Below are 57509 nucleotides of genomic sequence, written 5' to 3'. Positions count from 1 at the left end.
GCCGCGTGAGCTGCTCGGCGTCGCGGCGGGTACGACGGCGAACTCCGCGGTCAATCTGGGGCAGCTCGGTCCGGTCGTCGAGTCGCTTGGAGGCGGCGCGTCGGTCAATCCGGATGGCACGGTCCAGAAACCCGTCTACAACATCGGCGGAGCCACCTATAGCGACGTAGGCTCGGCGCTCGCGGCGGCGGTCACGACCAGTGTTCGCGCCGGCACCGATTCGGTCCAGTACGATTCGACAGCCCATGACGCGGTCACGTTGGGCAACCCGGCTGTGCCGGTCCAGGTCACCAACGTGCGTGCCGCCAATCTCGCGGTAGACAGCTCGGACGCCGTCAACGGCGCACAACTCTTCAGCACCAATCAGGCGGTCGCGCAGAACACCAGCAGCATCACGAACCTCGACCAGCGCGTCACCGACAACACGTCGAGCATCACCAATCTCGACGCGCGTACCACGACCGTCGAAGGGGACGTGAGCAACATCACGAATCAGATCACAAACGGCGAGATCGGCCTGGTCCAACAGGATCAGGCGTCGCGCGATCTCAGCGTCGCAAAAGACACGGATGGCGCGCGCGTCGATTTCACCGGCACGGCCGGCGCCCGCGAATTGACCGGGATTGCGGCGGGCACCACCGATTCATCGGCGCTCAATCTCGGCCAGCTCAAGCCGATGGTGGCCGCGTTGGGTGGCGGCGCGCAGATCAACGCCGATGGCTCGGTGAGCGGTCCCACGTATCACATGCAGGGCGGCACGCAAGCCACGGTCGGCGACGCGCTCGGCTCGCTCGACAGCGGCCTCACCACGTTGCAGCAGAACATGGCGACCGGCGGCATCGGCGTGGTCACGCAAGATCCGACATCGCGCGCGATCAAGGTCGGCGCGACGACGGATGGCTCGCTGGTCAACATGGCCGGCACGGCTGGCAATCGGGTCGTCACCGGTGTGGCGCAGGGCGCGGTCGGTCCATCCAGTCGCGATGCGGTCAACGGCTCGCAACTGTATGCGCAAGCGGCGAGTACGGCGGTCGCGCTCGGCGGCGGTTCGACCGTCAATCCGGATGGCACGGTGACGGTGCCTTCGTACAACGTGGGCGGTACGGTCGTGAACAACGTCGGCGGCGCGATCACCAATCTGGATGGCCGCGTGACGCAGAACAGCACGGACATTGCCGGCTTGCAGACCACCATCGGCAACCTCAATGGGGCGCTGGCGAACGCGGTGCTATACGACAGTTCCGCCCATAACAAGATCTCGCTCGGTGGCACAGCAGCCAACGCACCGAAGGTTCAATTGACCAATCTGAAGGATGGCGAAATATCGGCCACCAGCAGCGATGCCGTGACCGGCGCGCAACTCTGGAGCACCAACCAGCAGATCGGCAGCCTCAATCAGGTCATCAACAATATCCAAACCACCGGCGACACGTACGTTTCCGTCAACAGTTCCGGCAATGCGGCGCAGGCGATCGGTAACAATTCGGTCGCGATCGGCGGCGGCGCCAAAGCGTCGGCGCCGAACTCGGTGGCGATCGGCGAGGGCTCGGTGGCCGACCAGACCGGCACGGTGTCGGTGGGTTCGGCCGGCAACGAGCGCCGCATCACCAACATCGCGGCAGGCCAGGCTCCCACCGATGCCGTGAACATGCAGCAGTTCCAGGGCGGCATCAGCGAGATCGCGCGCAACGCCTACTCGGGCACCGCGTCGGCTATCGCGCTGACGATGGTCCCGGAGGTCGATGCGACGAAGAACCTGGCGCTCGGTGTCGCGACGGCCGGCTATAAGGGATATCAGGCGGTGGCGGTCGCCTTGTCGGCGCGCGTCACGCAGAATCTGAAGGTGAAAGTCGGCGCGGGCGTCAGTTCAGCGACAACGACGGTCGGCGCCGGCGCGGCGTATCAGTGGTAGCGGGGAGGCAGACATTCGACGCGCCTGAGCGGCGCGTGTGGACGGGCAGCGGCATGGAGCGATGTATAGCAAAGCACCATGAGGTATCGCGATGAGCGGCCCATGCCCGCTGCCGGCACCCCGTCGTCTGAACGAACGGGGTGCGCAGCGGCATTCAATTGAACAGCTTCATCGCTTGCGAGATCGTATTGACCACGCCCCATGCCAGCGGAAGCGTCACGTACAGCCAGAAGATGACGAGCTTCGCCTTGCTGGTCGGCAACACGGTTTGAATGTGAGCGGTCGACATGCGAGTCTCCTTAGGCGCCTTTGGCGAGTTGTGCGTCGTTCATGTGGTGCTTGTCGTCCACACGCTTGACCAGCAGGTTGCAGACAAAGCCGATCACCAGCAGCACGGCCATGATGTGAACGGTCATCGTGTAGGCATCCGCCTTGGCGACGCCGTGCGCGACTTCATACGCACGGATGTAATTCACCAGCACCGGACCGGCGACGCCCGCGGCGGCCCACGCCGTCAGCAGACGGCCATGAATGCCGCCGACGAACGCCGTGCCGAACATGTCCGCGAGGTATGCGGGCACCGTCGCGAAGCCGCCGCCGTACATCGACAGGATCACGCAGTAGGCGAGCACGAACAATGCGATCTGGCCGGAAGCCGCGAAACCCGGCACGAGGTAGTACAGCACCGCACCGAGCACGAAGAAGATGACGTAGGTGTTCTTGCGGCCGACCCAGTCCGACGCCGAGGCCCACACGAAACGGCCGCCCATGTTGAAGAGCGACAGCAGGCCCACGAATCCGGCTGCCGCAGCCGCCGTCACCGTGTTCTTGAAGCTCTCCTGGATCATCACCGAGGCCTGGCCGAGAATGCCGATGCCGGCCGTCACGTTGAGAAACAGCACCAGCCAGATCAGATAGAACTGCGGTGTCTTCAACGCCTGGTCGATGTGCACGTGGTTACGCGAAATCATCTTCTTCTGATTGGTCGCGGCCGGCGTCCAGCCGTCCGGCTTCCAGTCGGCGGCCGGCACGCGGATCGCGAGTGCGCCGATCGACATCGAGATGAAGTACGCGATGCCGAGCACGACGAAGGTCTCGGCCACGCCGATGCTGGTCGCGCTGCGGAAGTGGTTCATCAAAGCCACCGACAAAGGCGCGGCGATCATCGCGCCGCCGCCGAAGCCCATGATCGCCATGCCGGTCGCCATGCCGCGGCGGTCCGGGAACCAGCGGATCAGCGTCGACACCGGCGACACATAGCCCAGCCCGAGCCCGATTCCGCCGATCACGCCGTAGCCGAGATAGAGCAGCACGATCTGATGCAGGTACACGCCGAGTGCGGAGACCAGGAAGCCGCCGCCGAAGCAGCATGCGGCGGTAAACATCGTGCGGCGCGGGCCGACATGTTCCAGCCATTTGGCGGCAAAGGCAGCCGACAAACCGAGGAACACGATCGCCAGCGAAAAGATCCAGCCGAGCGCGGTCAGCGACCAGTCATTGGCGGTGGATTGCGTAATGCCGATCACTTTGGTCAGCGGGCCGTTGAACACGGAGAAGGCGTACGCCTGGCCGATACACAGGTGGACGGCGAGGGCTGCGGGCGGAACCATCCAGCGCGAAAAGCCCGGCTTCGCCACAGTGGCCTGTTTGGAAAAGAATGGGGCGGAGCCTGGCTGGCCGCCCGGCTCGGTAATGCTGCTCATCGTCGGTCTCCGTTGAGGGATTCTTTGTTATCGGCGTTTCATACCGATTGCCTTAGGCGGCGCAGTGTAAAGCGTGCAGGATCTCGCGTCCTCTATATATGAATTTTATTTTCATGATACGTGGGCAAATTCACGCGGAATTTTGCTTTGCCGAACGATAGGGCGCGAACTTCGCATTTGCAATATGAGGCCTAAAGACATAAGGCATTATCCTGGTGAAATACGACCGCAATCTGCCGAATCGCGGCACGCCGTGCGGACACCTCAACCGAACCGGCAGCGCCAAGACAAAACGGGCCGGCGGTGGCATCTGCGCCACGCCGGCCCGTCCGGGCGGTGATCGATTCGCTGGTTTCAGGCGATAGCGCGCCCGGCCTTCATTTTGGCCGCGACGAGCACCGAGATCAGGCAGCCGACCGCCAGGTACGCGGCCACCGGGTGCCACGAGCCGCCAGCAAAACTGACGAGCGCCACCGCGATGAACGGCGTGAAGCCGCCGCCAACCACGCTCGCCACCTGATAGCCCACGCCCGCGCCGCTGTAGCGATACTCGGTGCCGAACAGTTCGGTGAACATCGGTTGCTGCACGCTCACCACCATGTCGTGCGCAATGTTCGCGAGCATCACGGCGAAGACCACGATCCACAGCGTCGAGCGCGCTTCGAGCGCGAGGAAGAACGGCACCGCGCTCAACATGCCAATCACCGCGCCGATGATATACACGCGGCGGCGGCCGAAGCGGTCCGCGAACAACGCAAAGCACGGAATCGTCACGCAGCTCAGCGCGCCGACCAGCAGGCCGATCGTCAGGAAGAATTCGCGCGGCATGTGCAGGTTCGCCGTCGAGTAGTTCAGCGCGAACGCCGTCACGATGTACATCGTGAACAACTCGGCAAGGCGCAGCGCGATGATCAGCAGGAACGCCTTCGGATGGCGCAGCAGGGCTTCGACGATCGGCAGGCGCACGCTGCGCTCGCCACGCTTGCCCACTTTTTCGACGAACTCCTTCGACTCCTCCATGCTCGAGCGGATCCACAGCGCGATCAGCACCAGCACCACGCTGAACAGGAAGGGCAGACGCCAGCCCCAGCTCAGGAACGATGCGTTGTCCATCGAGCGGCTGATCAGCGCGACCAGCCCGGTCGACAGCACGAGGCCCACGCCGTAACCAACCTGCACGCCGCTGCTATAGAACGCTTTTTTCTTCTCCGGCGCGCTTTCGACCGCCATCAGCGCCGCGCCGCCCCATTCGCCGCCGACCGCGAAGCCCTGAATCGCGCGTAACGTCACGAGCAGCACCGGCGCCCACCAGCCGATCGTGGAGAAGGCCGGCAGCAGACCGATCGCGGCGGTCGACAGGCCCATCATCATCACGGTGAGGACCAGCATGCGTTTGCGTCCGAGACGGTCGCCGTAGTGTCCGAACACGAAGCCACCGAGCGGACGGAACAGAAAGCCGACGCCGAAGGTGGCAAACGCGGCGAGCGTGCCCATCGCCGGGCTGACTTTCGGGAAGAACTCGGCGTTGAACACGAGTGCGGCGACGATGCCGTACAGCAGAAAGTCATACCAGTCGACCACGGCGCCGACGAAGCTGCCGAGCGCCGCCTTGCGTGCCTGATTGCGCGCTGTGCGGTGGTTGGCCGTTGCGGCCGCCGGAATGATGGTGCTCATCACACTGTCTCCTTGAAACTCTCGAACTGCGGAATGGGATCGGGCGGCACAGGCAGAGCGGTGGCCGCAATCGATCCGTGGCAGGATGTCCGGAAGGTTAATGATGCGAGGCGGATCTCACAATCCGCATTCGGGTGAAATTGCGCGATCATCGGACCCGACTGCGCGCATAGCGCGCGTTTTGCGCGTTTACACCGAGCGGTGGCGCTTCGATCGAAGCGGCGAACCGGTGAACCGGCGGTGACCGTCGCGTGCTAACGTGAGCAATGAAAACGTCACGTGAAAACAACATACGCTGATATACTACATACCGAATATTGATAAATGCGGCGTTGCAGCATATGATTGAGTCATTCGTTCATTCAATCATCCGGAGTAACAGATGGAATTTGTGCCTCTTGTGCTGTTCGCCATTGCTTTTGTGGGTTTGGGCGCTACCGCCACCGTTCTGTTGACCGACTGGATTCCGCAGCCGGTCGCGCAGCTTGCATCGCAACATGGCCGCTTCGTCGGCCTGGGCGAGCAACGCGGCGCAGCGGTGCCCGCGCCGTATCGCGCGCATGTTCAAGCAGAGGCGATGAATGTCGTCAGAACTTCAAACTGAAACAGTGGCAACACCGCTGACCTTGTCATTGCAGCCGATCGGCGCGAGCGCGAGCTTGCGCGATCAGGCGTACGCGATGCTCCGCCAGGCGATTGCCGACGCGGATATATACCAGAATCGCGAAGAAATCCGTCTCGACGAACGCGTGCTGAGCGAATCGCTCGGCGTAAGCCGCACGCCGGTGCGCGAGGCGATGACGCTGCTCGAACAGGAAGGCTTTCTGCGCATGGTGCCGCGGCGCGGCATCTATATCGTGCGCAAGAGCAAGCGCGAAATCGTCGAGATGATCCAGATGTGGGCGGCGCTCGAAAGCATGGCGGCGCGGCTGGCCACGCTGCACGCGACGGATGAGGAAATCGCCCGCCTGCGCCATATGTTCGACAATTTCCGCGACGCGACGCCGGCCGAGCACATCGCCGAGTATTCGGACGCGAACATCGCGTTTCACCAGGCGATCGTCGAGTTGTCGAAGTCGCAGATCATTCTCGACACGATCAAGAACATCTTCATCCACGTGCGGGCAATCCGGCGCATGACGATTTCGCAGAGCGACCGCGCGTCGCGCTCGATCGTCGATCATTTGCGGATAATCGAGGCGTTGGAGCAGCGCGATACCGAACTGGCCGAGCGGCTGGTGCGCCAGCATTCGCTGGATCTGGCGGCGTTCGTCGAGGCAAATTGCGATTTTCTGGATTGACTGACCGCTGCGTGAGCGGTTGACTGAGGTTGCGATTGAAAAGGGCCCGCGGTGTGAAAACACCGCGGGCCCTTTTGTTTGCGTGTCGCTGGCGGGGGAGGGAAAAACCGCGCTTGACGGTCTTAAAAATATGGTATGTGATATATCAAATGGGATGAACGAAGGCGCGACTCAGTGTTTTCCCGAGACTAATCTGAAGCCGCTACCGCTGTTTCGCCGTAAAGCATTGACTGGCAAGCCACGGCAGCAAAAACCCCAACGCAGACGCGTCTCGAAATTAAGCTTGATTGAATGTGATATATCACATACGGTACGTAGCGAAGTCAGCGGGACGTCGGTGACAACGGAAGCATGTCGAAGCGGAAGCGTCCGTCGATAACCGTCGCACAAGATTGAGCAGCAACAGCTTTGCATGGGATTGGAGTAGCCGCTAAAGCGCCAACTCCAATCGACAGCTTTGCATGGGATTGGAGTAGCCGCTAAAGCGCCAACTCCAATCGACAGCTTTGCATGGGATTGGAGTAGCCGCTAAAGCGCCAACTCCAATCGACAAAGGAGACAACCATGTCTGCAGTTGTTTCATCCCCGAACCAAAGCATGGGCAGCACGACCGCCGACGACACGCTCAGGCAGAAGACGCGCAATGCCGGCGTCATCTCGGGCGGCCATCTGGTTGCGAAGGCGCTGAAAAACGAAGGGGTCGATACGATCTTCACGCTGTGCGGCGGCCACATCATCGACATCTACGACGGCTGTGTCGACGAAGGGATTCGCATCATCGACGTGCGCCACGAGCAGGTCGCCGCGCATGCGGCCGACGGCTACGCGCGTCAGACCGGCAAGCTCGGCTGCGTGGTCACGACCGCCGGCCCCGGCTGCACGAACGCGGTGACGGGCATCGCCACGGCGTTCCGCTCGGAGAGCCCGGTCCTGCATATCGGTGGACAGGGCGCGCAGACGCAGCACAAGATGGGCTCGCTGCAAGACCTGCCGCACGTCGACATCATGGCGCCGATCACCAGGTTCGCCGCCAGCGTGTCGAGCACCGAACGGGTGGCGGACATGATCTCGATGGCGGCGCGCGAGTGCTTCAACGGCGCGCCTGGCCCGGCTTACCTGGAAATTCCGCGCGACGTGCTCGACCGCGAAGTCGAGCTGACGCGCGCGATCGTGCCGCAACCGGGCCACTATCGGGCGTCGACGAAATCGATCGGTGATCCGCGCGACATCGAGAAACTCGCGGACATCATCGTGAATGCCGAGCGGCCCGCGATTCTGTACGGGCAGCAGGTGTGGACCGCGCGCGGCCATGAAGAGGCGATCGCGTTGCTGCGCGGCATCGACATCCCCGGTTATTTCAACGGCGCAAGCCGCGGGCTGTTGCCGCCGGGCGATCCGCACCACTTCGACCGCACGCGCTCGCAGGCTTTTGCGAACGCGGACGTGCTGATCGTCGTCGGCACGCCGTTCGATTTCCGCATGGGCTATGGCAAGCGCATCAGCAAAGAGCTGACGCTCGTGCAGATCGACATGGACTACCGCACGGTCGGCAAGAACCGCGATATCGATCTCGGCCTGGTCGGCGATCCGGGCGCGATTCTGGCGGCGGTATTGCAGGCCGCGAGCGGTCGTCTGAAAGACGACAAGCGCCAGGCGCGCCGCAAGTGGATGGCGCAGTTGCAGGACGCCGAAGCGAGCGCGACCGAAAAGCTGATGCCGCTCTTCAAATCGAATAGCACACCGATTCATCCGTATCGCGTCGCTTACGAGCTCAACGAGTTCCTCTCCGAGGACACCGTCTACATCGGCGACGGCGGCGATGTCGTGACGATTTCCGCGCAAGCGGTGCGTCCGCGCCGCCCGGGCCAATGGATGGATCCCGGCGCGCTCGGCTCGCTCGGCGTGGGCACCGGCTTCGCGCTCGCAGCGAAGCTCGCGCATCCGCACAAGGAAGTGCTGTGCTACTACGGCGACGGCTCGTTCGGCATGACCGCGTTCGACATGGAAACCGCCAATCGCTTCGGTGCGCCGTATCTCGCGGTGATCGGCAACAACTCGGCGATGAACCAGATCCGCTACGGCCAGCTTGCCAAATACGGCGACGAACGCGGCAACGTCGGCAATCTGCTGAGCGATGTGCCGTTCAGCAAGTTCGCCGAAATGCTCGGCGGCCACGGTGAGGAAGTGCTCGACCCCGCGCAGATCGCCGGCGCATTGCAGCGCGCCCGCGAAGCGATCCATCGCACCGGCCGTTCGGCGGTGGTCAACGTTTGGGTCGACCCGCGCGAGTACGCGCCGGGCACGAAGAACCAGACCATGTACAAGTAAATCGCAGCCTTCAGGAGACACAACATGAGCAAAGCACTCGACGGTGTGCGCATTCTCGATTTCACGCATGTGCAATCGGGGCCGACCTGCACGCAATTGCTGGCATGGTTCGGCGCGGATGTGATCAAGGTGGAGCGGGCCGGTGCAGGCGACATCACGCGTGAGCAGTTGCGCGATATCCCGGACGTGGACAGCCTGTACTTCACGATGCTCAATCACAACAAGCGTTCGGTCACGATCGATACGAAGAACCCGGAAGGCAAGCAGGTGCTCGAAGCGCTGATCCAGAAATGCGACGTGCTGGTCGAGAACTTCGCACCAGGCGCGCTGGATCGGATGGGGTTCACCTGGGAGCGGATTCAGGAGTTGAATCCGCGCATGATCGTCGCGTCGGTGAAGGGCTTCGGTCCTGGGCCTTATGAGGACTGCAAGGTCTACGAGAACGTCGCGCAATGCGCGGGCGGCGCGGCCTCGACCACCGGCTTCGACGACGGGCCTCCCGTCGTGACCGGCGCACAGATCGGCGACAGCGGCACGGGTTTGCATCTGGCGCTCGGCATCGTCACGGCGTTGTATCAGCGCATGCAAACCGGACGCGGTCAGCGCGTGCTCGCCGCGATGCAGGACGGCGTGCTCAATCTTTGCCGCGTGAAACTGCGCGACCAGCAGCGTCTCGAACGTACCGGCACGATGAAAGAGTATCCGCAATATCCGAACGGGATGTTCGGTGAAGCGGTGCCGCGCGCGGGCAATGCGTCGGGCGGCGGTCAGCCGGGTTGGATTCTGAAGTGCAAGGGCTGGGAGACGGACCCTAACGCTTATATCTACTTCATCACGCAAGCACCGGTATGGGCGAAGATCTGCAACGTGATCGGCAGGGAAGAGTGGGCGACGGACCCCGCCTATGCGACACCCGCAGCGCGTCTGCCTCATCTGAAGGATATCTTCGCCGAGATCGAGCGCTGGACCACGACCAAGACCAAGTTCGAGGCGATGCAGATCCTCAACAAGTACGACATTCCGTGCGGGCCGATTCTGTCGATGAAGGAAATCGCCGAGGAGCCCTCGCTGCGCAAAACCGGCACGATTGTCGAAGTGGATCATCCGACGCGCGGCAAGTATCTGACGGTTGGCAATCCTATCAAACTGTCCGATAGTCCGACCGAGGTCAAACGCTCGCCGTTGCTCGGCGAACATACGGATGAAGTGATGGCTGAACTCGGTTATTCGCCTGAACAGATCAGCGCGTTGCGTACCGCCGGCGCGATCTAGGCGAGCGCAATCCGTAGTCAACCAAAGATAGTGTCGGAGCGCTCAAGGAGCAATGTATGGATACGTGGATGCGGTTCATGTCGAGCGACGGTGGTGTCGTGTTCGGCCGTGTCGAAGGTGGCTATCTGCACGAATACGAAAGTCTCGATCAGCCGGTGCCGACCGGCGCGGTGCTGTCGACGCGCGCGCTGACGCCGCTTGCGCCTTGCGCGCCCGGCAAGATCGTCGCGCTGTGGAACAACTTTCACGCGCTGGCGGCGAAGCTCGACAAACCCGTGCCCACGCATCCGCTGTTTCTGCTGAAGCCGGCGGACTCGGTGATCGGCGCGGGTGAGCCGATCCGGCGGCCGCTGAGCTACGCGGGCAAGATCGTCTACGAGGGCGAGCTTGGTATTGTGATCGGCCGCCGTTGCCGCGACGCGAGTAGTTTAGAGGAGGCCGCCGACGCGATCTTCGGCTACACGCTAGTCAACGACGTGACGGCGGCGGATCTGCTGAATGAGAATCCGCACTTTCCGCAATGGTGCCGCGCGAAGAGTTTCGATACGTTCTGTTGTATCGGGCCGGCGATCGTGTCCGGGTTCGACTGGAGGCAAGCGCGTCTCGTGACGATGCTCGACGGCGTCGAGCGGCAGAACTACCCGCTCGCCGATATGGTGTTTTCGCCCGCCGAGCAGGTGAGCCTGATCTCGCAGGATCTCACGCTGGAACCTGGCGATGTGATCGCGTGCGGGACGTCGGTCGGCGTCGGATCGATCAAGGACGGCGCGACGGTGTCGATTTCGATCGACGGAATCGGCACGCTCAGCAATACGTTGAGTGCCGCGCGCGCGGAGACGGCAGCGCAGGCACGGCCGATCACCGCGGCGGGAACTGTCTGAAGGTGAACTGAATCCCCGGTCCATGGGGCCAGCGTCTTTGCATCGCAACTCGAAGGAGTACGCATGCCGCAAGCGTCTGACAGTACCGCATGGATGGGCGTGTTTTTCCCGCTGGCGGCCGGTCTTGCTGCGGCGTTGATCTCGGTGTTGACGGTTGCGCTTGCCGCAGTCGGGCAACGGCAGGTTGCGCGGCGCTCGACGCGTCGACCGTATTGGCATGCCGGCGCGCTGGCCGCCGTGCTCGCAGGACTGCTATCCGCGGGAATGGGGACGAGCGAAGCAGTGGTCGGCGCCTCGGTCGCGGGCGCCGTGCTCGGTGCATGGCTGGTGCGCGGATCCGATCTGACACGACGGCCACGTCTTGTTGTGCTGTTGGGCAGCTGCATGGGCCTCGCTGTCATGTCGGGCGGCATTGCTCGCTATGTGTCGGCGGCGGCGCGGGCGAATGCCGAGCGTATCGAGCTCTATGCGGCCGTATTCATCGGCGCACTGATTTTCGCGACCTCCGCGATCGCGTTCTGCAGATTGCGCGGTGCATTGCAATTGAATGCGGTCGCGCGTCCGGGCCATCGCATCGTCAATCTGTTCGCGATGCTGCTATGCGGATGGCTCGGCTACGGTTTCGTGACCGAGCAGGCGCAGCCGTTCGGACTCGCTGCGCTGCTCGCAATGAGCGCGCTGGCGTGTGCAATGGGCGTGCACCTGATGATCAGTCGTGGATATCCCCATGGTCACGGCGAGGAGGGCGCTTTACACGTGCCCGCCTTCGCCGCGCGTTGCGATGGCCTGGCGATGTACAGACGAGGACTGCTCGCGCGTATCGAATGGCATGGCGGGGAAGAGCAGTCGTGGGCGTTGCGCGAAATAGAGCCGGGCACGTTACGCACGGCGGCATATCGACACCGTCGAGGCAGTCACAACAGCGGGAGCGTCGCTAGACGTCAACGCGCGTGCGTGCGCTATCGCTCGGCTCATGTCACCACGCGTCGTTGAATATGAATGCACCGACTCGTCGAATAACAAGCGCGGCGTACGACGGGACAGTGAGCCCGCCGCAACCCTCAATCGCCTGCCGCCGCGAACTCGCTGTAGTGCTGGTCTTTCTTGTGCAGAATCATTTGCGCGAGAAAGTCGGCGTCGTAGGCGCGGTGAAGATGGCTGTGATACCGCTCGATGTACGCGGTGATGCGGGCCACCTCGCCGTTGAATTCCTTCAACAGGTCGAGCGTGGCGCGATCCCAGCGGAACCGCAGGCCGAGGTCGCTGAACGCGGCGTTGTATGCGCTCAGCTGTGCATCGTCGGAGTCGTCCGCGGCGATGCGGACAGTGCGCGTGCTGCTGGCATGCGACTCAACCGGAGCGTGGTGGTTCATGATCGGCCTCCTGGGCTGACAAGTGAGGGAGCTCGCTTGCAGGATAGAAGTACTGATCGGTTTGAAATAGTCAAAGTTTTATTGGATTTTCATAGCCTACTGCTTATACACGCTCAATTCCTTGACACGCGTGATCTTCTCGATCAGATTCGCGCCTTCTTCCATCAGGAAGCGTTTGAAGGCGACCGCAACCGGCGGCAGACGTTTGTTCTTCCGGTGCACGACGTACCAGTTGAGCATGACCGGGAAGCTCTCGACATCGAGCACGACCAGGTGGCCCAGTTGCAACTCGAGGCTGATCGTATGCGCGGACAGGAACGCGATGCCCATGCCGGCGATCACCGCCTGCTTGATCGTCTCGGTGCTTTTGATCTCCATCGCGATCTTCAGGTTGGAGAGACGGCCGGCAAAACCTTCTTCCATCGAATTCCATGTGTCCGAACCGCGCTCGCGCACGATGAAAGCCTCGTTCGCCAGTTGACTCATCCTGATGTTGCGCTTATGCGCGAGCGGATGCGTGGGCGCCGCCACGATCACGTACGGGTGTGGCGCAAACGGCTCGTTGGTCGCGTCGGTCTCGTGCGGCGGGCGCACCATGACGGCGAGATCGGTCTGGTTGGTCGCGAGTTGATGCAGCAGCTCCTCGCGATTATGCACCGCGAGATTGAGGACGACGCCGGAATAACGGCGCGTGAATTCAGCCAGCAGTCGCGGAAAGAAGTAGTCGCCGGCGCTGATCACCGCGACATTCAGCTTGCCGCCGGAGACGCCCTTGAGCTGACTCATCGCTTCGTCGACTTCGTGGAACTGCTGAATGATCGTGCGGCTGTAGTGGAGCATCTCGGTGCCGGCCGGCGTCAGATAGATTTTCTTGCCCAGTTGCTCGAACAGCGGCAGTCCCGCATGTTCTTCGAGTTGCCGGACCTGGGTGGAGACGGCGGGCTGCGTCAGATGCAGTTCCTCCGCGGCGCGCGAGAAGCTCAGGTGGCGCGCCACCGTTTCGAAGACCTTCAGTTGCCGCAGAGTCGCATTGCGCATCGTCATGGCCGATGTATAAGCAAATATGAATCAACATAATAACAAACTTTAATTATTCGTAATTCAGCAATGACCCTAGCATGGGTCTGTATAAGAAAGCGCAATTGCCGTCGCAAATACTCGGGTTAACGCTCGGATGTCAGGTGTGGAGGACGAGTCGCCCGGTCAAGGTTTCTTGTTAGACGTTAATTGATCGGAATAAAGAACTTTTGAAAATGCAATGACTTAAGTCGGATGCTTTAAAGAAGTTGATTAACGACGCAAATATTAAATCTTCCCGAATAGCAAGGCTTTTCGGGTCTTGGCCAAAAGGTGGGACGAATACAGCGCGGCGTGTCCCCAAGGGGGACTTCCTTGGAGTCGCCCCCAAAAAGGGGACTTCCTTCGGGGCGATGGCCGGCAGCACTAAATAAATAGTGGAGACAACCCTCATGGACAATATCACCCAGGAAACCACGACCCGCGCGTTTTGGGGGAATCGTTGGTGGCAGCTCGTCATCGGCATCGTGTGCATGGCATTGGTGGCCAATCTGCAATACGCATGGACCTTGTTCGTCGGGCCGATGAACGCCAGGCATCACTGGGGCGAAGCGTCGATTCAACTTGCCTTCACGATATTCATCCTGACCGAGACGTGGCTCGTGCCGCTCGAGGGCATGCTGGTCGACAAATTCGGGCCGCGGCCCGTGGTCGCGGTGGGCGCGCTGTGTGCGGGCTTGTCGTGGGTCATGAATTCGTATGCGACGACGTTGGGGATGCTGTACGCCTCCGCTGTGATTGGCGGCATCGGCGCGGGCGGTGTGTACGGTACGTGTGTCGGTAACGCATTGAAGTGGTTCCCCGATCGACGTGGTCTCGCCGCGGGGCTGACGGCCGCGGGCTTCGGCGCGGGCGCGGCGATCACGGTGATTCCGATTGCCAACATGATTACGCGTTCGGGCTACGAGCATGCGTTCCTTTTCTTCGGCATTCTGCAAGGCGTCAGCATTCTGCTGCTCGCGCTGCTGTTGGTACGGCCGGTGCTGCGTCAGCAAGGCGCGCGCAAGAGCAAGTTCGCAGTGTCGAAGGCCGACTTCACGTCGCGACAGATGATCAAAACACCGGTGTTCTGGGTGATCTATGCGTCGTTCGTCGCGGTCGCGGCAGGCGGTCTGATGGCGACGGCGCAAATCGGCCCGATCGCGAGAGACTGGGGCCTCGCTCGCATTCCGATGTCGTTCTTCGGCGTGACCTTGCCGCTGCTCACCATGACGCTGTCGATCGACAACATCTTCAACGGCTTGACGCGTCCGCTGTGCGGGTTCATCTCCGACAAGATCGGCCGCGAAAACACGATGTTCGTGATCTTCATCGGCGAAGGCCTGGCGTTGCTCGGCTTGATGCGGTTCGGCAGCAACCCGTATGCGTTCATGACGTTCGCCGCGCTGATTTTCCTCTTCTGGGGCGAAATCTTTTCGATCTTCCCGGCAATCTGCGCTGATACCTTCGGCAGTAAATATGCGGCGGCCAACGCGGGTACGTTGTACACCGCGAAGGGTACAGCGGCCTTGCTGGTGCCGATCGCTTCGGTGCTGGCGGCCACGGGTGGCTGGAATCTCGTCTTCATCGTCTCCGCTGTGATTACGATCACCGCGGGCGTCTCGGCGAAGTTCGTACTCGCACCGATGCGCTCGCGCTGGATCGAGTCGCACAACGAGCCGCAAGGCGTATTCGCGGCCGCGGGCAATGGCAACCCTTCGCGGCTGAGCCACTGGCCCGAGCAGACCGGGGAATAGCGTGAGCGGCCCGCGCCCGGCAGTCACGACATGAACGTTTCGTTGCAGCAACTCAAGGTGTTTGTCGCCGTCGCGCGTGAGCGGAGTTTTACGCGCGCGGCGCGCGAGTTCGATCTGACGCAATCGGCAGTGAGCCGCTGTGTGCGCGAGCTTGAAGATGCGGTTGAATTGAAACTGTTCGACCGCACCACACGCCAGGTCGAATTGACCAATGCGGGCGCGAGCCTCGAACGCAGGATCGGCCGGTTGCTGGACGAGATCGAACTGACCTTGCTTGAAGAGCGTGCCGCTTACGACGGACATACCGGTGTGGTGGTGCTGGCGAGCAATCCGGTGTTATCGTCGAGTTGGGTTGCGCAGGCGCTCGCACGCTGTGCGCTGGCGTTCCCCGAGTTGATCGTGTCCGTCAGGGATCAGTCGCAAAGCGGCGTGCTCGCGAGTGTCGAGCAAGGTGAGGTGGACTTCGGCGTGATCTCGTCGACCGAACCGTTCGACAGTGCTTTGCTGCACGCGCAAGTGATCTTCACAACGCCGCTGCATGCGGTGATACCCCCCACGCATCCTTTAGCCCGGCACGACAGCGCTGCGTGGTGCGCATTGCGCGAGTGGCCGCTCATCACGCTGAATGCGGACACGGGTGTGCGCGCGTCGCTCGAACCTGCGTTCAGCGCGAATGAGTTGAAACGGCGGCCGCTGCAGGAACTCGGTCATGTGGCGGCGGTGTCGCGCATGGCCGAACTGGGCCTCGGCGTCGGCGTTTTACCGGTCGACTCGCACTGGCCGTCGCCGGGTGCATCGCTGGTGAGCCGGCCGCTGGTCCCCGAGATGAGCGTGGCCACGTTGCTGGTCCAGCGCCGGAACCGCTCCCTTCGACCTAACGCCGCCGCGGCCTGGGCACAGTTCGCCGCGTCCGCGAGCGCGCCTGCGCATACCGCCGACGCTGCATCGTCCGCTTCGCAATCAGTCGCGCGGCCCGCGTTTGCGCCGCGCCGCACCGTTTTGCACGAGCCTTAGCGTCAGCTTCGATTGCCGGCACCCATCCCCAATCGAATCGCCGGCAGTCGGCCACACAGCAACGTCCACTGAAGGAGCTTCATGATGGAAACTGAAACCGACCTCAGGCACCATGATCTGCTGATCGACGGCAAGCGTCTGCCGCCCGGCACCGGCGAGTATTCCGTCGACATCAACCCGGCCACCGAAGAGCCGATTGCGCTGGTCGCTCAAGGCAGTGCCGCCGACGTCGATGCCGCGGTGCAGGCGGCGCGCGCTGCGCTGAAAGTGTGGAACTCGATTCGGGCCGCCGAACGCGGCCGGATTCTGATGCGTCTCGCTGGCCTGATGCGCGCCAATCTCGACGAGCTTGCCGCGCTTGAAAGTCTCGACGCCGGCAAACCGATTGCCGCGGTGATGCGCCAGGATATCCCGGCTGCGATCGATACGCTCGAATACTACGCAGGCTGGTGCGACAAGATCAACGGACAGGTGGTGCCGACGCGTCCCGATGCGTTGACGTACACGTTGCGCGAGCCGGTCGGCGTGGTCGCCGCGATCGTGCCGTGGAATTTCCCGCTGATGATCGGCATGTGGAAGATCGCGCCGGCGCTCGCGTGCGGTTGCACGCTGATCGTCAAGCCCGCGGAGATCACGCCGCTCACCGCGCTGCGTATCGGCGAACTCGCGCTCGAAGCGGGCGTGCCGCCCGGCGTGCTGAATATCGTCACCGGCAAGGGGCGTGTGGTCGGCGATGCGCTGGTGGCGCACCCCGGCGTCGATAAGGTGACGTTCACGGGTTCGCCGTCGGTCGGTCGGGGCATTCTGCAAGGCGCGGCCGGCAACTTCAAACGCGTGACGCTGGAACTCGGCGGCAAGTCGGCGAACCTGATCTTCCCGGACGCGAATCTCGACAATGCGGTGCGCGCCGCGGCCTCGGGAATATTCTTCAATACCGGGCAGGTGTGTTCCGCGGGTTCGCGCATTCTCGCGCATCGCGACGTGTATGACGAAGTAGTCGAGCGCCTCGCCGCGCGTGCGAAATCGATCAAGGTCGGCGATCCGTCGGCGCGCGAAACGTCGATGGGGCCACTCATCTCCGCAGCGCAGATGAAGACCGTACTCGGTTATGTCGAAACGGGACGAGCCGAAGGCGCTTCGCTCGTGACGGGCGGCGCACGGACAGGCGAGCGCGGCTTCTTCGTCGAGCCGACGGTGTTTGCCAACGTCGAACACGAGATGCGCATTTCGCAGGAGGAGATTTTCGGGCCGGTGGCCAGCGTGATTCGTTTTAACGACGAAGCCGATGCGATCAGGATTGCCAACGGTACGATGTATAGCCTTGCGGCCGGCGTCTGGAGCGCGGACATCGGCCGGGTGCATCGGGTGGCGCGGGACCTGAAAGCGGGAACCGTGTGGATCAATACCTACGGCTATACCGATGTGCGTCTGCCATGGGGCGGGTCCGGCGATTCAGGCTTCGGCCGCGAGCACGGCGACGTCGCGATTGAAAACTTCACCGAGCCGAAGGCGGTGTGGCTGGCGATCGATCAATAGCGTCAATAGCGAAGTAAAAAGAAGGATCGAACGCCTGAGGCGTTCGATCCTTGTTTCATTGTGGCGGTAATAGTAAATAGAAAGAACTCGCGACGTTCGGTTAATCGCCTTGCAACGCCATCCGCTCGCGCAGCTTGATCAGCGCCAGCACTACATCGATAGTCGGCGTAGGTTCGGCGACAAGACGACCCATCTCCTGTACTACCGTCAACAGGGGATCGATTTCCATCGGACGGCGATTCTCCAGATCGACCAGTGTCGACGTCTTATGCGCGCCGACCGCGCCCGCACCGTCAATCCGCTTTTCCACGTCGACGCGAAAGTGCACGCCGAATTGATCCGCAATCCGCTTGGCTTCGAGCATCATCGTGCGTGATACCGCGCGCGTGCCGGGGTCGCTGGTGAGCACGTCGAGCGTGGCGTGCGTCAATGCGCTGATCGGATTGAAACACAGATTGCCCCACAGCTTGAGCCAGATCTCGTCGCGGATGTTGTCGCGAATCGGCGCTTCGAAACCCGCTGCCTGCATGATCTCGTGCAATTGCTGAATGCGTGGCGTGCGTTCGCCGCTCGGCTCGCCGATCGGGAATTTCTTGCCATACACATGCTTGATGACGCCCGGTTCGACGATCTCCGCCGCGGGATACAGCACACAGCCGATCGCCCGTTCGGGCCCGAGCTTCGTCCATTGACCGCCGTCCGGATCGACGCTCGCCAGGCGCGTGCCGGCGAAGCGTCCGCCATGTTGATAGAAGTACCAATAGGGAATGCCGTTCACGCCCGTGACGATCGCCGTGTGCTTGCCGAGCAGAGGCTGCATGGCATCGACCACGCCAGGCAGCGAATGCGCTTTTAGCGTGACGATCACGAAGTCTTGCACGCCGAGTTCTCGCGGGTCGGATGTACAGCGCACCGGCGCGCTGAATGTCTCGCCGTCCATGATCAGACGCGCGCCGTGCTCGCGCATGGCCGCCAGATGCGCACCGCGCGCGACGAAACTCACGTCCGCGCCCGCGCGCGCGAGCTGCACGCCCATCAAGCCGCCAATCGCTCCCGCTCCGAAGATACAGATCTTCATGATGCCGCTCCCGTGACTATAAGAAGTCGCTTGCCCGATACCGCACTCGCTGTGTGCGGCAGTAGGTCACTGTTTGAGCATACGGGGGCGGGCCGGATGCAGATAGTTAAAGTTTCTCGGCCGGTGCATTCAGGATCGCTTATGGAAGCAGGGCGGCGCGAGGCGATCAGAATGGCTCAGAATAAATTGGAAAGTGAGGCTGGCGGCTTAACAAAATATTTAGAAATTTAGGAAATATCCCATGTTGGATCATTCTCCCCGAGAGCAGAATGCCCTTCTTTCAATGCAATGCAGTCAGGTGGCATTGCAAACGAATCGGTGAGAGTGGTGCCATGAAGTCCACGGTCAATTGGGAATTTCGCGTTGTGCCCGTTTGTGGGGCGCCGCTGAGTGAGTTGGGTGGCGCCGAGGCAGCGGTTCGAAGCTGCGGCGCTGTCGAATGCTAGGTCAGGTGTCATGCGCAACGTGATTCGCCAAACGGATGGGCGCGACTTCGCGGCGGTGGAGAGCTTGCTGGCACGCCTGTTCGACGTGATGTTGATCGCGTTGGGGGCGGTTGTTGCTTCGCTGCTTTTCACGCCCGACGCGGGGTATCGGACGCTTGAAAGTAACTTCGTGCTGTTCGACATGGCACTGGCTCTTTTGCTGTTGCCATGGTTCGGTGTGTACGACTCGTGGCGTGGGCGATCCAAATGGCGTCTGGCCATCAATGTCGTGTTCGGCTGGATCGTGGTGCAGGCCTGCGGTCTGGTCATGATGTTCCTGCTTCACCGTACTGCGTTGATGTCGCGGCTCTGGTGCGTGAGTTGGACTGTCCTCACTGCCGTTGGGATTGTCGCGTCGCGGCTGTTGGTGCATGCGGTGCTCGGCCGCTTGAGGCGGGCGGGGCGGAATCTGCGCATGGTCGCGGTGGTGGGCGCGGGTTCGCATTGCAACAGTGTGATTGCGAACATCGCCGGTTCGCCCGCCGCCGGCTTTCGGGCGGTTGCCACGTTCAATACGGGTGGCGATACGGATCTGGGCGCGCATGGTTTGCCTTCGTTCGCCTGCCTGCACGAATTTGCCGATTGGGTGCGCCGTGAAAAGGTCGACGAGGTGTGGCTCGCGCTGCGGATGTCCGACGAGAGCACCGTGCTGCGCGTACTCGACGAATTCAGCGACGACCTTGTCAACTTGCGCTTTATTCCCGACGTACGCAGTCTCGTGATGTTCGATCGAAACGTAGTCGATCTGATCGGCTCGCCGGCTATCAATCTGGTGGCCTCGCCGATGACGCCGTACGCGTTGATGCAGAAAGCGCTGTTCGACCGGCTGTTTGCGTCGGCGATCTTGCTCGTGTTGGCGCCGTTGATGTTGTCGATCGCGGTGGCGATCAAGGTGACGTCGAAGGGGCCTGCGTTGTTTACCCAGCGGCGCAAGGGTGCCGATGGGCGCGTGTTCCGCATCTACAAATTTCGCTCGATGCGTCTGCACACCGAGCAGCCAGGTGTGGTTCGTCAGGCCACGCGCGGGGATCCGCGTGTCACTCGCCTTGGTGCTTTTTTGCGGCGCACGAGTCTCGATGAGTTGCCGCAATTTTTCAATGTGTTGCGTGGAGAGATGTCGGTGGTCGGGCCGCGGCCGCACGCGATAGAACATGACGATGAGTATCGCAGCGTTGTCGACGGCTATATCCATCGCTACAGGATCAAGCCGGGAATCACCGGATGGGCGCAAATCAATGGCTTTCGCGGCGAGACTGACCAGATCGAGAAAATGCGCGGGCGGGTTGAGCATGATCTGTACTACCTGCGCAACTGGTCGTTTGGACTGGATATGCGCATTGTTATGGCGACGGTGGTGAAGGGGTTGGTGGATCGGAATGCGTATTGAGGCGTGGCTGGAGTGCGTGTTGCGAGTCGATCCATCGAACGTAGTACTTAGCATAGGACAGCGCGCGTCTCAACCAGAAATGGATCGGCTTGCCTGACGTTGGGCAGCAGGAGCGGAGCATTCGCACGCTCGCTTGAAGAATAGGTTGAAAACGATGTTAGCTGTAGTTCTGATGAGGCCGATTCGGCTTCGAGTCTTGATGGCGGCTGTCACCCTGATGACCTGCGCGTGTGCGGTGGCTCCTGGTATGCGGATGGAGACGTCCCATGTGCAGAACATGCCAGACACATCAAATGTGTCCAACGCGACAGGGGAAACCGGCGCGAGCGCGCCAGGCAAGATGGTCGATGCGACGCGCGGTACGCCGGCCATCGCGATCACTGAAGTCGACGCGGCGCTGATCGCGCAGCTGGCGCAAAGCCGGCGACAACAACAATTCGAAATATCGCAATTGCTGTCCGGAACGCCGCAGGCCTACGCCGTTGGGCCGGGCGACGTGTTGCAAATCGTCGTCTGGGACCACCCTGAATTTGCAGCGGCACTCGGTTCTTCGCAAACCCAGTCGTCGTCGCGCTCTGGCGATCCGTTTGCCGGTTTCATTGTCGATCAGAACGGCAGTTTGACTTTTCCCTACGCAGGCACGTTGCCCGTGGCCGGGCTGCGTACTGAAGAGATACAACAGCGTCTGACAGGCGCGCTCGCGAAGTACTTCGTCAAACCTCAGGTGACCGTACGGATGGCTTCTTACCGGGCGCGTCAGGTCTATGTCGATGGCGAAGTGCATAGTCCCGGCGCGCTGGCTGTCAACGATGTGCCGATGACGCTTTACGAAGCAGTCAGCCGAGCTGGCGGATTTAGCGACACGGCCGATCAGGGCAACCTTGTGCTGGTGCGCGACGGCCAGTCTCACCGCGTGAACCTGACACACCTGCTGGCTCAAGGATTGAGCCCGTCGCGGCTCTATCTGAAACCTGGGGATTTCCTGCGCGTTGTCTCGCGCGATGAAAACGATGTGTATGTGATGGGAGAAGTGAACAAGCCGGTCTCGGCCATTCCGCGTCGGACCGGCCGCATCACTCTCGCAGATGCTCTGTCGCAGGCAGGCAGCGTGAACTCGTCCACCGCCGACGCTGCGCAGATGTTCGTGATCCGCGGCTCGTTATCGGGGACACCCCAGGTGTTTCACCTTGACGCTCGATCGCCGGTCGCGATGTTGCTTGCGAAGGATTTCGATTTGCAGCCTAAGGATGTGGTGTATGTCGATGGCAGCGGGCTGGTTCGGTTCAATCGAGTGCTGAGTCTGTTGATGCCGTTGATTAGCAGTGGGTTGACCGCGGGGATAGTGGCGAAATGAGCGGGGTTCTGATGGTGTGTGAAGGCAATATTTGCCGGAGTCCGGTTGCGCGGGCATTTCTCCGAAGGGAACTGCCCCACCTCGAAGTGAATTCAGCCGGTACTCGCGCGCTGGTTGGCGAGCGCGCGGACCCGCTCGTTATGCAGCTCGCGACTGCGCGCGGCCTGGATCTCAGTGATCACGTTGCAACCGCTTTGACTTACGAACATGTGCGTGCAGCAGAACTGATTCTTGGCATGACGCAGGCACAACGCGACTTGATTCTGGCGACTTACCCATTCGCAAGGGGAAAAGTATTTCGTCTTGGCGAACACGATCAGGTTGACATCGTTGATCCCTATCAGCGGCACCACGCCGCATTTGAACTGGCTTTTGCACAAATTGAGAGCGGCATTTCGAATTGGCTCAACGTTATGACAACGCTGGCTCACTAACTCATGAATCTGCTCAAACAAAGTCGTGCAGCTGCGACGTCGGCCGACGACGAAATCGACCTGTCAGAAATTGTGGCGGTTGTCCGCGAGAACCGCTTGCTGATTTCTCTTGTCACCGCTGTGGTGCTGGTTCTCGGTACGGCGTATGCGTTGTTTGGCACGCCCGTTTATAGAGCGGACGCGATGATTCAGGTGGACGACGACACTGGTGCCAACAATATCAATCAGAAGTTGGGCGATCTCGCTTCGCTTTTTCAGAGCAAAGCGACGGCTGATGCGGAGATCGAACTGGTCCGTTCGAGGATGGTGATCGGTGAGGCCGTGCGTAGCCTGCACCTTGATATCAGTGCGAAGCCGCATTATTTCCCCGTGATCGGGGAGTTCATTGCGAAGCACACGTCAAGAGACGCGGCGAGTCCTGTACTCGGGCTAAGTCGCTTTGCGTGGGGTGGTGAACAGCTGAAAGTGACGAAATTCGATGTGCCAGGCGAGTTATACGGCGACGGATTTACGATTGTCGCCGGTGAGGGACAGCGCTTTGAGCTTCGCGATTCGCATAGCAACACACTATTTCAAGGTCGCGTTGGGAATCCTGAGCGTCATACGACTCAGCACGGGCCCGTCGAGCTGACCGTCGCAGCGATGACCGCGCGCCCCGGCACGACATTCGACCTTACGCGATCGTCGACCCAGCTCACGATTGAAGATCTGCGGAAGTTGCTCGACGTCAGGGAGAAGGTCAAGCAGTCCGGCATCATTGCGGTCACGCTCGATGGAACAGATGCTGCGCAAATCACAGCTATCGTGAATGCTGTGGCACGAACCTACGTTCAGCGTAACGTGGACCGCAAATCGGCCCAGGCCAAGCAGATGCTTAGCTTTCTTGGCGAACAGCTTCCGCAACTGCGAGCTGATCTCGATGACGCCGAGCAGCGTTACAACTCGTTTCGAGCCAAGCATGGCACTGTAGATCTGGAAGCAGAAGGGAAGCTACTGTTGCAGTCGATCGTCGATAACAAGACGAAGCTGACCGAGCTTCAGCAACAACGCGCGGACCTCGCTCAGCGCTTTACCAGTGAGCACCCGTCTGTACTGGCAATCGATGCGCAAATCGGTGAGCTGCGAGCGAAGGAGAGTGCGTTCGACGGAACAGTTGGAACTTTGCCTGACATTCAACAGCAGGCGCTGCAATTGATGCGTGACGTGCAGGTCAACACGGAACTCTATACAAAGCTGCTCGATAGTACGCAGCAACTGAGAGTGTTGAAGGCCGGTCAGTTGGGCAACGTTCGCACGGTCGATTATGCCGTTATACCGGAAAAGCCAGTCAAGCCGAAGAAGTTACTCTTGATTCTCGTAGCAGCCGTGTCCGGTCTGTTGTTGGGATGCACGTTCGCGTTCGTGCGCCGTGCATTCAATCGTGGCTTGGAGAACCCGGCGGAAATCGAGCGTGCGGTTGATCTTCCTGTGTACGCGATCATTTCGCGTAGCAGACGTCAATCGACGTTGCAGCAGTCCTCGCGCAGAGGCATATCCGGATCGCGTGTGCTGGCTGTTCATTTTCCTGAGGACATTGCTGTAGAGGGCATACGCGGCCTGCGCACGGCATTGCAGTTCGGCATCCTGAAGCCGGACAACAACATTGTGATGCTCACCGGGCCGCGCCCTGAGATCGGCAAATCGTTCCTTTCCGTCAACCTCGCGGCAGTGCTTGCTGCTGCGGGGAAGCGAGTCTTGCTCGTCGATGCGGACATGCGTCGCGGAAACCTGTACGCCTATTTTGAACTCGCGTGTGCGCCGGGTCTGTCCGACGTGATTGGTGGCACTGCGCCTGATCAGGCGATTCATCGTCAGGTTTTGGCGAACCTTGATTTTCTCACTAACGGAGCCATTCCTTCGAGCCCGTCCGAACTACTGGCGAGCGAGCACTTTGGCAAGCTCATGGCGCAGTTCAGCAAGCAATACGACGTCGTCATCGTCGATTCGCCACCGGTTCTCGCCGTTACCGATCCGGTCCTGATCGGCAAGCATGCCGGGGCGACCTTGCTCGTCATGCGCCATGGCAGACATTCCACAGCCGAACTCATTGAGACGACACGCCAGTTGAGCACTGCCGGCGTAGCGGTGGACGGCATTCTATTGACCGATGTGCCGCAACACGCCAGTACGTACGGCGCGTTCTCCGAATACGAGGTAAGGAAGGCCAGGTCATGAACACGGAAGACTTAGCCGCACGGCTAGTGCGGCGATGCGAGGTCGGTGCAATGCGTCACCGGAAGATCGACACGTCCAATACATGGCTGGTTCTATGAACAGGCGAATACTGCTGACCTTTGGGACTCGTCCAGAAGCTATCAAAATGGCGCCGCTCGTTACGCAACTCAAAAAGACGAGCGGAATCGACTGCTTCGTCTGCGTGACCGGCCAGCATCGGCAAATGCTCGATCAGGTGCTGTCCCTGTTTCAGGTGCGGCCTCATTTCGACCTCAATGTCATGAGGCAAGGTCAGGATCTGTACGACGTGACGGCGTCGATCATGCTCGGCATGCGTGACGTGCTGGACGACTGCAGGCCGGACCTCGTGCTTGTGCATGGGGATACCACGACGACAATGGCGACAAGCCTGGCATCTTTCTACCGGAGAATCCCGGTGGGACACGTCGAAGCCGGGTTGCGTACCGGAAATCTCCTGTCACCGTGGCCCGAAGAGGCGAACCGCAAACTGACCGGGGTGCTCGCTGAAACGCACTTTGCGCCGACAGAACGTGCTCGCCAGAATCTGCTTGCAGATAATGTGCCGGACAACCGCATCATTGTGACGGGCAACACAGTGATTGACGCGCTGCTGCACGTACGCCAGTTACTCGCCAATGATCCACAACTGGTTGCCGCAGCGGATCGGCTGTTACCCGAATTCGCACCGGGCCGAAGGATAGTGCTCGTTACTGGGCATCGCCGAGAGAGTTTCGGTGGTGGATTCGAGCGCATTTGCTCTGCACTGGCGCAGCTCGCGTGCAGCTATCCAGATGTGGATATTGTGTACCCGGTGCATCTGAACCCGAGCGTGCGTGAGCCCGTCAATCGCCTTCTCACAAATATCCTGAACGTTCATTTGATTGAGCCGCTCGACTATCTCCCGTTTGTTCGTCTGATGGATCGTGCGTTTCTGATTCTGACCGACTCCGGTGGCATTCAGGAAGAGGCGCCGTCTCTATGCAAGCCCGTACTCGTGATGCGCGATACGACCGAACGACAGGAAGCGGTCGACGCCGGCGTAGTGAAGCTCGTGGGCACCGACGTGCAGAGGATTGTCGACGGCGTATCGCAACTGTTAGATGACCCCGCGATGCACGGCGAAATGAGCCGTGGTGACAATCCGTACGGCGACGGAAGAGCTTGTGAACGCATCGCGAGAGTACTTGCCGCAGATCGCTCTATCGCGACGCTTGCCGCATAGAGATAAATAGATAACCCTACAACCCGATAGATATGGAATTCGAAACTGTCTCAGTCGTTGGACTCGGCTACATTGGCTTGCCAACTGCTGCGGCCTTCGCCGCGCGCCGCAAGCAGGTGATCGGCGTGGACGTTAATCAGCACGCGGTCGATACCATCAACAAGGGCGCCATTCACATTGTCGAGCCGGAACTCGATATGCTCGTTCATGCGGCGGTTTCGCAGGGTTATCTACGAGCGACCACCGTACCAGAACCCGCTGACGCATTTCTACTCGCCGTGCCAACGCCGTTCTCGGACGGCTTCAAGCCAGACCTTAGCTATATTGAGGCGGCGAGCCGCTCCGTCGCTCCTGTGCTCAAGAAGGGCGATCTGGTTGTCCTTGAATCGACCTCTCCCGTCGGTGCGACTGAGCAGATGGCGGTATGGATGGCGGAACTCCGACCTGATCTGACGTTCCCGCAGCAGGCCGGGGAGAATTCGGACATACGTGTAGCGCATTGCCCCGAGCGAGTGCTGCCTGGGCATGTGATTAGCGAACTGGTCGAAAACGACCGGGTAATTGGGGGGATGACGCCGCGGTGCGGAGAAATGGCGCGGGATCTGTATCAAAGCTTCGTACGCGGCGAATGCATTCTGACCGATGTCCGCACCGCCGAGATGTGCAAGCTCACAGAGAATTCGTTTCGCGATGTGAACATTGCGTTTGCGAATGAACTGTCGATTATCTGCGACAAACTCGATATCAACGTGTGGGAGCTGATTCGCCTCGCGAACCGGCATCCGCGTGTGAGCATTCTGCAGCCGGGGCCGGGCGTGGGTGGTCATTGCATTGCAGTGGACCCTTGGTTCATCGTCGATTCCGCGCCCGAGCAGGCCCGTCTGATTCGCACAGCGAGAACAGTGAACGACGATAAGCCGGGTTACGTGATCGAGCGGGTCGAACGCGCGGCGCGGCGCTTTAGAGATCCGGTGATCGCGTGTCTCGGGTTGGCGTTCAAAGCGAACATCGACGATCTACGCGAAAGCCCGGCACTCGAAATCGCCTCTGAGCTTGCAGAGCGATTCGCAGGACAGGTCGTGGTCGTCGAACCGAACGTCAAAACGTTGCCGGCGGCGCTCGACGGCAAGGTACGGCTCTGCGGATTGAACGAAGCGCTGCTGGAGGCGGATGTCGTCGTCATTCTGGTCGATCATGCACAGTTCCGGCGCGTGGACCCGGTACGCTTTCAGGCGAAGGTCGTCATTGATACGCGTGGTGTACTGGCGCATGCGTAATCTGTCGAGCCGTTCAGCCCTTATACACCTGGGTATGTCGTGAGCAGCCGGGAGACGATAGGTGCTGTATGTGCGACGAGAACGTCGCGCATCCACATGAATTTCCTCATCATGATGGTGTGGCAAGTCGGTAACTACCTTATACCGCTGGCGACTTTTCCGTACCTGACGCGTGTGCTTGGCGCGGCGCAATTCGGTGTGCTTGGCTACGTGATGGCAATTGCTACCTACGGGATGCTTGTGACCGAATGGGGTTTTTTTCTCAGCGGTCCCAAGGCAGTGGTTCAGTGTCGGGACCAACCCAAGGTGCTTAACGAACTTGTCTGGTCGACGATGATCGCCAAAGGTTGCCTTTGTGCGATTTCGTTCGCGGTGCTGTTAGTAGTTATGCAATTGGATAGCAAACTTGCTTCGGTTTATTCGGCGGTACTTGCTGCGTGGCTGATGGTAATTGGCAATGTTTTTACACTGAACTGGCTGCTGCAAGGGCTGGAGCGGTTTTCAGTCTTTGCGACGGTCGCGCTAGCCGGACGATTTTCGGCATTGCCGTTGACCTTCGTTTTCGTACAGCACAGTAGCGATGTTGCTATTGCCGCGGGAATTCAGGGGTTGGTGGCAATTTTCACGGGATTGTTCTCGCTGCTTGCCGCGCGGCGCCTTGGTGTATTGGGCCGGCCATGCGCTTCGATACGCTCGGTCTGGCAGCGTGTTCGGGGGAGCGCTGACATGTTTATATCTTCGGCGTCGGTGAGTCTATTTGGCATAACTAATGCGGTCATTCTCGCGGCAATGACGACGTCGTATGAGGTGGGGGTGTATACGGCGGCCGACAAGCTGAAAACTGTAGCCAACATGGTGCCGGCGCAAATCAATACGGTGTGCTACCCGCGTATTACTGCGTTATTCAGAGTGCAGCCGCGCTCGGCCGCCCGACTCACGGTTATCGGCGCGGTCGCCACGGGAGTGACGACTATCGCCGGGCTGTTCGGCATGGTCTACGTTTCTGCACCACTTACAACGTTGGTATTGGGGGCTGGCTACGTAGGCTCTGCGTCGGTGTTGAAGCTGCTTTGTTTTGGAACTGTCTTCGGCAATTTGGCCTATTTCGTCGGATTGCAGGTGCTGGTACCGTTCGGACGCGCGCGTATCCGCTCACTGATGATGTTGTTTGCAGGCGTATTGAACGTTGTGCTTGCGATCGTCCTGACGCCCCTGTTTGGCGCTGAAGGCGCAGCGTTGTCGCTTCTCGTCGCCGAGGTCGCGTTGCTCGGTATCTATGTGTCGATGATTTTGAGCACGCCGTCTCTGCGTAAGCACTTTACCCAATTGTTGAATCGATGATGGAAGGCAGCGTACCCATTCACGTCATATCGCTATTTCGTTCAGGCCGTCGGGATGCGATCAGCAAGGTATTGGTCGATCACGGAGCCTCATTCCGTATTGAGGAGGCAGTCGATGGGCAAGCGCTGACGGAAAGCCAACTGGGTGCCGTCTATGATGACGAGGCGGCTCGTCGTCGTTACGGACGTTCAATGACTTGCGCTGAGGTTGCGTGCTTTATGAGTCATCGTTCTGTATGGCGCGCGATAGCGGATACCGGCCGCGCTGCGGTTGTCCTTGAAGACGATGCGATTCTCGATGTGGAATTTTTCGATGGCGTACTGGGTGTGAACGAATCCGCACTGTCGTCCATGGCGGACATTGTGTTGCTTGGACGATCCAAGTTGCGTCGCTCCGCGTCGACGTGGACTTACTTCAATGAGCCGCTAAGGGGGGGAGGAGCGACGGTAGACGGACTGCGGATCGGTGTTCCGTTTAAACAGTGGACTTCAGGGGCCGTAGGCTACTGGATATCCGCGCAAGCAGCTCGTCAAGCGCTTGCCTTCGCGATGGGTCCGATCGGCGCACTACTCGATGACTGGCCGTGGCATCGGGACCACTGCAATCTTCGCGTGGTTGAATTGCGTCCCTATGCCGTGTGGGAGAACTTCGAAGTGCTGCCGAGCAGCATCGAGGGAGAGCGTAAAGCGCGCACGACTCCGCGGACGTCGTTGCATGACGCGGCACTGTGGCCGCTGCGCTTGCTGCGAAGCGTCGCACGGTGGAGCGTGGTTGCGTTGCAGTGGTTTTTATCGCCCAACGACGTTGGAAGATCACGCCATGAATAACACAGCCTCGAGGAGCCAGCGGAGCACGCAGAGCGGCGTAACCGTACAGCAGTCGACGCGACGGACGCCCGTCTCGTTGGGATGGGCGGTGTTTGCCTGTGGCCTTGCGCTGTCACCGTTCGCGGATTTCCTGTCAGTCAGGGCTGCGCACGGTTTCGACGCCGCGGATGGTGATGCACGATATTCGTTGCTCGTGCGTGGAAGCATGGTGGTCGGACTGCTGTTTGTTCTAGTGACGGGCAGGTGGGTAAAGTTATCGAGTTTGCGCACTGGGCTGTTAGCGTTGGTCGCGATTATGGCATCAGCCCTGACCTTAACGTTTGGCAATATGTCCAGTGCTGAGTTTGCCCAGCAGGTGGTCTTCGTCCTCAAGGTGTTCTCTTTTTTTATTTGTTTCGCCGCTCTTTCCGGGATGAGTAGCAGGCAACTTGAGCAACTTGAAGTGGTTGTTTGGTTCACGTTGTTGATCTACGGGCTATCTATTTTCGCGGGCGCGGCGTTTTCGATCGATATGTTTCGTAGCTATCAGGCGGATACTCAGATTCGGTCCGGCTATAAGGGCATTGTGTATGCGCAGAACGAAGCATCTTCACTGTTGATCGTGGGACTTGGCTATGGCCTGCTCAAGGTATTGAAATCGGGCTGGTCGATACGGAACGGTGCGCTAGTCAGTACCATTTTGCTGGCTTCGTTTTTGGTCGGCACAAAGGCCGCGATGGCCGGCGCGGTTGCGATGACATGTTCGTATTTGTATTGCGGGCATAGAGTGCCGCAAGCAACTGTCCGCGCGTTGGCCATTGTCGGTGTGCTGGCCGGTATCGGCTTGGCCGCCTACCTGTCGTTGCCTGCAGTGAGGGACGCCGTCGATCTCAGTCTGCAATATTTCATTTATCAGCATGATCACACGGGAAGTGGAGGGATGCTCACGATCGCTCTATCTGGACGTGACATCAAGTTTTCAAACGTATGGGATGAAGTGGCAAAGGAGGGCTACGTCCCTTTGCTTACGGGTGGCTATCCGGTGGTGCGTTATCTGGTTGAAATGGACGTACCGGATCTTGTGTTGGCGATGGGATTGCCGGTTTGTGTTTGCTACTTGTGGAGCTTGGGAACGGCATTTGTTTACCGCGAAGGCGGCCCTGTGCCACGGTTCGGAAAGTTGTTTTATATCGTTTTAATGGCGGCAGCTTGTACCGCAGGGCACGTGCTCGTGTCGGCAATTACCAGTCCATACTTGGCCATGATCGCAGTGCTCGTCAAACGCGCCGCAGCAGACCGCCGATCGTTTGAGAAGAGGTCCGGTGATGCGTAAACACCATGACCGCAACGCGAACATACGTAATCGAGCGTCGCCGTTGCGGGTGTTACACGTTGGACCCGGCCGAGGTCAGCGTGGCGGCATTGCGTCTGTTCTCGCCGAGCTCGATGCACAACAGGGCCAGTTTCGTCGTGAGGCCGTGGCCTTGACCATCTTTGAAACGCATGGCTTCCAGAATGTGAAATCTCTCCTCTGCTTCTTTTTCTTCGACATTCCGTGCTTTTTTTGGGCGCTGCTCAGAGGCGTCGACCTGGTTCACTTCCATGTGTCGGTCCACGGATCGTTTTATCGAAAATTTGTTTTGTATTTTCTAGCTCGGCTTAGTGGCAAAAAGACGATTTTTCATCTCCACGCAGGGAATTTTCAGCAGTTTTGGGACGCTAGCAACTCGCTCATCCGCAAAGCGGTATTGTGTTTTATTCGTGGCGCAGACGCCGTGGTGGCCGTTTCATCGGCGATAGCGACCGAGCTTCAAGGCTATTGGGGCATTGAGCGCGGCCTCTATGTGATTGGAAATACGGCTTCCGGTGCCGAGGCGATGGCGGGGGCGGCGCTGCGAAAGCATCCGACTGCGATGGATGCGGACGCGACACCATACGTCGCTTTTGTCGGCAGATTGACGGAGGGAAAGGGGATCGACGAGCTGCTGGGAGCGATGGCGCTATTGAACTGTTGGGGGTTGAAGGTCCAACTGCGATTGGCGGGCGCTGGCGATATTGATAGGTGGAGACGCGTTGCGATCAGCTATGGCGTGAGCGATCAGGTGCATTTTGTTGGCTGGTTGCAGGGCGATGAAAAGCTCGCATTTTATCGCGACGCTGCCGTGTTTTGCATGCCAAGCCATTTCGAATCGTTCGGTATCTCGACGCTGGAGGCGATGTTCATCGGTCAACCCGTAATCGGCACGCAAGTTGGCGGTTTTTTCGATCTGGTTGAAGAAGGCGTGACAGGCTATCTCGTTCGTTGTGGGGACGTACCGTCTCTCGCCATCAGAATCCGGTATTTGATAGAGAATCCAGATACCGCAAACGAGATGGGGCATGCAGCGGTTTTACGTGCTGCGAGTCGCTATTCGATCAACGTGGTTGTTGAGCAATACATTCACTGTTACCAGATCGTGAGCGGATCAAAGTGAGAAGAGCGCATATCGACGTCATATCGTCATGTCGATGGAAGGTGATCTGGATTTTGGGAACGCTATGCAGTGTGGCCAACGCGCAGGATATGGAGGAGGTTTGGATCGATCCGAAGATGGCAGCATTGGTGAGTACCTATGACAAGCTGTTCTCGACGGATTGGAGATACGGGATTGATTCTAGCATCGGAGTTCAGGCAAATCCCGGCGATATCACGGTGGTTGACGATCCAGTAGTGGCTGGACGAAAGGCCATACGTGTTCAGATATCCAAATCAGAAAATTTTTCGAAAATCGCGAATGGCACTCCTCGGGCAGAGCTGATATTTCCGAAAGTGGTGAGTTTTTCACAGGGGCCTGATTATTTGCTTAGATGGAGTACTTTCATTCCTACTGGGTTCACGTTCGATGCGAAGCAAGCCGTCATTATCACGCAGGTGCATCAAGGAACGTGGACGGGTGGGCCGACAATTGCACTGAGCCTGCTGGGCAAACAGTATGCGATTTCCGAGCGCGGCGGTGTAAATACAACGGCCGTTTCCGCCGGCAAGTGGCTGTGTTGTGCGGACACCGACAAGGGTAGGTGGGTCAACTGGGCGTTGCGCTACGTTGCCGATGATTCGGGCCATCACGCTTCGACCCAGTTGTGGAAAGACGGGCGCTCGGTGTTTGCATCACAAGGGGTGCCGAATGCATATATCGGCGTGCAGGACGCGTACTTAAAGATGGGGTTGTATAAGGCTGGGTGGAACACCTCATCATCCGAAGTCAGTGAAATGACGTTGTTCTTCGGGCCAGTTTCGGTTTCGAGGAAATGAGTTTTTCGCCCGCGAAGAAAGATTGATGTGCGGATGCCACAGAACATACAGAGCGGATTTATGAAGCGTATTGAAGTATTCGGATGTCCAATTGACGCGGCAACCATGGATGAAACGGTTGCCGCGATTTCATCAAGGATTATCGCAAAACAGTTCACGCAGCACGGTGCGGTCAACGTGGCGAAGCTTGTGCATATGCAGTCGAACACCGAACTGGCGCAATCGGTCGGTTCCTGCGATTTGATCAATGTCGATGGAATGGGCGTGGTCTGGGCTGCCCGAGTGCTCGGCAATGCGGTGCCCGAGCGGGTTGCAGGCATTGATCTATTCGACAGATTGCTCGCGGAGGCTGCCCGTCTGGCGCTCCCGGTATATCTGCTTGGCGCGACCGATGAGGTTGTCTCGCGGGTGGCCACGATATGCGCGAACCGCTATTCGGGCCTCCAGATCGCCGGCTATCACCATGGCTATTTCGGCGATGACCACCAGCCTGTTGTCGATAGGATCCGTGAGTCGGGTGCGAGATTGCTTTTCGTGGCTATCACGTCGCCTACCAAGGAGAATTTCATTAACCGCTGGAAAGCAGCACTCGGTGTCGACTTTGTGATGGGGGTTGGCGGGACATTCGATGTCATGGCAGGGAACGTCCGCAGGGCGCCTTGCTGGATGCAAAGAGTCGGGCTGGAATGGCTTTTTCGTGTCCTACAGGAACCGCGCCGGATGTGGCGGCGATATCTGATCACGAACAGTAAGTTCGCACTGATGGTAGGTAAGGCACTGATCGTTCAGCGCTAACCGGTTTTGTGGCAACTTTGACCGTCGTTCCAAACGATCTAAAAGGAATAGCTGCATGTTGTACATATATCGCGTTGCGCATCTACTTCATTGTCTGCGCGTGCCTTTTCTGCCTTGGCTTTTGAAGGTCTTTAACCGAATTGTCTTCTCGGTGTCCTTGCCGCCTTCAGTAACGGTTGGGCGCAACGTGGTATTCGGCTATCAAGGGCTTGGCATCGTTGTGCACCGGCAGGCAGTGCTGGGTAACGATATCGTCATTGCTCCCAACGTCGTAATCGGCGGCCGTGGCCAGTCGGGTGCGCCGGTGATCGGCGACAACGTTCTGATCGGGGCTGGGGCGTGCATATTGGGACCAGTGACGATTGGACGTAACGCGAAGATCGGAGCAAACGCGGTCGTCATATTCGACGTGCCACCCGATGTGACGGTGGTAGGCATCCCGGCTCAAATCGTTCAGCCGCGCCAAGACGGGTGAATGTAGTGAGCTGAGAGCTGAGTTCAATGACTCTTGATGCACCGCTTAACAAGCTCCGGATCACCAATCAACGCATCCATGCTCAGCTTGATAGTACCTTCGATCGCGATCGTATTGCTGGTGAATTTCGGTGACCTCTGCCTGACCGTTCTCGTGGTCGAGAGCGCGACCTTCCGGGTGGCGGGAGCGGTGATCGCGTAGCGCATCTTCAACATTCAGAAATGCCGGCGACCGTGCGTCGTTCACCGTGGACGTTTCGATGCTGCCACTGAGCGCCTGCCTGGTGCCATTGAGATCAAAGCCCGCGACGTGCAAGCATGCTTGCCATGCACGCTGCGCAGGGTTTCGGAAATGTCTTCGTTGAGTACGACGCCGGCCATCGCTGCATTTTCGACGTGGTTCGGCGAAACACGTCCGCTGCGAGCGGGCATATAAACGAAGTCTTGTGCAGGGGCGACGCTGCGCGCATCCGGTGGGATGCGTCGCCGCAGCGCGGTGTGTTAAGCGGCGCTTGGGTGATCATGTGAGCTGGAGCTGGTGTATGCGGGAACATTCCTAGGTGGAGATCATCGAGGCGAACCTTCCCCTTCTCCTCCGTTCAACCCCTCACCCCCGCCTCACCAACAAAAAACTCACTCCAATCGCCGCCAGAAACCCACCACAAAAGCGATTAAACCACCGCCGAACCCTCACCCGCACCAACCATTTCCCGAGATACATCCCCGCCCACGAATACAGCGCAATTGCCACCCACTCAAGCACGAGAAAACTCGCACCCAGCACCGCAAACTGCGGCAATATCGGCTTCGCGACATCAACGAATTGCGGCAAAAACGCCGTGAAAACCAGGATCGCCTTCGGATTGCCGGCGGCAACAAGAAACTCCTGCCGCGCAATTCGTCCAAGCGACGCGTCCTGCGGTTGCGACGTATCGATAGCAGGCGCATCGCTGCGCCACAATTGAATGGCCAGCCAGATCAGATAAGCTGCGCCAGCCAGTTTGATCGCAAGAAAAAACCACTCCGACGCGTGCAGCACGACAGCGAGACCAGTTGCGGCGAGCACCAGCATCAACGCGAACGCGACCAGCCGGCCGGTGCCGCCGACGAACGCCGTCATGAATCCATGACGCGCCGCCATATTGATCGACAATAGATTATTGGGCCCGGGCGCGAGATTGATTGCAAAGCAGGCGGGCAAAAAGAACAGCCAGGCGGTGATGGACATGACAGCTCGCACAATGAGCGGAAGATTGCAACGAATCACGCGGAGAACCGGCCGCCGCGCGACACCTTGTCACGAATTGTAGCGAAACCGGCCCATGCCGACGTCGTCGACGCGTTTAATTCACTGCCTTAACAAACCCCGGATCACCAATCAACGCATCCACGCTCAGCTTCACCGTATCTTCAATCGCGATCGTGCTATTGGTGAATTTCGGCGATTTCTGTTTGACCGTCTTGATGGTCGAGAACACAACCTTCCGGGTAGCGGCATCGGTGATCACATAGCGCATCTTCAACGTCCAGAGCGCCGGCGACCGTGCATCGTCGACAGTGAATGTCTCGATGCTGCCGCTGAGCACCCGCTTGCCATCGGTGAGATGAAATCCCGCGATCTGCAAGCTCTTCGCCACGCCGTTGCGCACGGTTTCGCTTATGTCATCTTTGAGTACGATGCCGGTCATCGCCGTGTTTTCGATGCGGTTCGGCGAAACTTGTCCGTTGCGAGCGGGCATGTAGGCGAAGTCGCGGGCAGGGGCGACGCTGAGCGATCCGGTGGGATGCGCGGCCGCACGCGGGGCGCTGCTATTCAGGCCGAACCACGACCAGGAGCACGCTGACAACATCAACGGCAGTGCAACGGCGCCGCAGCCCTTGAGCATGGCGGATCTCAACGGTAAGCGCGTGGCGCTGGCCGAGCCGGGCAGAGACGGGCTCCGTTGCGGCGACTCAGGCGCCGTGCTGGAAAAAGCGGCAGTCGAGATCAGAGGAGTTGGCCTTTTAAATGGAGTCATCCCGATAGAGAACAGCATGGTAACAGTGAGCCGGGCTTCGCACCTTCCTGATCGGATCGCGGCTTGCATTTTCGTTGCGTTCGGGCAGATCTGCCAGACCGTCAGAAGAAGCCCGCTTTTCCCTGGGTCATATCCACCAGCGCTCGCTGGGCCTCCTCGACCGCATTGACGGGTAACCGGATCGCCATCTTCACCAGCATGCCATAAGCGCTATCCACCAGTGCATATCCCTCGGCGTCGATCCATCGGCGCACCTTCGCCTCGTCCGCATAACTCACTTCGACGATCAGCGAAGCCTGAGCAATCCTCTCGATTCGCGGCGCATCCAGCAAAGCCGACGCGATCGCGTCGGTGTACGCGCGCACCAGGCCACCGGCGCCGAGCTTCACGCCGCCGTAATAGCGTACGACGGCGGCCAGCACGCCGTCCAGATCGTGGTGCCGCAGCACTTCGAGAATCGGCCGTCCCGCCGTGCCGGACGGCTCGCCGTCGTCGGACATGCCGGACTGGCCGCCGGCCAGCAGCGCCCAGCACACATGCGTGGCGGCAGGATGTTCGTCGCGCAGCCGACGCAGTTCGGCCATCGCGGCGTCGCGGTCGGCGACCGGTATCGCATAGGCAATGAATCGGCTCTTGCGAATCTCGAGTTCCGCGCTCAGCGCCGCTTGCAAGGTATAGGTGGGCAAGGCAAAGACTTCAGTGGATGAAAAAGTGCGGGCCGCGCGCCGCTCTGTGCTCGCCATGGTAACGGATCGCCGCTGCATTACGCACGCATGGCCCCGGCACTGCTCTTTTTGCAGAAGCGTCCGTGGTTCGCCGCGACTTTGGCGGCTTTACCCTGCGCGCAGATCGAGGTCCGCGTGTTCGTCTACAATTCTCTGCTTGAACTCGCGCGTCAGTCCGCTGAATGCCGCGCGTCGACAAGGAGACGACATGCTTGACCTATCCACGTTGGGGACTTTTGTTGCCGTCGTGTTCGGGCTCTTTCTGGTTCCGGGCCCGGCAGTGCTGCTGGTTTTGACGCGCACCGTGCATGGCGGGCGCAAGGCCGGCATTCTCACAGGCCTCGGTATTGCGGTCGGCGATTTCATTCATACGCTGGGCGCAGCGGTCGGCCTCTCGGCATTGCTGATGACCTCCGCGCTTGCATTCAACGCGGTGAAATTCGTCGGCGCTGCCTATCTGGTCTATCTGGGCATTCGCGCGTTGCGCGAAAAGCAGGCGAGCGCGCACATGTCGGCAGTCGCGCCGGTGTCGGCGTCGAAAGCGTTCTTTCAGGCGATTCCCGCCGAAGTATTGAATCCCAAGACCGCGCTGTTTTTCCTCGCGTTCCTGCCGCAATTCGTGCGCCCCGAACACGGCTCGACGTTTTTGCAGTTCACTACGCTAGGGCTGATCTTCGTCGGTATGAGCGCGCTTTATACGACGCTGATCGTGTTGACCATTCGTCCGCTGGGCAGACTCGTCAAGCGTCTGACGTGGCTGACGCGCTGGCAGAACAAGCTCATCGGCGTACTGTTCATTTCGCTCGGCCTGCGCGTGGCGGCGCAAACGCGCTGATCGATCGGGGTCGTGGCCGCTTCGTTGCGTGATCGGGGAGCGCGGTCGCGTTCTGGCTAGATGTTGCGGCGCTGCCGTCTCAGACGGCCTTCGCGTGCGTATTCCATCTGGCTTTGCGCGCGCACGGCGACGAAAAATACTGTATATATGTACAGTATGCCCGTCTTTTTACGAAACCTCGTAGCGCGCGTCAGTGGGTTTTCGCGGGTCCGTGCGAGCAGGCCTCAGTGGGTCCAGGACAACGTGAGCAAGATGGACGAGGATACGACGATGATGAAAAGACAAGCGGCGGTGAGCATGTCGTACGGATAGTTCATGGCGTAGCCGTCAAACGTGGCGTGGGGAAAAGTTCATCATAGGCAGAACCGTCCCACGCGACTGTTAAGCATTGCAAGGCGCAGTGCATCGGCGGCAACGAGTTGGCCGCGCATGACCCAGGAGGCAAGCATGACCGACGCTGCGTCTTCCCAAGCAACCACGCTCGCACCGGAAATCGAGTTCTGGTTCGACTTCGGCAGCAACTATAGCTACCTCAGCGTCATGCGAATCGAGGCGCTGGCGGCGGCGCGCGGCGTGCGGATTCGTTGGCGCCCGTTTCTGCTGGGACCGGTCTTTCGCGACCTCGGTTTTGACAACTCGCCTTTCGTGTTGCAGAAGCAGAAGGGCGCGTACGTGTGGAAGGACATGGAACGGCAATGCCGCAAATACGGCATCGCGCTGACGCGTCCCACCACCTTCCCGCGCGCGGCGCTGCTGGCGATGCGCGTAGCGTTGCTGGGCGCGGATCAGCCATGGATTGCCGCCTACTGCCGCAAGATCATGCAGCTGAATTTCGCCGATGACCGCGACATCGGCTCAGCGGAAGTAGTGAGCGAAGCGCTCGACGAACTGGGTTTGCCCGCTCGGGACATCATTGCCGACGCGCAAAGCGACGCCAACAAACTGCGCTTGCGTGAACAGACCGAGGCGGCCGCGGCCAAGGGGATCTTCGGCGCGCCGACGTTTTTTGTCGGCAATGAAATGTTCTGGGGCAACGACCGGCTGGATGATGCGTTGGAGTACTGCGATTCGATCGCGTCGCGCGGCTAGCGTAGTGAATGAGCCGGACGCCGCCGGCTCCTACTAGTCGCCGTGCTGGCAGAAGCGGCGGCCGGGAACGTGTGAGACGACGGCCTGAGCGATTTCGAGCGGGGTGCTTTCGGCGGGCACGACCCGGCGGCTCGATTCGGGCGTGTGCTTCATGGTCCATTCGACGAGCCGGTACGAACGTCCCCAAGGCGGCTGCAGCGGGTCGGAGACCTTGCATGAATGGATCTGGCGGACCCATTCGTTGCCGGGCATGGCGCGCAGATGCTCGAATACTGTCTCTTCAACCATGGTGTGACTCCTTCTTCGCGGGCCTGCAGCCCTTCTTTTGGCGCGTCGTCGACACCCCTAAGAAAAAACGCCGCCGATATTCTGGCGGCTCAACAGGGGATGGTGTGCGCCATGGTTGCAGGGAAGAATTAAGCCAAACTTAAAAAACGCAAAAGCGCCTGCGTCGCGATTCCACCCTCAAGACCTCGCTGGATTGGCCGTTATTAAAGCAGTTGGGGCCGCCAACCCCGCTTCGCCTTCGGGCTCGCATCCCTTATAACGTGACGAACCCTGCCCAAACGCCGCTCTCCGGCCGCCTTCGCTCGCTAGTCGACACCGTGCAACACAACGAGCGCACGTTGCGCCGCTTTCAGAACGTCGAGTTGCGTTTGATCGGCGCGCAGGATTTCGTGTCGTTTCTCGACACCTTGTTCCGCCATCTGCCGCAGGAATTCGCTCTGGCGAGCGTGACGTTATGGCTCGACGACCGCGCGCCGTTGCTGCTCGAACTGCTCGAGCCGATTGCCTTGCGCGCGCTCGATCAAGCGAGCCTGAAGACTTCGCGCGAGGGCGGCCTCGCCGCGCAAGGTCTGTGCGAGGAAGGCCGGCCGTGGCTGGGCAGGCCGCGCGAACTGGACGACACCGCGCGCCGCGCGTTCTTCGGCGACGCGCCAACGCCGGCGAGCGCGATTCTGCTGCCGCTTGCCGCGGACGATACCGTCAGCGGTTATCTATGCCTCGGCAGCGACGACCCGGCGCGTTTCGGCGACGGCATGGCCACGGACATCCTGGAGCGCTTTGCGAGCATCGTGACGGCGAGTCTCGACAACGTCGCGCATCGCGAGCGGCTCAAGCAGCTCGGCATGACCGACTCGCTGACCGGCCTCGCCAATCGCCGCTATTTCGACGAGCGGCTGCGCGAGGAACTGATGCGCGCGGTCCGTTATCGCGTGCCGGTGGCGTGTCTTTTCATCGACATCGACAGTTTCAAACGCATCAACGATACCTACGGCCATCAGACCGGCGACCGCGCGTTGGCGGCGGTGGCGGCCTGCATACGGCAGCAGGTGCGGCTGGGCGATACCGTCGCGCGTTATGGCGGCGAAGAGTTCGCCGCGCTGCTGCAAGGCGATCAGGCCGATGCGCTCATCGTCGCCGAGCGCGTGCGGCTGGCGGTCGAAAAACTCGATTTGCAGGACGATCATGGCGAGCGCATTGCGTTGACTGTGTCGATCGGTGTCGCGGCGCGCGTGGTCGGCGGGGCGCCGACCGAGGCAGTTTCGCTCGGTCGCGCGATGCTCGAGGAAGCCGATCGTGCGATGTATCAGGCCAAACGCAATGGCCGCAATCGTATCGAGGCGCTGGTGAAAGCCGGCAGCGATCACGCAGAACGCTGATTTTTGCCGCTGATTGGCCACTAAGGCTTCGCGGGAAAACTCACACATGGCGCAGGGGACAGTCGCGAGCCGCACACACTCGCAGCCGCAGCGCATGCGCCCCACACGCGCCCCAGACATCACGAGCACGCGCACGCACGCACGCAACGAACAAGAGATAGCCGTGAAGAAGCACTCACGGCTCATACCGGTCTAGTTTTCTGTGCCGGTTGCTCACGCAACCGGCACAGCACATCGCCAACCGCTTAAGGCAGCGCCGTTTCCGAAACCGGCGGCATCTTGCCGAGTTCCTTCCTCACGCCGTCGGCGTAACTCGGGTCGACCTTTTCGAACAGCGCCAATTGCCGGTCGACGATCTCTTTCGGCACACCGGCCATCGCTTCAGCGATATTGCAGTAGAGGCGCTGGCGCTGCGCCGCGTCGAACAGCTTGTACAGCGCGCGGGGATGGCTGTAGTAGTCGTCGTCCTCGCGATGGTCGTAGCGCTGGATCGTGCCTTCCACCTTGAGCGGCGGCTCGTTCACCGACGCATCCTGCGGGAACGCGCCGAACCGGTTCGGCTCGTAGTTCGGCGTGGCGCCGAGGTTGCCGTCCGTGCGCATGCCGCCGTCGCGATGATAGGTGTTCAGGGTCGACGTGCGCGGCGCATTCACCGGAATCTGATGGTGGTTGATGCCGAGCCGGTAGCGGTGCGTGTCGCCATACGAGAAGAGGCGGCCCTGCAACAGACGATCCGGCGAGAAGCCGATGCCCGGCACGATATTGGCCGGTGTGAACGCCGCCTGCTCGACGTCCGCGAAATAGTTCTCCGGGTTTTTGTTCAGTTCGAGCACGCCGACGTCGATCAGCGGATAGTCCTTGTGCGACCACACCTTGGTGATGTCGAACGGATTTTCCTTGCGCGCATACGCTTCGGTTTCCGGCATGATCTGAACGCAGAAGCGCCACTGCGGGAAGTTCTTCTTTTCGATCTGTTCGAACAGATCGCGCTGCGCGCTTTCGCGGTCACGGCCGACCAGCTCGGTGGCCTCGGCATTCGTATAGTTTTCGATGCCCTGCTTCGACTTGAAGTGGAACTTCACATAGAAGCGCTCGTTCTGCGCGTTGATCAGCGAGAACGTGTGCGAGCCGTAGCCGTTCATCTGCCGGTAGTTCTTCGGAATGCCGCGGTCGCTCATCAGGATCGTGACCTGATGCAGTGATTCCGGATTGCGCGACCAGAAGTCCCACACCATGTTGGCGTCGCGCAAATTGTTCTTCGGATTGCGCTTTTGCGTGTGAATGAAATCGGGGAACTTCAGCGGATCGCGGATGAAAAACACCGGCGTGTTATTGCCGACCAGATCCCAGTTGCCTTCTTCGGTATAGAACTTGATCGAGAAGCCGCGCACGTCGCGCTCCGCGTCGGCCGCGCCGCGTTCGCCCGCGACCGTGGAAAAGCGCAGGAACAGCGGCGTGACCTTGCCGACTTCGAAAACCTTGGCTTTGCTGTAGCGGGTGATGTCGTGCGTGATGGTGAGTGTGCCGAATGCGCCGGAGCCTTTGGCATGAACGCGGCGCTCGGGAATGACTTCGCGGTCGAAATGCGCGAGTTTTTCGATCAGCCAGAAGTCCTGCAGCGTGATCGGGCCGCGCGGGCCGACGGTTTCCGAATTCTGGTTGTCACCGACCGGCGCACCGGCCGCGGTCGTCAAAGTGCGATTCGTCATGGCGTTTCCTTAGCTTGCTTGCGGGGGGAAGGCATCGATCGCTGTCGTCGCGATCCATGTGCAGCGTCGCGCCGGATGCCCGATCGTCCGGCGCGACATTCAGTCTAGCAAGGCTTTTCGCGCATTGCGCAGTCAATGGCTGTTAATTGGTCTGAAGCGGTCTGAAGCGGAATGAGCGATGCGCGGAGCAGTTGACGATGCGGTGAACGCTTCAAACGCCCGGCGCATCCGGCGGCACCCCCAGCAACTGTAGCGCGCCGCCGGTCACTCCGCCGAATACCGGCCCCGCCACCGTGCCGCCGTAAAACGCCTTGCCGGCTGGGTCGTCGATCATCACGGCGACGATCAGCCGTGGGTCGCTCATCGGCGCCATGCCGACGAACAGTGCGCGGTAGCGGTTTTTCGCGTAAGTTGCGCCGATCTGTTTGCGCGCCGTGCCGGTCTTGCCGCCGATCCGGTAGCCGTCGACCGCCGCCGCGCGTCCCGTGCCGCCTTCGCCGGTGGCCATTTCCAGCATCGCGCGGATCGCCCGCGCGGTCGCCGGCTTCGTCACCGCGAGGTTCTGATCCGCCGACGGCGCGGCGGCGCCCGCCCCATTGCGCAGCAGACTCACGCGCTGCATCGTGCCGTCGCCCGCATACGCGGTGTAGACCTGCGCGATCTGCAGCAGCGAAGTGGACAGCCCGTAGCCGTACGCCATGGTCGCCTGTTCGATCGGGCGCCAGCGTTTGTACGGGCGCACCTTGCCTGACGCCACGCCCGGAAAGGTCAGCTCGGGCCTCAGGCCGAGCCCGTATTGCTGGTATTTGGTCCAGATCGTCTCGGCCGGCAGATTCAGCGCGAGTTTGGCGAGCGCGATATTGCTGGACTTCTGCACCGCTTCGGAGACGGTCATCATGCCGTGATTCGACGTGTCGTGAATCACGGCCGGGCCGATCTTGTACCAGCCGGGGGCGGTATCGATGACGCTTTGCGGCCGCACCTTGCCCTCGTCGATCGACAACGCGACGACCAGCGGCTTGATCGTCGAACCCGGTTCGAAGGTGTCGACCACCGCGCGATTGCGCAACTGCCGGCCGGTTAGACGAGCGCGGTCGTTCGGATCGAAGCTCGGATAGTTGGCGAGCGCGAGAATCTCGCCGTTGCGCGCGTCGAGCACCACCACGCTGCCGGCTTCGGCGTGGTGTTTCGCGATCGCTTCCTTCAGTTGCGCGTAGGCGAGCTGCTGGATGCGCCGGTCGATCGTCAGATGGATGGTCTCGCCGTTGCGCGCGGGCACCAGCGGCCGGGTCTCGGACACCACTCGGCCGAGCCGGTCGCGGATCACTTCGCGCTGGCCGGGCACGCCGAGCAACTGCTCGTTGGCGGCCAGCTCGACGCCTTCCTGGCCGTTGTCCTCGATATCCGTGAAGCCGACCACGTGCGCCGCCGACTCGCCTTCGGGATAAAAGCGTTTCGAATCCGCGATCTGCGTGACGCCGGCGAGGCCCAGTCTGGACAGATGAGCGGCGGTGTCGGCGTCCACCTGGCGTTTGAGCAGGACGAAGGTTTTGTCGCCGTTCAGACGCCGGCGCAATTCCGCGAGCGGCAGGTCGAGCAGCTTCGACAGCGGCGCGACGGCGGCCTCGTCGATCAGCCTGGGCGACGCCCAGATTTCGTAGGTCGCGAGGCTGACGGCGAGCATCGAGCCGTTGCGATCGACGATCCGTCCGCGCGTCGCGTCGAGTTCGATGGTGCGCTGATAGCGCTTTTGCCCCTGATCGACGTAGAAGTCCTGATTCACCACCTGCACCCAGAACGCGCGGCCCGCCAGCGACGCGAACGCGCCGAACACCAGCAGGACGATGAACTTCGAACGCCACGCCGGCAGGCGCGCGGCCAGCAGCGGGTTCTTCGCGACAGGGGTGTACGGGTCGTGCGGCTGCGATTTTTTCTTCTGGATCATGGGGTGCGGATAACGAACTCGATTAACTTGCGCCGCCGGAATCGGCGGCGGTGAACACCTGGTGTTGCCAACGGAAGCGTACGGCCAGCATGCGCACCGCGAAGCCGCCGGCCAGCACCGCCACGGACGGCCGGCCCCGGCGCCAGGCCGCATGCCTGCAACGCGACCTACAGCGCGCCGGCACCGAGCGCGATGCCGGCGTACAGTTCCTCGCGCAACACCAGCGGCATCTGATTGCATAGCAGGTCGCGCAACATGCCGCCGCACACGCCGGTGATCGCGCCGGCCAGCACGACGATCGCGGGGCTGACGTTGAGCGTGGCCGCCACATCGCAGCCGATCGCCGCGAAGGCGATCAGGCCGGTCGCGTCGACCGTGACGAACAGCCATTGCCAGTTGCGCAACCACTTCGCGCCAGCCGCAGCGAGCGTCGTCGCCCCGATTGTAATAAGAACGTAATCTGGATGCGAGATCCATGCAAGCGGTCCATGCCGCGGCGCATGCCCATTACGATAATGGCCGCCTTCCAACGCGCGCCATGCAGCGAGCTTCACTGACGAAGCCGCTCGCGAGCGGCGCGTACAGGGACAAAAAAGCCGCGCGGACTTGCAAAATCCGCGCGGCTGATTCGTTCGATTAATGCGTCGACTCCGACGCGGCGTGTTAAAGGGGCGCTCTCTGCCTGTCGAGCGCCTCCTTTTTTTCGTGGGTTTTCCGAGGTGTTGCTTGCGGTTTGCGCGTGGGGCACCTGGCGCCAGGCGGCCGGCGTGCTGCGAGCGCCAACGCTACCCTCAGCGCTAACGCCCCCTCAACCCGGCAACGCGAAGCTGGAAATCGCCTCGCGCAGGACCCCCACTTGATCCTTCAGCCCAACCGGCTCCTGCTTGAACGGGTGCATCAGCATGACCGGCTGCGAATCGTTGATGGAGATGTAGCCGTCCTTGCCGTAACGCATGGCCGCCAGCATGTCGAGCGCCTGCTTTTTGGCGTCGGCTTCGGAGATCGTGTGCTGTTGGGCCAGCGCGTAGTAGTGGGCGACGATGTGGTTGCCCTGGTCGATCAGCGCGGTCAATTGATCGCGGCGGTCCGAAATCATCGACGCACGGTTTTGCCATGCGCCAAAGCCGCCGATCAGGATCAGGCCGATCCACAGCACGGCGATCATGGAGGCCAGTTTCTTGTTCAGAGTCATAGCAATGAGATTTGCTTTCGCAAAGTGGTCGGTCGGAGTGGGGTCGCGTGTCGCAATTGGTTTGTCGCTTACTGCGCTTACTGCGTTTACGGCGCAATGCTGTTTGCTGCGCAGGGCAGGGGAAACCCGCTGTTTTACGTTGTTATTCGTCTGATTTATAAGCCGTTTGCCTTCTGCGATGGAATTTTCAAGGCTGGCCCAAGAAGGCAACTTATTTGATTTTCTATTGCCTGCTTTATTTGCATTTGAGTTGCTTAAAGTTGGATGCCGGCGCGTATCGGGGAGTAAAGGGATAATCGGTGCTTGCCAATAAAAGCGGATATTTGACAATCAAAACCGCCGCGACTAATAACGACTCAAAGCGGGCAGAAATAGCGCTAACCCATGCCTGGTATGATGCCGCGTCAAGATTCCACAAAACGCCAAGCAAATCCAAAATCCCCGCCTATTGTGTGAAAATGCAAAAAACAACACATTTTTCAACTTAACCGCAACGCCGGAAAATCCCGTTCTTCGAAAAGACGAACAAATAAAAATTCCGCTATAGTCGCCGTTTTCAAGTCGCCAGCCGGGCACAAAAGAGCACCAATAAGCCCGCCATCAGGAGTCAAAAAAATGAACGCCCGGCAACCCGCCTTCGTCTCCGTGTCGCGCAGCGCACGTCTGCGCCAGATGCTCGTCAGCAACGAACTCGAATTCATGATGGAGGCCCATAACGGCCTGTCCGCGCGAATCGTCCGTGAAGCCGGCTTCAAAGCGATCTGGGGCTCGGGACTCGCGATCTCCGCACAATTCGGCGTGCGCGACAACAACGAAGCAAGCTGGACCCAGGTTGTCGATACGCTCGAATTCATGGCCGACGCCAGCGATCTGCCGATCCTGCTCGACGGCGACACCGGCTACGGCAACTTCAACAACGTGCGCCGCCTCGTGCGCAAGCTCGAACAGCGCGGCATTGCCGGCGTCTGTATCGAAGACAAGCAATTCCCCAAGACCAACAGCTTCATCAACGGCGAAGCGCAGCCGCTCGCCGATATGGACGAGTTCTGCGGCAAGATCAAGGCCGGCAAGGACTCGCAGTCCGACGAAAATTTCTCGATCGTCGCGCGTGTCGAAGCATTGATCGCCGGCTGGGGCATGGACGAGGCGCTGCGTCGCGCGGAAGCCTATCGGCAAGCCGGCGCGGACGCGATCCTGATTCACAGCAAGCTCTCGCGTCCTGACGAAATCCTCGAGTTCGCGCGCGAATGGGCCGGCCGCGGTCCGCTCGTGATCGTGCCGACCAAGTACTACAGCACGCCCACCGAGGTGTTCCGCGAAGCCGGCATCAGCACCGTGATCTGGGCGAATCATCTGATTCGCGCGGCGACCTCGGCGATGCAGGCTGTCGCGAAGGAAATTCACTCGAACGAAACGCTCGTCAACGTCGAAGACAGCATTGCCGCCGTCAACGAAATCTTCCGTCTGCAAGACGCCGACGAATACTCGGAAGCCGAAGACCGCTATCTGTCGAGCGGCCGCGCGGCCGGCGCCGCGGTCGTGCTTGCCGCGAGCCGCGGCAAGGGTCTGGAAGCCGTCACCGAAGACCGTCCGAAAGTCATGCTGCCGATCGCCGGCAAGCCGCTGTTGCGCTGGCTCGTCGATGCGTTCAAGAAGCAGGGGGTGAACGACATCACGGTGGTCGGCGGTTATCGCGCCGATGCGATCGAAACGGCGGGGATCAAGCTCGTCGTCAACGAACAGCACGCGCAAACCGGCGAACTCGCGTCGCTCGCGTGCGCGGTCGATAAGCTGGCGGGTGACACGGTCATCTCGTACGGCGATCTGCTGTTCCGCAGCTACATCCTGCGCGATCTGGTCGAGAGCGAAGCGGCGTTTAGCGTGGTGGTGGATTCGTCGCTGACCGATACGGAAAACGCCAGCGTGCGCGATTTCGCGTGGTGCTCGGCGGCCGACGATCGCGGCCTGTTCGGCAACAAGGTCACGCTTCGTCATGTGTCGAGCGGGCAGATCGCGTCGGCGGCGATCGCATCGCAAGCGCCGCATGGCCGCTGGGTCGGTCTGCTGAACGTGCGCGACGCAGGCCGCGAGCGCTTGCAGGCAGTGATGAGCCAGCTGCAGGCGCGCGCGGATTTCGCTTCGCTAGACATGCCCGCGCTGCTGAACGCGTTGATCGAAGCCGGCGAATCGATTGAGGTGCAATACGTGCATGGCCACTGGCGCGGCGTGAACGATCTCGACGACTTCCGCCGTGCCGGCGACTTCGCGCATGCGCAAGCGCCGTTCGCGGCCGCGGTCGGCAATACGGTCAACCACGCGGTGAACCACGCCGCGAAGGACGCCACCAACGGAGCCGCGCAATGATCGAAGCAGCACAGTTTGTCGAGGCAGCACGCGAGCGCGGTTTCGACTGGTATGCGGGCGTGCCGTGTTCGTATCTGACGCCGTTCATCAACTACGTGTTGCAGGACGAGTCGCTGCATTACGTGTCGGCGGCCAATGAAGGCGACGCGGTTGCGCTGATCGCGGGCGTCACGCTCGGCGCGCAGAACGGCCGGCGCGGCATCACGATGATGCAGAACTCCGGGCTCGGCAACGCGGTGAGCCCGTTGACCTCGCTGACGTGGACCTTCCGTCTGCCGCAATTGCTGATCGTCACGTGGCGTGGCCAGCCGGGCGTCGCCGACGAGCCGCAGCACGCGCTGATGGGCCCCGTCACGCCCGCGATGCTCGACACGATGGAGATTCCCTGGGAGACCTTCCCGACTGAAACCGACGCGATCGGCCCGGCACTGGATCGCGCGATCGCGCACATGGATGAAACCGGCCGCCCTTACGCGCTCGTGATGCAGAAGGGCAGCGTCGCGCCGTACGAGTTGAAAGATAGCGGCGCGCCCCCCCGCCGTGCGCCGGTTGCGCCGCGTGCGCAGTTCCACGACGTCGCGGCGAGCGAACTGGCTTCGCGTCACGACGCGTTGCAGAGGGTGATCGCGCACACGCCGCTCGAATCGACGGTGGTGCTCGCGTCGACCGGTTTTTGCGGACGCGAGCTCTACGCAATCGACGACCGTGCGAACCAGTTGTACATGGTCGGCTCGATGGGCTGCGTGACACCGTTCGCGCTGGGCCTTGCGCTCGCGCGTCCCGACTTGCACGTGGTCGCGCTCGACGGCGACGGCGCCGCGCTGATGCGCATGGGCGCGTTCGCGACACTCGGCGCTTACGGCCCGTCGAATCTCACGCACGTGCTGCTCGACAACGGCGCGCACGACTCGACCGGCGGTCAGGCGACGGTGTCGTCGCAAGTCTCGTTTGCGGGGGTTGCGGCAGCGTGCGGTTATGCGTCGGCGGTGGAAAGCGACGACCCGGGCGTGATCGATCAGTTATTCGAAGCACCGCTACTCGACGGCCCGCGCTTCGCGCGCCTCGCGATTCGCTGCGGCACGCCGGACGGCCTGCCGCGTCCCACCATCACGCCGCCCGATGTGAAGACGCGCCTGATGCGCCACATCGGCGCCGCTTAACGTAAAAATCAAGGAGGAGCGCCGATGTTGCTGCTCAATCCCGGTCCGGTGACGCTCACCGAACGTGTCCGCAACAGCCTGTTGCAGACGGATCTGTGCCATCGCGAAAGCGAGTTTTTCGACTTGCAGGAAGAAGCCCGCACGCGGCTCGTCGAGCTGTACGGGCTCGACGCAAGCGAATGGCAGGCCGTGCTGATGACCGGCTCCGGCACGGCCGCGGTCGAAAGTATGACCGCCGCGCTGGTGCCGCAAGACGGCAAGCTGCTGGTCGTTGAAAACGGCGTGTATGGCGAGCGTATTTCGCAGATCGCCACGCAATACGGCATCGCGCATGAATCGCTGAAGCATGACTGGATGCACGCGCCGGATCTCGCGAAGATCGCCGAACGTCTCGACGCGGACAAGGCGTTCACGCACGTCGCGGTGATTCATCATGAAACGACGACGGGCCGTCTGAACGACCTCGCGGCGCTCGGCGCGCTGTGCCGCGAGCGCGGCTTGCATCTGCTGGTGGACGGCGTGAGCAGTTTCGGCGCCGAGCCGATCGATTTCGCCGACGCCAGTCTCGACGCGGTCGCCGCAACCGTGAACAAATGTCTGCATGGCGTGCCGGGCGCGTCGTTCGTGCTGGTGCGGCGCGCGGCGCTCGCGCAGGCGGCAAGCCGCACGTACTACCTGGATCTCGGGCGGCTCGCGCGTCTGCAGGATCAGCGCAACACACCGTTCACGCCTTCGGTCCACGCGTACTACGCGCTCGTCGAAGCGCTGCGCGAACTCGCCGACGAAGGCGGCTGGCGCGCGCGCCACAAGCGCTACGCCGCACTCGCCGAGCAGGCGCGGGCGGGGCTGGCCGAGCGCGGGGTCGGCAGCGTGTTGCCGCCGGAGCAGTCGTCGGTGGTGCTGCGCGCGTACCGGCTGCCGGACGGCGTCGCATATCCGCAACTGCACGACGCGCTGAAGGCGCGCGGCTTCGTCATCTACGCGGGGCAAGGCGGCTTGTCGGCCGAACTGTTCCGCATTTCGACGATGGGCAATATTCAGGCCGCCGACATCGACCGGCTGTTGCAGGGCTTCACCGAACTGACGCGTTGATTCACGCGCCGGCTGCCGCGCGGCAGGCTTTGGCCGCGCGGTGCGGCGTAGTGTGGTGCGGCGCTCGGGTCCGGTCAGGTCAGACCGGATCTTTGTCCGGCGGTCCATCGGGCCGCTGCGGCTCCTCGACGTGATGACCGGGCGACGGCGGCACCAGCGGGTCGGCTTCCGGGTCGCGGTTCGGATCGGCGTGGGGGTCGGGAATCGGACTGGTATGCATGTCGTAGCTCATCGCATCACCCTGTAGTTGAAAAGCGTGCGGTCCGCGCGCTGACGCCCGAACCCACGCCGGCAATTCTCTTCAAGCGTAGGCGTTTCCGGCGCGCCTTGCCGCTCACTTTTTTGCGCGGCGGCGCACGCTGAGCTGCCAGTAATGCTCGGTGGCGAAGACGTCGTCGTAATTGCCCGCGCCGAATGCGCGCAACTGGCTGACATACGCATTGACCGCCTCGCGTTTGAGCTGCGCGCGGCGCTGGAGATCGATCGTATGGGCCGCGCTCGGATAGGCTGGCGTCGCCACGATGCCGCGCTGCGCGAGATCGGCAAGGCGCGCCTGCACGACGCCGGGCGTGCGCCGGTGGATCGCTTCCTCGTAGCCGAACCAGATCAGATGCGATAGCCGCGGCAGGATTTCGCAGCAGGCTTCGAACACCCGCACGTGATCGTCGTGATACAGGCCGAGCGGCATGAGCAGCGTGTTCGCGGTCGAGCGATAAATGGTTTCCTCGAGCATCGCCGCCATGGTGCTGATCGACGGCGAGTCGGAATACTGGCTGGCGCGAAACGGCATGCGCAGCGGAATCGCGTCGAGCACCTCGAGCGCGCGATTGTCCTCCAGCGTGCGCTCGTGGACGGCCTCATAGGCGTTCGCGAAGCCCGATCTTTGGTCCCATTCGGTATGCATCTCATGTTCGGGCGGCGCGGCGAATACCGTGCAGACCTGGGCGTCGGGGTGCGCGGCGAGCAATGCGCCGCAACTGAAGACGGCGTCGTCGAAATGGGGCGAGACGATGAACAGGCGTGGACTGGTTTCGCTCATGAGGCGTGTAGGGTTGAGGCGCGGCGGGCCGTGTTTTCGGCGTAAGCTTTTGAGCCTGGATCGCGCGGAAAAACGCGGCGTCACATCAGCTTAGGCGGAATCGGCGCGGCTTGCGCGGGCCGTCGGCACATGCAGCGAAAAGCGCCAGCCCAGGCGGACACAATGCTGTATAGATATACAGAATGCGCCCAAACATCCAGCAGAATCAAGCGCGCCGCAAGCGTCACGCGCCCACCGCCCACCCGCCGCTAAACGTTGCGCAAATCCTCCGGCGTATCCACGTCCCGCAAAATCCCCGGGTCGTCGACATTCACCCTCGTCACATGCTGCGACATCAGCAACGACTTCGCGCCGGTATCGCCGTCGAGCGCCAGCAGTGCATCGCGATGCTCGACGCCGAAGCCGACCGGATGCCCACGCTGCTCCCGGTAAAACGGCGCGACCAGCGATGCGCCGTCGTCGAGCGCGCGCGCCACGGCTTCGATCGTCGTGGTGGCGATGCGCGGCATGTCCGCGAGCGCGACGATCCAGCCCTCGGCGTCGTCGCTGGCTTCGATGCCGGCGGCAAGGCTCGCGCCCATGCCGCGTTCGGCATTGGACGCGAACACCACGTCGCAACCGGCGTCGTTCAGGACCCGCGCGAGGGCGTCCGAACCCGGCCGCACCACGGCCAGCACCCGCGTCACGACCCGCAGCAGTCGATGCGCGGATTCATGCGCGACCGGCGTGCCATCGGGCATCTGCGCAAGCAGCTTGTTGTGCAGGCCGTCTGGATCGAAGCGCGAACCAAAGCCCGCGGCGAGCAACACGCCAGTGGCGAGCGAGGCATAAGCCATGGGCGGGCACCGGGGGAAAGAATGAGACCGATTGTGCGATGCAACGCAGTTGCAGGCAAGCGCCAATCAATGTATGCGCATGGCGCTTGCCTGGCCACAGCCCACCAGGCACAACCCCCGCGCCATCACCCCTGCATTCCCGCCATCACCTTGTCGAGCGTGAGCGGCAAGTCCCGCACCCGCACGCCGGTGGCGTGATACACCGCGTTCGCGATCGCCGCCGGCACGCCCGTAATACCGATCTCGCCGATGCCGCGCACGCCGAGCGAGTTGATATAGGGATCGGGCCGATCGATGAACGTAATGTCGAGCGAGCCGATATCCGCATTCACCGGCACGTGGTACTCGGCGAGATTCGCGTTGGTGAAGCGCCCGTAGCGCGTATCGAGCGAGGACTCCTCCTGCAGCGCCGCGCCGACGCCCCACACGATGCCGCCCATCATCTGGCTGCGCGCGGTCTTCTCGTTGAGCACGCGCCCCACGTCATACACGGCGACCACGCGCGGCACGCGGATCGTACCGAGTTCGGCGTCGACATGCACCTCGACGAACACCGCGCCGAACGAGTGAAACGAGTACTTCTGTTTTTCATCACCGGGCTTGACCGTCGAAGTCGCCTCGATTGGCTTGCCGCCCGAGCGCGCGATGATCGCCGCCGCCGGATCGCGTTTGCCCGGCTGCGAGCGGCTCACCACCCAGCCGTTCTCCACGGTGATGTCGTCGAGCGCGCTGCCGTGCACCGGCGAAGCCGGGTCGGCGAGCGCCAGCGCGATCAACTGGTTGCGCGCCTGACTGGCCGCCTCGCGCACAGCCGGCGAGACACTCGCCGCCGATTGCGAGCCGCCCGACACCGGCGCGCGCGGCAGCGTCGAATCGCCGAGAGCGAAGTGGATATTCTCCGGCGCGAAGCCGAGCGCATCGGCGGCCACCTGGGTCATCACCGTGTAGGTGCCGGTGCCAAGATCCTGGGTGCCGGAGGCGACCAGCGCGGTGCCGTCCGGCAGAATCCGCGCGATGGCGGCCGCTTCGCTGCGGTTGGCCGGATAGGTCGCGGTCGCCATGCCCATGCCGATCAGCGTGCCGCCGTCACGCATCGAGCGCGGTGCGCCGCTGCGCCGTGACCAGCCGAATTTCTCGGCGCCGATCTGATAGCACTCGCGCAACGACTTGCCCGACCACGGCTTGTTTTCCTGCGGATCGGTTTCCGCATAATTCTTGATGCGCAGTGCAAGCGGGTCCATTTTCAACGCGGCCGCGAGTTCGTCCATGGCCGATTCGAGCGCGAACGAACCGGTGGTTTCGCCCGGCGCGCGCATGTAGGTCGGCGTGCCGAGATTGAGTGGCACGAGCCGGTGCGTGGTCACCTGGTTGGGCACCGCGTACAGCATGCGCGTGACCATGCAGCAGGTCTCGGTCCAGTCTTCGATCATCGACGTGTTGGAGAGGCTGTCGTGGCGCATCGCCGTCAGCGTGCCGTCGCGCCGCGCGGCGATCGTCAAGTGCTGTTCCGTGCGCGGACGCGCGCCGACCGGACCGAACATCTGCGGCCGCTCGAGCACCAGCCGCACCGGCCGCCCGGTCTGCTTCGCCGCCATCGCGCACAACGGCACATGCGACCACGACGAGCCCTTGCAGCCAAAGCCGCCGCCGATGAACGGCGCGATCACGCGCACGTTGCTGGCCGACATGCCGAACGTTCTGGCGACCACCTGCGCCGCGCCGCTGACGCCTTGCGTCGAATCGTGGAGCGTGAGCTGCGGGCCGTCCCAGTGCGCCATCGTGGCGTGCGGCTCCATCGGGTTGTGATGCTCGATCGGTGTGGTGTACGTAGCATTCACGTGGACCGTGCCGCTTTGCATGCCGTCTTCGAAGCTGCCGCGTTGCGTGTCGGTTTGCCGGCCTTGCGGCCTGTCCGGCGCGTGCGCGTTCGACCGGGCCTGCGCAAAGTCCACGGTCGCGGTGCTGCCTTGATAGACGATGCGCAACTGGCGCGCGGCATCGGCGGCATGTTCGAGTGTGTCGGCGACCACCACGGCGACCGGTTCGTTGCTGTAGTGCACCTGGTTGTCCTGCAACAGCGACAGCCGCCTGCCGGCCGGCGGCGCCAGCGCGGGCATGCCGCCGTTCGGCAGGCGCGGCGCGTTCTGGTACGTCATCACCAGCAATACGCCGGGCACCGCCTGCGCGCGGCCCGCGTCGATCGACGCGATCGTGCCGCGAGCAATCGTGCTGGTGACGAGTACCGCATGCGCGAGACGCGCTTCGGGGAATTCGGCGGCATAGCGTGCTTCGCCGGTGACTTTGAGCAGACCGTCGACGCGGTCGAGCGGTTGACCGATCAGATTCATGCGACACCGCCCGCGAGGCCGGCGGCCTGGTTGACCGCGCGCACGATCGCGCGTTGTGCAAGCTGCACCTTGAAACGATTGTCGTGCTGCGGCCGCGCGTCGCTCAACGCGGCAGCGGCGGCGTTTTTCAGCGTCGCCTGCGTGAGCGGCTGACCGTTGAGCAGTTGTTCGGCGGCGCTCGCGCGCCACGGTTTATGCGCGACGCCGCCCAGCGCGATGCGCGCGGTCTGCACGCGCTCGCCGTCCATCTGCAACGCGGCGGCCACCGACACCAGCGCGAATGCGTAACTGGCGCGGTCACGCACTTTCAGATAGTGGGAGTGCGCGCTGAACAGCGGTGGCGGCAGATCGACCGCGGTAATCAGTTCGCCGGGCTGCAACGTGGTATCGACGTCGGGCCGCTCGGCGGGCAGGCGGTGGAAATCGGCGAACCCAATGGTCCGCTCGCCGGCGGGGCCGCTCACGCGCACGACGGCATCGAGCGCGGCCAGCGCCACGCTCATATCCGACGGATTCACCGCGATACATTGCGGACTCGCGCCGAGAATCGCGTGCGTGCGGTTGTGGCCGTCGAGCGCCGCGCAGCCGCTGCCGGGCATGCGCTTGTTGCATTGCGTGAAGGCGGTGTCGTAGAAGTAGCCGCAACGCGTACGTTGCAGCAGATTGCCGCCGACCGTCGCCATGTTGCGCAACTGCGCCGACGCGCCCGCGAGGAGCGCTTGCGACAGCAACGGGTATTGCTCGCGCACCAGCGCGTGATTCGCCGCATCGCTGTTGCGCACCAGGGCGCCGATGCGGATGCCGCCGTCGGGCAGCGTCGTCACCGTGTCGAGTCCGTTGATATGCGTGATATCGATGAGCCGCACCGGCCGCGCGACGCCGCCCTTCATCAGGTCGAGCAGATTGGTGCCGCCGCCGATGAAGACCGCGCCCGGTTGCTGAGCGGCGCGCACTGCGCCGGCGACATCGCCGGCGCGTTCGTAAGAGATCGCATCCATGCTGGTCGCTCCGTCAGGCGGTGCTGTGGTGGGTGGTGCCGTGGCCGATGCCGGCGTCCACGCCGTCATGCACGTCGGCGCCGGCACTGCCGGCCTGGCCACTGCCGCCGTGCACCGCACGCACCGCGGCCACGATGTTCGCGTAGGCGCCGCAGCGGCAAATGTTGCCGCTCATCCGTTCGCGGATCTCATCGTCGGAAAGTTGGGCGGGGCGGCGGCGGACATCGGCCGTCACGGTGCTGGCCGTGCCGTTGCGAAATTCATTGAGCAGGGCCGTCGCCGAACACAACTGCCCCGGTGTACAGTAGCCGCACTGGAACGCATCATGTTCGATGAAGGCGCGCTGCATCGGGCTCAATGCGCCGTTGCTCGCGAGTCCTTCGACCGTCGTGATGTGCTCGCCCTCGTGCATCACGGCGAGCGTCAGACACGAGTTGATGCGGCGGCCGTCGGCCAGCACCGTGCATGCGCCGCATTGGCCGCGGTCGCAGCCTTTTTTCGTGCCCATCAAGCCCGCGTATTCGCGCAGCGCATCGAGCAAGGTCACGCGCGGCTCGAGTTGCAGCGTGTAAGCGCGGCCATTGACGGTCAGCGTGACCGGGCGCGGCGGCACCGCCTGGTTGATCTGAGCCGGCGGCGCGGCCGGCGTTTGGGTTTGCGCGCGCAGATGCGGCGCCGCTCCGACCGTCGCGGCGGCGGCCGCCGATTGAAGAAAGCGGCGGCGCGAGGGTTGTTGTGGGGTGGCGGCTTCGTCGCCCGGATCCTGACATTCGTGATGCGTGGACATGACGTTCTGTTGACTCCATTGAAAGGTCAATGCAGGCTAGCGATGTGTCGGTATCCGAAGCGTCGCGTTCAAACAAACCTCACGCAGCAATTTCGGTGCCGTTGCATATACAACGTATTAGAAAATGACGGAGACAGCAAAGATGACATCAATGACATCAGCGATCAGAGTCAGGCCGGCGTCGCGCGTCGCTTCGGCAATGCGCACCGTGGCCACGGTGGTGGCGGCGGCAATCGTGCTGACTGCCTGCCACGGCAACAGCGGCAACAATTCTCCTCCACCGCAAAGCAACGTGCTGCCGGCCTTTATCAAAAGCGCGGTGACCATCCGGTCCTATGACGGCAACACTGACGATCTGCTTACCGCGGGTCTCGGCAAAACCGGCCTCGGGCTGGCCACCGCGCCGGCCATTGCGAGCCTTGCGCAACCCACCGCCGCCGAGTTGCGGCGCCTCGCGATCTGGTCGAACTATCGCGCGCTCGTCGACATGACCGCGAACGGCGGCTATGGACGCTTCTGGGGCCCTAATGTCGACCTGAACGGCAACGACACGCTGGGCGAAGGCAAGATCGCGGGCAAGGAATACCTCGCGTTCGCCGACGACGGCAGCGGCGCGCAGAACGTCAGCATGCTCGTGCAGATTCCGGCAAGCTTCAATCCGGGCCAGCCGTGCATCGTCACGGCGACGTCGTCGGGTTCGCGCGGCATGTACGGCGCGATCTCCGCGGCCGGCGAGTGGGGCCTCAAGCGCGGCTGCGCGGTGGCCTACACCGACAAGGGCAGCGGCAATGGCGCGCACGAGCTGTCGACCAATCGCGTCACGCTGATCGACGGTACGTTGCAGGATGCGTCCGCCGCGGGCAAAGCGAGCCTCTTCACCGCGAACCTGAGCGGCGGCGCGCTCGCTTCGTTCAACAGACAGTTCCCGAATCGCTACGCGTTCAAGCACGCGCATTCGCAGCAGAACCCCGAGCAGGACTGGGGGAAGAACACGCTGCAAGCGATCCAGTTCGCGTACTGGGCGCTCAACGATTCGTTCGGCGCGCTCATCGGCTCGACTCGGACCGTGCGTTATGCGAACGGCAGCATCACGACCATCGCGGCGTCGGTGAGCAACGGCGGCGGCGCGTCGCTGGCGGCGGCGGAACAGGATACGTCCGGTTTGATCACCGCGGTCGTCGTCGGCGAGCCGCAGATCAATTTGCGGCTGCCCGCGCAAGTGGCGGTGGCCCAGGGCGGCGTGCCGGTCGGCGCATTCGGCAAGCCGCTGGCCGACTATATGACGCTCGCGAACATGCTGCAGCCGTGCGCCGCGCTCGCGCCCGCCGCAACCGGCGCGCCGAATCTGAGCGCGTTGCCGGTCGCGACCACGACGGCGATTCGCACCGCGCGTTGTGCGTCGCTCGCGCTTGGCGGCGTCATCATCGGAGCGGATGTGACGACCCGGGCGGTCAACGCGCTCGCGTTGCTGCATCAGAACGGCTACCAGACCGACTCGGACCTGTTGCAAGCACCGATGTGGGACTCGCAAGCCGTGCCCGCTGTCGCCGTGACCTATGCGAATGCATACGCGCGGGCGAGTGTCGCCGACAACCTCTGCAACTTCAGTTTCGGCACCACTAGCGCGGCCGGTGTGGCCGGCGTGACGCCGGCGGTTTCTCCGATGCTCACGGTCTTCGGCAACGGCAACGGCGTGCCGCCGACCAACGGCGTCAATCTGG

The 57509-nt window shown here is 61.6% G+C and carries 51 protein-coding genes and 1 pseudogene (2 of these 52 running past the window's edge); 30 read left to right on the top strand and 22 right to left on the bottom strand.

Going from position 1 to position 57509, the window contains the following annotated elements:
- Positions 1–1912, top strand: the 3' portion of a protein-coding gene (locus HV744_RS01895; RefSeq protein ID WP_175147856.1) for a YadA-like family protein. Its footprint begins 1409 nt before the window's first position; the window shows 1912 of its 3321 coding nt (coding positions 1410–3321); the start codon falls outside the window, past its left edge; its stop codon occupies positions 1910–1912.
- 154 nt (positions 1913–2066) lie between these two features.
- Here HV744_RS01895 and HV744_RS01890 read toward each other — a convergent pair whose 3' ends face one another.
- The 3 genes from HV744_RS01890 to shiA all read right to left on the bottom strand — a co-directional run bounded on the left by HV744_RS01890 (position 2067) and on the right by shiA (position 5289).
- A complete protein-coding gene (locus HV744_RS01890; RefSeq protein ID WP_175147855.1) occupies positions 2067–2201 on the bottom strand; it encodes an MFS transporter small subunit in 135 nt (44 codons plus the stop codon).
- A 10-nt stretch (positions 2202–2211) separates the two neighbouring features.
- Positions 2212–3615, bottom strand: a complete 1404-nt coding sequence (locus tag HV744_RS01885; RefSeq protein ID WP_175147854.1) for an L-lactate MFS transporter — start codon at positions 3613–3615, stop codon at positions 2212–2214.
- A 354-nt stretch (positions 3616–3969) separates the two neighbouring features.
- Complete coding sequence (gene shiA, locus HV744_RS01880) at positions 3970–5289, bottom strand: shikimate transporter (protein WP_175147853.1); 1320 nt, start codon at positions 5287–5289, stop codon at positions 3970–3972.
- 382 nt (positions 5290–5671) lie between these two features.
- Here shiA and HV744_RS01875 point away from each other — a divergent pair, with 382 nt between their 5' ends.
- The 6 genes from HV744_RS01875 (at position 5672) to HV744_RS01850 (ending at position 12064) form a co-directional block, all read left to right on the top strand.
- Positions 5672–5893: a hypothetical protein gene (locus HV744_RS01875; protein ID WP_175147852.1), complete on the top strand. Its 222-nt coding sequence runs from the start codon at positions 5672–5674 to the stop codon at positions 5891–5893.
- The gene (locus HV744_RS01870; RefSeq protein ID WP_175147851.1) at positions 5871–6590 is read left to right on the top strand and encodes a GntR family transcriptional regulator; all 720 of its coding nucleotides are present in this window, start codon (positions 5871–5873) and stop codon (positions 6588–6590) included. The genes HV744_RS01875 and HV744_RS01870 overlap by 23 nt, the downstream gene beginning before the upstream one ends.
- Before the next feature lie 564 nt (positions 6591–7154).
- The gene (locus HV744_RS01865) at positions 7155–8918 is read left to right on the top strand and encodes a thiamine pyrophosphate-binding protein (protein ID WP_175147850.1); all 1764 of its coding nucleotides are present in this window, start codon (positions 7155–7157) and stop codon (positions 8916–8918) included.
- A gap of 24 nt (positions 8919–8942) precedes the next feature.
- Positions 8943–10190 carry a formyl-CoA transferase gene (gene frc / locus HV744_RS01860; protein WP_175147849.1) on the top strand — a complete coding sequence of 416 codons (1248 nt, stop codon included), beginning with the start codon at positions 8943–8945 and terminating at the stop codon, positions 10188–10190.
- A gap of 56 nt (positions 10191–10246) precedes the next feature.
- Complete coding sequence (locus HV744_RS01855) at positions 10247–11071, top strand: fumarylacetoacetate hydrolase family protein (RefSeq protein WP_175147848.1); 825 nt, start codon at positions 10247–10249, stop codon at positions 11069–11071.
- 63 nt (positions 11072–11134) lie between these two features.
- Complete coding sequence (locus HV744_RS01850) at positions 11135–12064, top strand: NAD(P)(+) transhydrogenase (Re/Si-specific) subunit beta (protein ID WP_175147847.1); 930 nt, start codon at positions 11135–11137, stop codon at positions 12062–12064.
- 68 nt (positions 12065–12132) lie between these two features.
- On the opposite strand, the gene HV744_RS01845 is transcribed toward HV744_RS01850, so the two are convergent.
- Both HV744_RS01845 and HV744_RS01840 read right to left on the bottom strand, forming a co-directional pair.
- Positions 12133–12444: an HAD family hydrolase gene (locus HV744_RS01845; RefSeq protein ID WP_175147846.1), complete on the bottom strand. Its 312-nt coding sequence runs from the start codon at positions 12442–12444 to the stop codon at positions 12133–12135.
- A 96-nt stretch (positions 12445–12540) separates the two neighbouring features.
- Positions 12541–13488: a LysR family transcriptional regulator gene (locus HV744_RS01840; protein ID WP_175147845.1), complete on the bottom strand. Its 948-nt coding sequence runs from the start codon at positions 13486–13488 to the stop codon at positions 12541–12543.
- Between the two features lie 425 nt (positions 13489–13913).
- Between HV744_RS01840 and oxlT the strand changes: the two genes are divergently transcribed.
- The 3 genes from oxlT to HV744_RS01825 all read left to right on the top strand — a co-directional run bounded on the left by oxlT (position 13914) and on the right by HV744_RS01825 (position 17807).
- Positions 13914–15257 (top strand): oxalate/formate MFS antiporter, encoded by a 1344-nt coding sequence (gene oxlT, locus HV744_RS01835; RefSeq protein WP_175147844.1) that lies wholly within the window; start codon positions 13914–13916, stop codon positions 15255–15257.
- Positions 15258–15287: 30 nt separating this feature from the next.
- Positions 15288–16271 carry a LysR family transcriptional regulator gene (locus HV744_RS01830; RefSeq protein ID WP_175147843.1) on the top strand — a complete coding sequence of 328 codons (984 nt, stop codon included), beginning with the start codon at positions 15288–15290 and terminating at the stop codon, positions 16269–16271.
- A gap of 84 nt (positions 16272–16355) precedes the next feature.
- Positions 16356–17807 (top strand): aldehyde dehydrogenase family protein, encoded by a 1452-nt coding sequence (locus HV744_RS01825; protein ID WP_175147899.1) that lies wholly within the window; start codon positions 16356–16358, stop codon positions 17805–17807.
- Positions 17808–17907: 100 nt separating this feature from the next.
- Here HV744_RS01825 and HV744_RS01820 read toward each other — a convergent pair whose 3' ends face one another.
- Positions 17908–18885, bottom strand: a complete 978-nt coding sequence (locus HV744_RS01820; RefSeq protein WP_175147842.1) for a 2-dehydropantoate 2-reductase — start codon at positions 18883–18885, stop codon at positions 17908–17910.
- 456 nt (positions 18886–19341) lie between these two features.
- Between HV744_RS01820 and HV744_RS01815 the strand changes: the two genes are divergently transcribed.
- From HV744_RS01815 to HV744_RS01755, 13 genes are all read left to right on the top strand, one after another.
- A complete protein-coding gene (locus HV744_RS01815) occupies positions 19342–20757 on the top strand; it encodes an undecaprenyl-phosphate glucose phosphotransferase (protein WP_175147898.1) in 1416 nt (471 codons plus the stop codon).
- A 199-nt stretch (positions 20758–20956) separates the two neighbouring features.
- Entirely contained in the window at positions 20957–22111 is a 1155-nt protein-coding gene (locus tag HV744_RS01810) for a polysaccharide biosynthesis/export family protein (protein WP_175147841.1), read from the top strand.
- The gene (locus tag HV744_RS01805) at positions 22108–22545 is read left to right on the top strand and encodes a low molecular weight protein-tyrosine-phosphatase (protein ID WP_175147840.1); all 438 of its coding nucleotides are present in this window, start codon (positions 22108–22110) and stop codon (positions 22543–22545) included. The genes HV744_RS01810 and HV744_RS01805 overlap by 4 nt, the downstream gene beginning before the upstream one ends.
- Before the next feature lie 3 nt (positions 22546–22548).
- The gene (locus HV744_RS01800; RefSeq protein ID WP_175147839.1) at positions 22549–24759 is read left to right on the top strand and encodes a polysaccharide biosynthesis tyrosine autokinase; all 2211 of its coding nucleotides are present in this window, start codon (positions 22549–22551) and stop codon (positions 24757–24759) included.
- A gap of 94 nt (positions 24760–24853) precedes the next feature.
- Entirely contained in the window at positions 24854–26002 is a 1149-nt protein-coding gene (wecB, locus tag HV744_RS01795; protein ID WP_246278899.1) for a non-hydrolyzing UDP-N-acetylglucosamine 2-epimerase, read from the top strand.
- 32 nt (positions 26003–26034) lie between these two features.
- The gene (wecC, locus tag HV744_RS01790; protein ID WP_175147837.1) at positions 26035–27279 is read left to right on the top strand and encodes a UDP-N-acetyl-D-mannosamine dehydrogenase; all 1245 of its coding nucleotides are present in this window, start codon (positions 26035–26037) and stop codon (positions 27277–27279) included.
- Between the two features lie 96 nt (positions 27280–27375).
- Positions 27376–28620: a flippase gene (locus tag HV744_RS01785; RefSeq protein ID WP_175147836.1), complete on the top strand. Its 1245-nt coding sequence runs from the start codon at positions 27376–27378 to the stop codon at positions 28618–28620.
- Positions 28617–29447: a glycosyltransferase family 25 protein gene (locus HV744_RS01780; RefSeq protein WP_175147835.1), complete on the top strand. Its 831-nt coding sequence runs from the start codon at positions 28617–28619 to the stop codon at positions 29445–29447. The genes HV744_RS01785 and HV744_RS01780 overlap by 4 nt, the downstream gene beginning before the upstream one ends.
- Complete coding sequence (locus tag HV744_RS01775) at positions 29440–30759, top strand: O-antigen ligase family protein (RefSeq protein WP_175147834.1); 1320 nt, start codon at positions 29440–29442, stop codon at positions 30757–30759. Before HV744_RS01780 ends, HV744_RS01775 begins: the two co-directional genes overlap by 8 nt.
- The gene (locus HV744_RS01770) at positions 30752–31900 is read left to right on the top strand and encodes a glycosyltransferase family 4 protein (protein ID WP_175147897.1); all 1149 of its coding nucleotides are present in this window, start codon (positions 30752–30754) and stop codon (positions 31898–31900) included. Before HV744_RS01775 ends, HV744_RS01770 begins: the two co-directional genes overlap by 8 nt.
- Positions 31901–31941: 41 nt before the next feature.
- Positions 31942–32718 carry a heparin lyase I family protein gene (locus HV744_RS01765; protein WP_246278898.1) on the top strand — a complete coding sequence of 259 codons (777 nt, stop codon included), beginning with the start codon at positions 31942–31944 and terminating at the stop codon, positions 32716–32718.
- Positions 32719–32778: 60 nt separating this feature from the next.
- On the top strand, positions 32779–33513 hold the full coding sequence (locus tag HV744_RS01760; RefSeq protein ID WP_175147833.1) for a WecB/TagA/CpsF family glycosyltransferase: 735 nt from the start codon (positions 32779–32781) through the stop codon (positions 33511–33513).
- A gap of 55 nt (positions 33514–33568) precedes the next feature.
- Positions 33569–33988 carry a serine O-acetyltransferase gene (locus HV744_RS01755; RefSeq protein WP_175147832.1) on the top strand — a complete coding sequence of 140 codons (420 nt, stop codon included), beginning with the start codon at positions 33569–33571 and terminating at the stop codon, positions 33986–33988.
- Between the two features lie 23 nt (positions 33989–34011).
- Here HV744_RS01755 and HV744_RS01750 read toward each other — a convergent pair whose 3' ends face one another.
- From HV744_RS01750 to HV744_RS01735, 4 genes are all read right to left on the bottom strand, one after another.
- Entirely contained in the window at positions 34012–34203 is a 192-nt protein-coding gene (locus HV744_RS01750; RefSeq protein ID WP_175147831.1) for a hypothetical protein, read from the bottom strand.
- 391 nt (positions 34204–34594) lie between these two features.
- On the bottom strand, positions 34595–35215 hold the full coding sequence (locus tag HV744_RS01745; RefSeq protein ID WP_175147830.1) for a LysE family translocator: 621 nt from the start codon (positions 35213–35215) through the stop codon (positions 34595–34597).
- Positions 35216–35330: 115 nt separating this feature from the next.
- On the bottom strand, positions 35331–35873 hold the full coding sequence (locus tag HV744_RS01740; protein WP_175147829.1) for a hypothetical protein: 543 nt from the start codon (positions 35871–35873) through the stop codon (positions 35331–35333).
- A gap of 233 nt (positions 35874–36106) precedes the next feature.
- Complete coding sequence (locus tag HV744_RS01735) at positions 36107–36748, bottom strand: IMPACT family protein (RefSeq protein WP_246278897.1); 642 nt, start codon at positions 36746–36748, stop codon at positions 36107–36109.
- A gap of 190 nt (positions 36749–36938) precedes the next feature.
- Between HV744_RS01735 and HV744_RS01730 the strand changes: the two genes are divergently transcribed.
- Both HV744_RS01730 and HV744_RS01725 read left to right on the top strand, forming a co-directional pair.
- Positions 36939–37565, top strand: coding sequence for a LysE family translocator (locus HV744_RS01730; protein WP_175147827.1), 627 nt, complete (start codon positions 36939–36941; stop codon positions 37563–37565).
- Between the two features lie 447 nt (positions 37566–38012).
- Positions 38013–38654 carry a 2-hydroxychromene-2-carboxylate isomerase gene (locus HV744_RS01725; protein ID WP_175147826.1) on the top strand — a complete coding sequence of 214 codons (642 nt, stop codon included), beginning with the start codon at positions 38013–38015 and terminating at the stop codon, positions 38652–38654.
- A 33-nt stretch (positions 38655–38687) separates the two neighbouring features.
- On the opposite strand, the gene HV744_RS01720 is transcribed toward HV744_RS01725, so the two are convergent.
- Entirely contained in the window at positions 38688–38942 is a 255-nt protein-coding gene (locus HV744_RS01720; protein WP_175147825.1) for a DUF2866 domain-containing protein, read from the bottom strand.
- A gap of 260 nt (positions 38943–39202) precedes the next feature.
- Here HV744_RS01720 and HV744_RS01715 point away from each other — a divergent pair, with 260 nt between their 5' ends.
- Positions 39203–40318, top strand: coding sequence for a GGDEF domain-containing protein (locus tag HV744_RS01715; RefSeq protein ID WP_175147824.1), 1116 nt, complete (start codon positions 39203–39205; stop codon positions 40316–40318).
- 245 nt (positions 40319–40563) lie between these two features.
- Here HV744_RS01715 and HV744_RS01710 read toward each other — a convergent pair whose 3' ends face one another.
- The 4 genes and pseudogenes from HV744_RS01710 to HV744_RS01695 all read right to left on the bottom strand — a co-directional run.
- Positions 40564–42027, bottom strand: a complete 1464-nt coding sequence (locus tag HV744_RS01710) for a catalase (protein ID WP_175147823.1) — start codon at positions 42025–42027, stop codon at positions 40564–40566.
- A gap of 211 nt (positions 42028–42238) precedes the next feature.
- Complete coding sequence (locus tag HV744_RS01705) at positions 42239–43972, bottom strand: peptidoglycan D,D-transpeptidase FtsI family protein (protein ID WP_175147822.1); 1734 nt, start codon at positions 43970–43972, stop codon at positions 42239–42241.
- Between the two features lie 167 nt (positions 43973–44139).
- A complete protein-coding gene (locus tag HV744_RS01700) occupies positions 44140–44526 on the bottom strand; it encodes a trimeric intracellular cation channel family protein (RefSeq protein WP_175147821.1) in 387 nt (128 codons plus the stop codon).
- A 314-nt stretch (positions 44527–44840) separates the two neighbouring features.
- Positions 44841–45164 (bottom strand): annotated as a pseudogene (locus tag HV744_RS01695) (cache domain-containing protein); the annotation flags it as partial.
- 615 nt (positions 45165–45779) lie between these two features.
- On the opposite strand from HV744_RS01695, the gene aepX reads away from it, so the two are divergent.
- Genes aepX through HV744_RS01680 form a run of 3 tightly spaced genes read left to right on the top strand, consistent with a single transcriptional unit; the run spans position 45780 to position 49780 of the window.
- Positions 45780–47528: a phosphoenolpyruvate mutase gene (aepX, locus tag HV744_RS01690; RefSeq protein ID WP_175147820.1), complete on the top strand. Its 1749-nt coding sequence runs from the start codon at positions 45780–45782 to the stop codon at positions 47526–47528.
- Positions 47525–48688, top strand: coding sequence for a phosphonopyruvate decarboxylase (aepY, locus tag HV744_RS01685; RefSeq protein WP_175147819.1), 1164 nt, complete (start codon positions 47525–47527; stop codon positions 48686–48688). The genes aepX and aepY overlap by 4 nt, the downstream gene beginning before the upstream one ends.
- A 24-nt stretch (positions 48689–48712) precedes the next feature.
- A complete protein-coding gene (locus HV744_RS01680) occupies positions 48713–49780 on the top strand; it encodes a 2-aminoethylphosphonate aminotransferase (RefSeq protein WP_175147818.1) in 1068 nt (355 codons plus the stop codon).
- 79 nt (positions 49781–49859) lie between these two features.
- Here the strand turns inward: HV744_RS01680 and HV744_RS01675 are convergent, their stop codons facing one another.
- The 7 genes from HV744_RS01675 to HV744_RS37045 form a co-directional block, all read right to left on the bottom strand.
- Positions 49860–50000, bottom strand: a complete 141-nt coding sequence (locus tag HV744_RS01675; protein ID WP_162494316.1) for a hypothetical protein — start codon at positions 49998–50000, stop codon at positions 49860–49862.
- A gap of 114 nt (positions 50001–50114) precedes the next feature.
- Entirely contained in the window at positions 50115–50819 is a 705-nt protein-coding gene (locus HV744_RS01670; RefSeq protein ID WP_175147817.1) for a PIG-L family deacetylase, read from the bottom strand.
- Positions 50820–51067: 248 nt separating this feature from the next.
- Positions 51068–51655 (bottom strand): nucleotidyltransferase family protein, encoded by a 588-nt coding sequence (locus HV744_RS01665; protein ID WP_175147816.1) that lies wholly within the window; start codon positions 51653–51655, stop codon positions 51068–51070.
- Positions 51656–51780: 125 nt separating this feature from the next.
- Positions 51781–54003, bottom strand: coding sequence for a xanthine dehydrogenase family protein molybdopterin-binding subunit (locus HV744_RS01660; protein WP_175147815.1), 2223 nt, complete (start codon positions 54001–54003; stop codon positions 51781–51783).
- A complete protein-coding gene (locus tag HV744_RS01655) occupies positions 54000–55001 on the bottom strand; it encodes an FAD binding domain-containing protein (protein WP_175147814.1) in 1002 nt (333 codons plus the stop codon). Before HV744_RS01655 ends, HV744_RS01660 begins: the two co-directional genes overlap by 4 nt.
- Positions 55002–55014: 13 nt before the next feature.
- Entirely contained in the window at positions 55015–55788 is a 774-nt protein-coding gene (locus tag HV744_RS01650) for a 2Fe-2S iron-sulfur cluster-binding protein (protein ID WP_246278896.1), read from the bottom strand.
- A 117-nt stretch (positions 55789–55905) separates the two neighbouring features.
- On the bottom strand, positions 55906–56115 hold the full coding sequence (locus tag HV744_RS37045; protein WP_246278911.1) for a hypothetical protein: 210 nt from the start codon (positions 56113–56115) through the stop codon (positions 55906–55908).
- On the opposite strand from HV744_RS37045, the gene HV744_RS01645 reads away from it, so the two are divergent.
- Positions 56024–57509, top strand: partial view of a D-(-)-3-hydroxybutyrate oligomer hydrolase gene (locus tag HV744_RS01645; protein WP_246278908.1) — the 5' portion only. It continues 557 nt past the right edge of the window; 1486 of the gene's 2043 nt are visible here — the first part of the coding sequence; it begins with the start codon at positions 56024–56026; its stop codon lies off the right edge, out of view. The two genes, HV744_RS37045 and HV744_RS01645, sit on opposite strands and share 92 nt — an antisense overlap.

This window comes from Paraburkholderia ultramafica, from assembly GCF_902859915.1.
GTDB classification, from domain to species: Bacteria; Pseudomonadota; Gammaproteobacteria; order Burkholderiales; family Burkholderiaceae; genus Paraburkholderia; species Paraburkholderia ultramafica.
This window is presented reverse-complemented; position numbering and strand designations above follow the sequence as displayed.

Excerpts from the sequence above, each read along its gene's own strand:
- HV744_RS01780 (WP_175147835.1), top strand. The coding sequence starts at position 28,617 with ATGATGGAAGGCAGCGTACCCATTCACGTCATATCGCTATTTCGTTCA.
- HV744_RS01845 (WP_175147846.1), bottom strand. The coding sequence starts at position 12,444 with ATGAACCACCACGCTCCGGTTGAGTCGCATGCCAGCAGCACGCGCACT.
- HV744_RS01720 (WP_175147825.1), bottom strand. The coding sequence starts at position 38,942 with ATGGTTGAAGAGACAGTATTCGAGCATCTGCGCGCCATGCCCGGCAAC.
- HV744_RS37045 (WP_246278911.1), bottom strand. The coding sequence starts at position 56,115 with ATGGTCACCGCGCTTTTGATAAAGGCCGGCAGCACGTTGCTTTGCGGT.
- oxlT (WP_175147844.1), top strand. The coding sequence starts at position 13,914 with ATGGACAATATCACCCAGGAAACCACGACCCGCGCGTTTTGGGGGAAT.
- HV744_RS01875 (WP_175147852.1), top strand. The coding sequence starts at position 5,672 with ATGGAATTTGTGCCTCTTGTGCTGTTCGCCATTGCTTTTGTGGGTTTG.
- HV744_RS01825 (WP_175147899.1), top strand. The coding sequence starts at position 16,356 with ATGGAAACTGAAACCGACCTCAGGCACCATGATCTGCTGATCGACGGC.
- HV744_RS01855 (WP_175147848.1), top strand. The coding sequence starts at position 10,247 with ATGGATACGTGGATGCGGTTCATGTCGAGCGACGGTGGTGTCGTGTTC.
- aepY (WP_175147819.1), top strand. The coding sequence starts at position 47,525 with ATGATCGAAGCAGCACAGTTTGTCGAGGCAGCACGCGAGCGCGGTTTC.
- HV744_RS01810 (WP_175147841.1), top strand. The coding sequence starts at position 20,957 with ATGGCGGCTGTCACCCTGATGACCTGCGCGTGTGCGGTGGCTCCTGGT.
- HV744_RS01710 (WP_175147823.1), bottom strand. The coding sequence starts at position 42,027 with ATGACGAATCGCACTTTGACGACCGCGGCCGGTGCGCCGGTCGGTGAC.
- HV744_RS01675 (WP_162494316.1), bottom strand. The coding sequence starts at position 50,000 with ATGCATACCAGTCCGATTCCCGACCCCCACGCCGATCCGAACCGCGAC.
- HV744_RS01730 (WP_175147827.1), top strand. The coding sequence starts at position 36,939 with ATGCTTGACCTATCCACGTTGGGGACTTTTGTTGCCGTCGTGTTCGGG.
- HV744_RS01705 (WP_175147822.1), bottom strand. The coding sequence starts at position 43,972 with ATGATCCAGAAGAAAAAATCGCAGCCGCACGACCCGTACACCCCTGTC.
- HV744_RS01660 (WP_175147815.1), bottom strand. The coding sequence starts at position 54,003 with ATGAATCTGATCGGTCAACCGCTCGACCGCGTCGACGGTCTGCTCAAA.
- HV744_RS01850 (WP_175147847.1), top strand. The coding sequence starts at position 11,135 with ATGCCGCAAGCGTCTGACAGTACCGCATGGATGGGCGTGTTTTTCCCG.
- HV744_RS01885 (WP_175147854.1), bottom strand. The coding sequence starts at position 3,615 with ATGAGCAGCATTACCGAGCCGGGCGGCCAGCCAGGCTCCGCCCCATTC.
- HV744_RS01840 (WP_175147845.1), bottom strand. The coding sequence starts at position 13,488 with ATGACGATGCGCAATGCGACTCTGCGGCAACTGAAGGTCTTCGAAACG.
- HV744_RS01750 (WP_175147831.1), bottom strand. The coding sequence starts at position 34,203 with ATGTTGAAGATGCGCTACGCGATCACCGCTCCCGCCACCCGGAAGGTC.
- HV744_RS01815 (WP_175147898.1), top strand. The coding sequence starts at position 19,342 with ATGCGCAACGTGATTCGCCAAACGGATGGGCGCGACTTCGCGGCGGTG.
- wecB (WP_246278899.1), top strand. The coding sequence starts at position 24,854 with ATGAACAGGCGAATACTGCTGACCTTTGGGACTCGTCCAGAAGCTATC.
- HV744_RS01670 (WP_175147817.1), bottom strand. The coding sequence starts at position 50,819 with ATGAGCGAAACCAGTCCACGCCTGTTCATCGTCTCGCCCCATTTCGAC.
- HV744_RS01865 (WP_175147850.1), top strand. The coding sequence starts at position 7,155 with ATGTCTGCAGTTGTTTCATCCCCGAACCAAAGCATGGGCAGCACGACC.
- frc (WP_175147849.1), top strand. The coding sequence starts at position 8,943 with ATGAGCAAAGCACTCGACGGTGTGCGCATTCTCGATTTCACGCATGTG.
- aepX (WP_175147820.1), top strand. The coding sequence starts at position 45,780 with ATGAACGCCCGGCAACCCGCCTTCGTCTCCGTGTCGCGCAGCGCACGT.
- HV744_RS01755 (WP_175147832.1), top strand. The coding sequence starts at position 33,569 with ATGTTGTACATATATCGCGTTGCGCATCTACTTCATTGTCTGCGCGTG.
- HV744_RS01740 (WP_175147829.1), bottom strand. The coding sequence starts at position 35,873 with ATGCTCAAGGGCTGCGGCGCCGTTGCACTGCCGTTGATGTTGTCAGCG.
- wecC (WP_175147837.1), top strand. The coding sequence starts at position 26,035 with ATGGAATTCGAAACTGTCTCAGTCGTTGGACTCGGCTACATTGGCTTG.
- HV744_RS01650 (WP_246278896.1), bottom strand. The coding sequence starts at position 55,788 with ATGTCCACGCATCACGAATGTCAGGATCCGGGCGACGAAGCCGCCACC.
- HV744_RS01890 (WP_175147855.1), bottom strand. The coding sequence starts at position 2,201 with ATGTCGACCGCTCACATTCAAACCGTGTTGCCGACCAGCAAGGCGAAG.
- HV744_RS01785 (WP_175147836.1), top strand. The coding sequence starts at position 27,376 with ATGAATTTCCTCATCATGATGGTGTGGCAAGTCGGTAACTACCTTATA.
- shiA (WP_175147853.1), bottom strand. The coding sequence starts at position 5,289 with ATGAGCACCATCATTCCGGCGGCCGCAACGGCCAACCACCGCACAGCG.
- HV744_RS01870 (WP_175147851.1), top strand. The coding sequence starts at position 5,871 with ATGTCGTCAGAACTTCAAACTGAAACAGTGGCAACACCGCTGACCTTG.
- HV744_RS01800 (WP_175147839.1), top strand. The coding sequence starts at position 22,549 with ATGAATCTGCTCAAACAAAGTCGTGCAGCTGCGACGTCGGCCGACGAC.
- HV744_RS01665 (WP_175147816.1), bottom strand. The coding sequence starts at position 51,655 with ATGGCTTATGCCTCGCTCGCCACTGGCGTGTTGCTCGCCGCGGGCTTT.
- HV744_RS01725 (WP_175147826.1), top strand. The coding sequence starts at position 38,013 with ATGACCGACGCTGCGTCTTCCCAAGCAACCACGCTCGCACCGGAAATC.
- HV744_RS01770 (WP_175147897.1), top strand. The coding sequence starts at position 30,752 with ATGCGTAAACACCATGACCGCAACGCGAACATACGTAATCGAGCGTCG.
- HV744_RS01680 (WP_175147818.1), top strand. The coding sequence starts at position 48,713 with ATGTTGCTGCTCAATCCCGGTCCGGTGACGCTCACCGAACGTGTCCGC.
- HV744_RS01735 (WP_246278897.1), bottom strand. The coding sequence starts at position 36,748 with ATGGCGAGCACAGAGCGGCGCGCGGCCCGCACTTTTTCATCCACTGAA.
- HV744_RS01830 (WP_175147843.1), top strand. The coding sequence starts at position 15,288 with ATGAACGTTTCGTTGCAGCAACTCAAGGTGTTTGTCGCCGTCGCGCGT.
- HV744_RS01745 (WP_175147830.1), bottom strand. The coding sequence starts at position 35,215 with ATGTCCATCACCGCCTGGCTGTTCTTTTTGCCCGCCTGCTTTGCAATC.
- HV744_RS01760 (WP_175147833.1), top strand. The coding sequence starts at position 32,779 with ATGAAGCGTATTGAAGTATTCGGATGTCCAATTGACGCGGCAACCATG.
- HV744_RS01805 (WP_175147840.1), top strand. The coding sequence starts at position 22,108 with ATGAGCGGGGTTCTGATGGTGTGTGAAGGCAATATTTGCCGGAGTCCG.
- HV744_RS01655 (WP_175147814.1), bottom strand. The coding sequence starts at position 55,001 with ATGGATGCGATCTCTTACGAACGCGCCGGCGATGTCGCCGGCGCAGTG.
- HV744_RS01775 (WP_175147834.1), top strand. The coding sequence starts at position 29,440 with ATGAATAACACAGCCTCGAGGAGCCAGCGGAGCACGCAGAGCGGCGTA.
- HV744_RS01820 (WP_175147842.1), bottom strand. The coding sequence starts at position 18,885 with ATGAAGATCTGTATCTTCGGAGCGGGAGCGATTGGCGGCTTGATGGGC.